Raw genomic sequence first — 57671 nt, 5'->3', positions numbered from 1 at the left:
ATAGCATTTATTGGAGGAGGAATTGCGGCGGCTATAATTGTTTTATGCTATGCAGAATTTAGTTCAAGTATTCCAAGTGCTGGAGGGTCTTATTCATTTACTTATGTCTCCTTAGGTGAGATTATTGCATATATATCAGGATTGTGCATTGTTATTGGATATACATTATCTACAGCTACAGTAGCATCGGGATGGGGATCTTATCTTTTAAGTCTTTTAGATATTCTAGGAATAAAATTACCAAAGACATTTACAGCTATTCCAAGTGAAGGGGGAATAGTAAATCTACCAGCAATGATATCAATTTTATTTATAGTTTTTGTAATATCTTTAGGTACTAAAGAAAGTAAGAAGGTTAATGATATTATGGTATTTATAAAGATTGCAGTTATTGCTTTATTCATAGGAGTTGGAGTTTTTCATGTAAATACTAGTAATTGGCATCCATTTGCTCCCTTTGGAGTTAAGGGTATAGTCACTGGAACAGCTTCTTTATTCTTTGCTTATTGTGGATTTGATGCAACGGCCTCAGCTGCTGAAGAGGTTAAAAATCCACAAAAATCTTTACCATTAGGTCTTATAAGTTCTTTAGTAATATGCACAATTATATACATAGCTGTCTCCTTAGTCTTAACAGGAGTAACCTCATATACTAATTTAAATGTTGGTGATGCATTATCCTATGCTTTAAAATTAGTAGGGCAAAGGGGAGTTGCCTTTGTAGTATCCTTAGGAACTGTAATAGGAATCCTTGCCGTAATATTTGCAGGTAACTTTACAACATCACACATACTTTTAGCCATGAGTAGAGATGGATTATTACCAAAATTCTTTAGTAAAGTTGATAAAAAAGATGTGCCATATACAGCATTATGGACTGTTGGTATAATAGGTGCCTTATTAGCAGGATTTTTTAATCTAGGACAGTTAGCTAACTTTGCTAATATAGCCTTTTTATTAACATATACTTTAGTTTGTATATCTTTAATAGCCTTTAGAAAAAAATATCCTCATGTAAAAAGAGGGTTTAAAACTCCATTGGTACCATTTATTCCTTTACTAGGGGCATTTAGTTGCTTATTTTTAATGAGTAATTTATCAGAAGAAATATGGAAAATATTTATTGTGGTTTTAGTTTTATTAATCATAAGTTACTTAGTTTATGGAAGAAAGCATTCATTAATCAATAAAAACAATGATAATTAATATAGGGATTTTATTTTAGAATTAATTAAATTAAAAGAGTTATAAAGCTAATAAAAGTATGTTTTTAATTATTTTTAGTTTGATTATATTTAAAATGAAATAAAGTCTTTTAAGTTATATAAATAAAAAGAGCTATAAAAGTTTTTTAAAATTTATAAGTTTTTTAAAGAGGATTATAAACCCTTAGAACTCATAAATTATTTTAAAATCTTTTGTAGCTCTTTATTTGTGTTGTATATTATGAAGTTTAAAATTTCCTATTTTCTTTTAGAATCATTTTTTAAATTGTTTTTTAAAATTACCTTTTAGAAGTTCCTTAATATAAAAGCTATTGAGGTTTTGTATTTTCCTTATTTGGATCTTCTTTTTCAAAGTAAATCTTAGCATTTTTTAATTCAGGATTAGATAGAATATAAGCATTAATAGCATCTTTATCAATGTAATCTTTAGAGTGATTTATAATAAACACAGGTAATTCATTATCTAAAACTCCACTGTAAACTTTAGTTATATCATCAAACTTTCCTGGTAATGATGAAGTAACTGAGTTTAATGCTGATGTAACATTATTATTGATACTAGAGTTATTTTTTCCTTTATTTATTTCTAAATCACCTATAAAACCAGAATCCTGTTCTTTAATTTTATCTAAATACATTTTTAATTCAGGGAAATTATCAGTTGATTGTTGAATTATAAGTTTATATCCGCTGAAATTATAATATTTTAATGCCTCTTGTAATTTTTCTTCCTCTGAATTATCTATGGTGTTACCTATTATAACTAAGTCTATTGTTTTATTCTTTGTGTTTATTTCCTTGTTAAGAATATATTCAGAAGGCATTTCATTTTCAATAAAGTTACTAAGATTAGCATTGTTTAAAAAGCTATTAACCATAGTTGCTGCTGAGATTAAACTTGGTATAGTAACTAAAATAGTTGAAACTATGATCATTTTTTTTAGTTTCTTTTGTTTTACTTCTGATAAAGTATTTCTAGTTGGTATTTTCATAAATTTCACAACAAGTAAGGTTGAAAGTGCTATGAAAAATGAGTTTATAAAAAATAAGTAACCTGCACCTAAGAATATATGAATGTTTTTAGTTGCTAAACCATAACCGCTTGTACAAAGTGGAGGCATTAAGGCAGTTGCTATGGCAACTCCAGGTAAAATATTTCCTGATTTTTTACGAGTTATACCTATTATTCCTGCAATTCCTCCAGTAAAAGCTATTATTACATCCCATATATTAGGAGCGGTTCTAGATAAAATCTCACTTCCTGCACTGGATATTGGACTTAAAGAAAAATAAATAGTGGCAGTAGTTATACTTATGAATATTTCTATTATTAGTATAATTGCAGATTTTTTTAAAAGTTTTAAATTATAAATTCCTACTGAATATCCGATGGCTATTATTGGTCCCATAAGTGGAGAAATAAGCATTGCACCTATAATAACAGCAGTAGCATTCATATTTAAACCAACAGAGGCTATTATTATGGCACACATTAATATGATAAAATTAGCCCCACCTATATTAACCCCATCTAATATATTTTCATGAATTTCATCATATGTAGCTTGATCTTTCTTAAATTCATTAAAGAATCTTTCCTTAGTAATACTCACATTAATTCCTCTTTTCCTTTAATTTAAAAATAAGTTCAATAACCTATATTTTAAGCTAATTAACATTGTATGTCACTTTTCAAATCTTATGTAAATAGATGATAACTTTAAGATGGATTGAAAAAGCTAATTAATTTAAAATTTTTTATAATGATAATATTTCTTTTAATTATATAATTTTCATGTTTATACAATTAAAATAGAATTAAATATTTAAAACAAGGCATAATCTTATTAAAGATAATTGTTTATTAATTTGGGGAGTGATTTTATGTTAAGTAAAGATACTATTAAAAAAGTACTTTCTGTAGCTCTTAGTGCAGGAGGAGACTTTGCAGAAGTTTTTGTTGAAGAAAAGTTAAATAATAATATTGTATTAACTTCAGGGGCTGTTAAGGATATTATTTCAGGAAAAGATTATGGAATTGGTATAAGAATTTTTAAAGGGCTAAAGTGCATATATGCATATACCAATGACGATTCCATTATAAGTTTAGTTAATACTGCTAAAAAGGCGGCTTTAGCTTTAGGGGACGTTATAGATGGACATACAGTTAATTTAAATTTAGTTGAAAGAATAAATACCAATATTCATCCTATTTTATATGTTCCTTCATCTATAAGTTCAGCTAAGAAAATTGAGAAAATGAAGGAAGCTTACAAGGGAGCAAAGGGATATAGTGATGAGATATCTCAAGTTACGGTTACTATGAAGGATGAGGATCAAAGGGTTTTAATTGCTAATAGTGAAGGATTATTTACTGAAGATAGAAGAATAAGATCAAGGATAGCCATAAGTTCCATAGCTTCAGATGGAATAGATAATCAAGCTGGAACAAGATCTCCAGGGGCATCTATGGGATTTGAATTTTTTGATACCATAGATTTAAGTGATTTAGGAAAAGAAGCCTCTAAGTCAGCAGTAACAATGCTTCATGCAGATTATTGCCCAGCGGGTAAGATGACTGTGGCTATTGAAAATTCCTTTGGCGGGGTTATATTCCATGAAGCTTGTGGTCATTCCCTTGAGGCCACTGCTGTTGCTAAAGGAAATTCTATATTCTGTGATAAACTTGGTATGCAAATAGCTTCTAAAAAGGTTACTGCAATAGATGATGGAACTATAGCTAATGCATGGGGTTCATTAAATATAGATGATGAGGGAGAGCCAACTAGAAGAAAAGTTTTAATAGAAAATGGAATACTTAAATCATATATGATTGATAAGTTTAATGGAAGAAGAATGGGTATGCCTTCTACAGGAAGTGGAAGAAGAGAATCTTATAAATATGCTCCTACTTCAAGAATGACAAATACCTTTATAGCAAATGGTGAAGATGATAATGAAAAAATCATAAAATCTATAGAAAATGGATTATATGCTAAGCAAATGGGTGGAGGATCAGTAAATCCTATAACTGGCGATTTTAATTTTAACGTTCTTGAAGGATACTTAGTTAAAAATGGAGTGATTGATAGGGCTGTAAGAGGAGCTAGTTTAATAGGAAATGGTGCTGATATCTTAATGAACATAGATATGGTTGGAAAAAACTTAGACCATGGGCAAGGAGTTTGTGGATCCTTAAGTGGAGCAGTCCCAACTAACGTAGGTCAGCCACTTTTAAGAGTTAAAGAAATTACAGTTGGGGGAAGATAGGAGGTATTTGTTATTATGGAATTTAAGGATTTTAAAGAAAGATTATTTAATAGAGCTAAGGAACTTAATTTTGAAAAATATGAATTATATTATGGTAAAAGTGAATCATTAAATATTACTTCATCTAATGGAGAAGTTGAAAGATATGGATTAAGTACTACTATAGGAGTTTCTTTTAGAGGTATATATAAGGGGAAAATGGGATACTCATATACAGAGAAATTAGATGATGAATCAATAGAAATCTTACTTTTAAAAGCAATTGAATGTGCTGAACTTGTAGAAAGTGAAGATGAGGAGTTTATATTTAGGGATAAAGCTAAGTATGTAGAAGTAAATTCCTATGATGAAAATATTAGTAGCTTAACTCCAAAGGAGCAAATAGAAAAGGCTCTAAAGTTAAGCAATGAGCCATCAAAGATAAACTCTGAAATAATAAAAAGTGAGTACACTAAATTTAATACAGCTAAGTTAGAGAGAGTAATAGTTAATTCAGAGGGAATTGATTTAAAAGAAGAAAAAACTATTGTTCAAGCTACAATTTCTCCTATAGCTAAAGATGGAGAAAATATGATTGTAGATGGAGCTTCTAGGGTTTCAACTAAGTTAAATGATGTTAATATAGATGAATTAATGAAGAAAGCAATAAATAATACTTTAAGAAAAAAAGGATCTACTTCCATAAAATCAGGTAAATATAAAGTTATTATAGATGGAGAAGTTATGGCTTCCTTAATAAGAACTATGGAAGATAATTTCTTAGGTCATATAGCTCAAGAAAATAAAACACTTTTAAAGGATAAAATTGGAGAGAAGGTTGCTTCTAGTAAAGTTACCCTTGTGGATGATCCTTTCTTAGAGGGAGGAATTTCAACTTGTTCCTTTGATGATGAGGGGGTACCTACAAGAGTTAAAAATATAATTGAAAATGGAGTTTTTAAAGGATTTTTACACAGTTTAAAAACTGCGAAGAAATCAAAGGTTAATCCAACTGGAAATGGCTTTAAAGCAGGATTTAAGTCCACAGTAAAAGCAAGTCCTACTAATCTTTATATAAAAGAAGGGGATAAGTCCTTTGAAGAGCTTTTAAGTTCTGTGGAAAATGGAATTTATATAATAGACTTAGCAGGTCTTCATTCAGGTGCAAATGCAGTAACAGGAGACTTTTCCTTAGCTGCTGAGGGGATAAAAATAGAAAATGGAGTTTTAACTAGGGCAATAAAACATATAACTATTGCAGGAAACTTCTTTGATTTACTAAATAATATTGAAGAGGTAGGAAATGATTTAGAGGAAAGTGGAGTAACTTCTGGATATGGTAGTCCAAGTATTCTTATTAAGGAACTTTCTGTAGCTGGAGAATAATATTTTTTATTAATAGTTTTATACTATAGGGGCTATACCAAAAATAAGATTTAAGGGTTTGTATTAAAATAACTTTTTATAAAACTTGCAAATAGTATAAAGAAAATATCTATATAATTTTTAGAAGGATGTTTAGAGTAATAATTCCAAAATCTTAGTGGAATATAGTAATTATTAAAGGGATTGACTTTGTATCTTTATAGGAAAATTATGCTTAAATAATGTGGGAATTTAACCATAAAAGTTAACAAAGTGTTAAAATAAAGGTATAAACCATTTGGGGATAATTTACTATAAGGAGTGGTTATTCATGATAACAAAAGATCTTGAAAAAAAGCTAGAAGGATTAGGAGCTTTTGAAATTAGTAGCAAGATGTTAAAGTTAGCTAAAAACAATGAAAAGCACAATAAATTTTTGAATGCAGGAAGAGGAAATCCTAACTGGATAAATACTGAAGGAAGACTAGCCTTAAGTAGAATAGTGGAATTTGGTGTTTTTGAATCAAGAAGAACTATACATGATGGAAATTTAGCTGGATACACCAATTTAGATTGTATATATGAAAGATTAATGGATTTCTTAAATGGGGGTCATGAAGTAGATAAATTTTTACGTGATGCCATAGATTATAGCATTAAAACTTTAAGTGTTAATAAAGATGAATTAGTTAAAGAATTTGTAGATGGAGCAATTGGAAATGATTATCCAGTTCCAAATAGATGTTTAGTAAATACAGAAAAGATTTTAAAATTGTATTTAGAAAAAGAACTTTTTGGAGGAGTAAAATTAGCTAAGGAAACTAATGTATTCCCAACAGAGGGGGGAACAGCAGCTATATGCTATATATTTAATTCATTAAAAGAAAATGGACTAATAAAAGCTGGAGATAAGATTGCTATAAACACTCCAATATTTACACCTTACTTACAAATACCAGAATTAAAAGATTATGAGATGGTTGAAGTAGATTTAATTTCAAAGGAAGAAAATAATTGGGTTATAGAGGATTCAGAATTAGACAAGTTAAGAGATAAGGAGATTAAAGCCTTATTTTTTGTAAATCCTTCAAATCCAGCTTCTAAGGCTTTAAGTGAAGAGGCTTTAAATCACATAGCTGATATAGTTAAAGAACGTAAGGATTTAATGATAATAACTGATGATGTTTATGGAACCTTTGTTGAAAACTTTAAGACTATATATTCCGTAGTACCGTATAATACCTTATTAGTTTATTCCTTCTCTAAATTATATGGTGTAACAGGATGGAGATTAGGATTAATAGCTGCTAATGAAAATAATGTTTTTGATGAGTTAATAAGTAAATTACCAGAGGAAAAATTACAGGATTTAGATAAAAGATATGGCCTTGTAACTTTTGAACCAAGAAAGTTTAAATTTATTGAGAGGATTGTTGCAGATAGTCGTTCAGTTGGCCTTTATCATACTTCAGGCTTATCAACACCTCAACAAATTCAAATGGCTTTATTTGCTTTAACTTCATTGATTACTAAGGGCAGAGATCCATATATAGAAAGCTCTAAAAAATTAGTAAGAGAGAGATATCATGATTTATGTTATACCCTAGGAATTAAAGAAGATGATAGTAGAGAAAATGCTAAATACTATTCATTAATAGATATTTATGAGTTAGCCGGAGATTTATATGATGATAAATTTAAGGAATATCTAAAGGAAAACTTTGAACCTATTGATTTCTTATTACGTTTAGCAGAGATAAATGGAGTAGTCTTAATGGAGGGAGTAGGTTTTGGAGCAGCACCAGGAATATTGCGTGTATCTGAAGCTAACTTGCCAGATGAGGCATATAAGAAAATAGCAAAACAAGTTTTAGAATTGTTATCTGAATATTATAATCAATATAAATCACAAAATTAGTATAGAATAAGTTATATAGAAAAAAAGGCAAGCTTAAAAATTAATAGTAGGTAAATAATAAAAGTAAGGCAAGTAATATTAGATATTATTTGCCTTATTTTTATATTTTAGAAGTTTTATTTAAAATCATTAGAGTTATGGTTATAACAATTATTATTAGTAGAATATATAAAATTTTATATGAAAAATATATAGTATAATTAATTTATGTATTTAGCCGAATACTATTAATCTAGAGATAATAAATACATGTTTAGATATTTATAATGTTAATTTTAGTTTAATATGTGTAAATAATTAAAAAGGAGATGATGTTTATGAAGGAAAGTTTAATAAAAAAGGGATATTACAATTCTCCTATAGGAATTTTAGAGATAATAGAGTCAGATGGACATATAGTAGAGATTAATTTTGTAGAAGATGATAATTGTTTAGAAGAATTTATTAGTGAAGAGATAGAAAAGTGTAAAATAGAATTAGAAGAGTATTTTAGTGGTAGAAGAAGTGAGTTCTCAGTAAAGGTTGACTTAGCAAAGGGAACTGAATTTCAAAGAAAGGTATGGAATGCTTTAAGGGATATTCCCTATGGAGAGACAGTTTCATACAAAGAAATAGCTGAGAAAATAGGAAATCCAAAGGCTGTTAGGGCTGTAGGAGGAGCAAATAATAAAAATCCTATTCCTATAATAATTCCTTGTCATAGAGTTATAGGAAAAGATGGATCATTAACAGGATATGGTGGGGGATTAAGTAAAAAGGAATGTTTACTTAATTTAGAGAATGAAAATAAGTAGTATTTAGCAAATAATTTTGTTGGTTTATAAATTGGAAGGAGAGAAATATTGAAAAGAGCGAAAGAGATTTTAAAAAGTTTTTACGGATATAGTGAGTTTAGAAAAGGACAAGAGGAAATAATAAATGAGATTATAAGTGGAAATGATGTTGTAGCTATAATGCCAACTGGTGGAGGAAAATCAATTTGTTATCAAATTCCTGCATTGATTTTAGAGGGGGTTACAGTTGTAATTTCACCACTTATTTCTCTTATGAAAGACCAAGTTGATGCCATAAATAGCATGGGAATAGAGTCAGCATATATAAATTCAACTCTTAGTAATGAAGAGATAAATAATATATTTCAAAGTGTTAAAGATGGACATATAAAAATATTATATGTAGCACCTGAAAGACTTGAATCTATGGAGTTTTTAAATTTAGTTTCTAATATAGATATTTCACAGGTGGCTGTTGATGAGGCTCATTGCGTTTCTCAATGGGGGCATGATTTTAGAAGTAGTTATAAATTTATTGGAAGGTTTATAAATCTTTTAAGAAAAAGACCTGTAGTTTCAGCCTTTACAGCAACTGCAACAGAGGAAGTTAGAAAAGATATTGTAAAATTACTTGAGCTTAATAATCCAAAGGTTTTTGTTTCTGGATTTGATAGGGATAATTTAAAAATAATAATAGAAAAGGGAGTTAACAAGGCTCACTATATATTAGATTATTTAAAAGAAAATAAGGATGTTTCTGGAATTATTTATTGTGCTACTAGAAAAGAGGTAGATTCCTTATGTGAGCTTATAAATTCAAGAGGAATAGGATGCACAAAATATCATGCTGGACTTTCAGATGAGGAAAGAAAGAAAAATCAAGAGGATTTTGTTTTCGATAAGGTAAGTGTAATGGTTGCTACTAATGCCTTTGGAATGGGTATAGATAAGCCAAATATAAGATATGTAATTCACAATAATATGCCTAAAAACATAGAGGGATATTATCAGGAAATAGGAAGAGCGGGAAGAGATGGAGAGAAATCAGAGTGTATTCTTATTTTTTCACCAGGAGATGTTCAGACACAGAAATATATAATAGAAACTGGAACCTTAAATCCTGAAAGAAAGATAAATGAATTAAGTAAGTTACAAACAATGATGGATTTAGTTTATTCTAATGGATGTTATAGAAGATTTATACTTAATTATTTTGGAGAAGACTTAGAGGAAGACTGTCATAATTGTAGCAATTGTGAAATGGAAGGAGAATTAGTTGATAAAACAATAGATGCTCAAAAAGTTATTTCCTGTGTTTATAGGATGAAAAGACCCTTTGGAATAGGAGTAATAATAGATGTTTTAAGGGCCTCAAAAAATAAGAAGATAATTGAATTAGGCTTAGATCAGCTAAGTACTTATGGAATAATGAAGGATTATTCTAAAGAAGGGCTTAAGGACTTTATAAACACTCTAATTTCGCATAGATATATAGATTATATAGGGGAGTACCCTGTAGTTAGACTTAATCAAAGTTCCATAGATATTCTTAAGGGTAATGAAAAAGTTATGTTTAAGGAAAAGATAAAAGCTAAGAGAGTATCTAAAAATAATGAATTGTTTGATTTATTAAGAAGCTTAAGAAGAGAAATTGCTTTAGAAGAAGGGGTGCCTCCATATATAGTATTTGGTGATAATACACTTAAAGAGATGAGTGTAAGAATACCAGTAAATGAGAGCCAACTTTCAGAAATAAGTGGTGTTGGTGAAAAGAAAATACTTAAGTATGGAGAGCAGTTCTTAAATGTAATAAAGGAATATGTTAAAGTGAACAATATTGAGGTTCAATGGGAATCTGGATTAAAAATTAATAAGGATGAGCTAGAAGAAAAGTTTAAAAAAGGTAATGGTAAAGATGGAAAGAAAAAGTCTTTTGAAATTACTATAGATATGCTTAGAGAAGGGGATAAGTTTCATACTATTGCAAAGGAAAGAGAACTTTCTATTACTACAGTGCTTTCTCATATTCAGCAATATTTAGAAGAGGGAAATAAAATAGACTTTGAAATAGATTTTGATTCCTTATTTTCAAAAAGAGAAGAAGAATTGGTTTTAGATGCCATAGATAAGGTTGGGTATAGCAAGTTAAAACCTATTAAGGAAAATCTAGAAGAGGATGTTTCCTATGAAAAAATAAGGTTTATAGTTACTAAATTAACTATAAATAATTTAAGAAAAGAATAATGTTAATTTAGGTTTGTGATGAAAAGTAAGGAGGACTATGTCAAGAGTGACATAGTCCTTATTTAAATATATAAAAAGAATACAACAATGTTTTTATATCCACCTAAGAGTGCAAAGACTTTTTCATGGAGTTTTTTATTTAATATTAGTAAGAATAAATTACTAGGATATATGAATAATAATTTTCAAATAATAAGTAATAAGTATTTTGTATAAAATGAGGTGAAAGTATGGAAATAAGAAATAATAAGGGATATGGAAAACTTAAAACTGTAATAGTGTGTTATCCTTGTAATTTTAAAGTTAAGGGGAAGGTACAAATAAATTATCCTTTAATGTATGAACAATACAATAATTTTATAAATTTAATTAGCGGAGAAGGGGTTAAAGTTCAACTTTTAGAACCTATATATGGGGAGAATCAAGTTTTTACAAGGGATGTAGGTTTTGTTATAGGGGATACATTGTTTATTTCTAGTATGAGCAACAAAGAGAGAATAGAAGAAACTAAAGCCTTAGAAAAGTATATAAAAAATCATAACTTAAAAGTATATAGAATGGAAAATAAAATAGAAGGTGGAGATGTAATAGTATATGAAAATTACATCTTTGTAGGATTAAGCAAAAGAACTAGCTTAGAAGCGATTAAGGAACTAAAAGAATATATAAATGAATATAATATGGGATATGAAATTATAGAAATAAATTTTAATAAGGAAAAGATGCTTCATCTAGATTGTGTTTTTAATATATTAGGTAAGAATCAATGTATAATTAGTGATTATTTATATGATAAAGATAAAATTAAAAAGAGAATAAAAACTTGTTATAACATTGATAAAAAGACATCTGAAGAACTAGGAGCTAATATAGTAGCCTTAGGTGATGGGAGAATATTAACTTCAAATAAAACAGTGTTTCATATATTAAAAAAGGCTGATTTTGAAGTGTTTTATTTGGATTATTCAGAGATTTTAAAAGCTGGTGGAGGATTTACATGTAGTACTTTATATTTTTATATTGAATAATTTTTACTGAGATTTATTTCTTATTAAGAATCATGTTATTATGATATAGTGTTTTTATCTAATGATTTCTTTAGTCATTTAGATAAATTTTTTTAAATAAAATATATGAATTAGGGGGAGATTTTTTGTTTGGACTTTCACCAATGTATTTTGGAGTCTATTTCTTTGTTACAGCTTTGATTATATTAGGAGTAACTTTATTTCTAAAAAAGAAGCTAGTGGGTAAAGATAGAGAATTTTATAAGGTATTATTAGTTTTATGTATTCCAATAATAGTTCAAAACTTTATATCAACTTCTGTAAATGTAATTGATACAGTTATGATAAGTAGTTTAGGTGAGGAATCTATAGCAGCTGTTGGCGTGGCTAATCAGGTGTTTTTCTTATTTAATATGGGATTAATAGGATTAACAGGAGCTACAGGACTTTTCATATCTCAATTTTATGGGAGTAATGATAGAAAAAGTATAAAGAAAGTTATGGGACTAAGTACTATTTTATGTGTGGGATTTAGTTTTATTTTCTTTGTTTTAGCATTTTTCTTTCCAGAGCTTATAATAGGAATCTTTTCTACTGACCCAAAAGTAGTTGAACTTTGTAAAAATTATTTAGTTGTTATTGCTATTTCATATCCTTTAACAGCCTTGAGCATGGTAATAAGTGCAGGGGCTAGGGCTGTGAGAAATCCTAAACTAGGAATGTTTTGTAGTGGAGCTTCTCTTATTATAAATATTATATTTAATTATTGCTTAATATTTGGAATAGGTATATTCCCAGAGTTAGGTGTTAAGGGAGCAGCTATCTCTACTGTATTTGCTAGAATAATAGAATGTTTATTATTAGTTGGATATGTTATTTTAAAAGATAAAGATTATATTATTAAGTTTAATATAAATGATATTAGAGGAATAAATAAAGACTTTTTCAAAGTTTATATGTCTAAGGGAATGCCTATATTTATAAATGACTTTGCTTGGGCTATTGGATCGGTTTCATACTCTGTAGCTTATGCAATGGTTGGTACATCAGCAATAGCAGCAAGTCAGATTGCAACTAGCACAGCTAATCTATTTATAATGTTAGCTATGTGTATAGCTACTGGAGCAGCTATTATGCTTGGAAATGAGCTTGGTGCAGATAATACTGATAGAGCTATAGATTATTCTAATAAGTTTTCTAAGATAGTTTTTGTTGTAGGAAGTATTTTAGGAGGAATGTTAATATTAAGTATTCCAATATTACTTAAAGTTTATAGTACATCTTCAACTATGGCTGGAGATTTAAGCAAAATTTTTGTAATAATGGGAGTTCTAATGGGCTTAAAATCATTTAATATTCTAGTGATTGTAGGAATATTAAGAAGTGGAGGAGATACAAAGTATGCCTTTGCACTAGAATTTGGCTGTATGTGGCTTGTATCAATACCATTAACATTCTTTGGAGCAATAAATGGCTTTCCAATATATATGTTAGTATTATTTACTTATTCAGAAGAAATAGTTAAAGCCATCTTTGGATTGCCTAGAGTTTTATCAAAGGTTTGGGTAGTTAATTTAACTAAAGATATAGAAATAAGTGGATAATAATATTTAAAAAATAGAAAGTATATTAATTTAGTTAAGAGGTTACATTCATATTAAGTGAGTGTAACCTTTTTATTTTAGGATATATTTATTAGTAATATTAATATTTTCTCCTTGACTCTAACATTGTGTTAGGGAGTAATATAAATTCCAGGAGGTGGTTATATGTATAGAGTTAAGGAAGTTTCAGAATTAACAGGAATATCAGTTAGAATGCTACATCATTATGATAAAATAGGACTTTTAAGACCTACAGCTATAAGTGAATCTGGATATAGATTATATAATGACAATGATCTAAAGCTTATTCAACAGATATTAATTTACCGTGAATTAGATTTTTCTTTAAAAGAAATAAAAGAGATTTTAAGTAATGAAAATTTAGACTTAAAGGAAACTTTAAGGACACAAAAACAATTCATAATAGATAAGAGAAATAGATTAAATAAAATAGTTGAGACCATAGAAAACACAATTAAAGATATGGAAGGGGAATTTATAATGAACAAAAAAGGGATGTTTGAAGGATTTGATATAGAAAAACACAATAAACTTTATGAGGAAGAAGTAGAAAATAAGTATGGAAAAAGTGATGCTTATAAGGAGTCAAAGGAAAAAACAAGTAAATATTCAAAAGAAGACTGGAATAATATAATGGGAGAAATAGATGATTTATATAAAAATTTAGCAGAACTCATGGATAGAGAGGTTTCAGATGAAGAGGTTCAGAGTTTAGTTCATCAGTGGAGAATGCTTATAAGTAAAAATTTCTACCAATGTAGTATTGAGATATTTAAAGGGCTTGCAGATATGTATATTTATGATGAAAGGTTTACTAAGAATATAGATAAATATGGAGAAGGATTTACTAACTTTTTAAGTGAGGCAATGAATTATTATTGCAATGAAAATTAATGTTTATTTTAAACAAACAAAAACAAAACTTAAAATAATTAATATTTATATTAAAAAAATCAATATATAAATTAATAAAATTAATTTATATATTGATTTTTATTAATTTAAGATAGTATAATGTATATAAAAGGAGGTGTTTTTTTGAGATACGTAAGACCAAGCAAATGTCCAGTGTGTAATAGTGAACTAAAAATAGTTAAATTAGAATGTGAAAAATGCAAAACTAAAATTGAAGGTGAATTTAAGGGCTGTGATTTTTGTAATTTAACTCCAGAAGAGCAATATTTTCTAAAGATATTTGTTAAGTGCAAAGGAAGTATAAAAGAAATAGAAAAAGAACTAGATATATCCTATCCAACTGTAAAGAGTAGATTAAATCAATTAATAACAGCTTTAGGGTTTGAAGATAAAGAATTAGAAGATGAAAAAAAGGATAAAAAAAGGGAGAGAGAGATTATACTTGGAAAGCTAGATAGAGGAGAAATAACATCTAGTGAAGCTTTAAAGGAATTAGAGAAATTAAAATAAAGGGGGAGAATTTTTATGGATGAAAAGAAAAAAATATTAGAGATGATAAGTGAAGGTAAGATTAGTCCAGAAGAGGGAATGAAATTATTAAATGCCTTAGGGGAAAATAAAGAAGAGTTTGTTATAAAGAAAAAGATATACAAAACACTTAAAGTTAAAGTTGAAGTTGAAAATGAGGAAGTAAAAGTTAATTTAAGTATTCCTCTAAGTTTAATAAAGGTTGCTAGTGGATTTACTAAATTTATACCAGAAGATGCTATGAATAATATTGAAAAAGGTGGAGTTAATTTAAAGGATATTGACTTTAAAAAAGTAATTGAAGAAATTGAAAATGGTGAATTAGATGATCCAACTATCTGTGATGTTGATATAAACAATAAAGATGATGGAAAAGTTATAGTAAAAATTTATGTTGACTAAGAAAAATTTTGTTTATATAAAAATAACTTTACCTAGTATTAACTGGTTAAGAATTAGCCTTCCTATTGCTGTGATTAATCTTATCTTAAATGATATTATAGATTTATTAAGTTTTCTAAAGTGGATATTTAGATTAAGAAAATTAGAAAATTATATTAATTATCTATATGGTGGTTTAGAAGCATTAAAGGAATTTAGAGCGTGTGAAGAAAGTGAAATTCTTGATTTAAGTTTAGGAAAAGAAAATATAAGTATAAAGATTAAACTAGTATAGGAGGAAAAATGAAGAGGATAATTAGTAATTTTTTTATTAATCTAGTAGTGGTATTGATATTAATTTACCTTTTTAATCTTGGAGAAGCAAAAAGTGTGCTAAATATAGTTCTATTTTCAGCAATTTTTACTATACTAGGGTTTACTTTAAGACCGATTCTTCAAATTATATCTTTGCCAATTACAGTTCTTACTTTTGGAATATTTCTTTTTCTAGTAAATGCATTTATAGTATATATAGCCGATATATTTACTATTGGATTTAATATATCTGGATTTTTAAATAATCTAATAGTGTCAATAGTATTATTTATAGTAAGTTTTATAGTTAATAAGTATAGATTAAAAATTAAAATTGAAAAAATTAATAAAACAGTATAAAAAAGAAGAACCCATTTATATTTTGATAAATAGTTATTATCTAAATATAAATGGGTTCTTTTACTTTATTATGGTTAATTTAAGTCTACACAAATATTTTCTAACTCTTCTTTATTAAGAATTTTTATTTCATTTTTATCTTTTAAAATTATTCCCTTTTCAACTAATTTATTTAAAACTCTGTTTAAGTGACGATAGCTTGTACCTAATAAATCAGCTAAATTTGAATAATTATCAATCATAATTATATTATTACTATTCATTGCTAAAAGATAACTAGCAAGTTTGGTTTCAAGTGGATAGGTAATAGTTATGGAGCTTGTTACAGAGCATTTTGCAAGTTTGTTTGAAAGGTTTTTAGTTATGTACATAAGAAAATTAAGGTCTTTAAGAGCTATTGAATTTACAGCTTGTATAGGAATAGCTATACAAAGACTAGATTTTAATGCTTTAACATTACAGTTTGCCTTTATCTTAGATATTAATTCTAAATCACCTATTAATTGGACAGGTTCATAAAATTCCAAAAGTAAAGACTTTCCGTTAGGTAAGGTTTTGTATACTTTTGCTTTGCCATGAACAAAAAAGTAAAGGTAATTAAGTTCTTCATTCATAAAGCATATATGCTCATTTTTTTTAAACATATGAAGTTCTAAAAAGGGCATAATTTCTTGTGAAAATATGGAATTAAGTTCGTATTTATTTATTACTTCAAGTAGCTTTTCTTCATTTTTTACTAATAACAATGGCTTACCTCCTATAAAAGCAAATATTATAAGACATATGTCATAACTATACCTATAGTATACATGATAAAATGAATTTGTTAATAGATGTATATGTAAAATGTTTACTGAATTAACAATAAAATTGCCTTAATACTTTAAATTCTATAAAAGAGTGGTGAGCAAATTCATGCTAACCACTCTTTATTTTTTTATAATAGATTTTGTTTTGGAGAAGTATTTATTAAAAGTAAAAAATTAATATTAATGTTTAAATGAGATGGCTTTTAAAAGTTTTCTTATTATAATAATATGAAAAATATGGAGATTTATTCTGAATTATCTGAAAATTAAGAAAATAATCAAGGATAATAATTATTATAAAAAAAGAATTTGACATATAAATGATAGAGAATTAAAATATTATTATGCGAACTTATGTTTGGTTTGAGGGGGTAATATGTTGAATTTACTTAAATAACTTTAGAGAAATCTTAGTGTACTTTCTTAGATAATACACGAATTTTAGAGACATAATAATATATGAAGTTATTTAGATTTTCGTAATCTTATTACTATAAACCAAAGGTTTATAAGATATAAAGGTAGTTTTAAGAATAATGAGTTATGTAAAGAAATATAAAACTCAATATTTATAAGAGGTATAGTAATATAAAGTACAAGGGATATATTACTAAATATTTATAATCTATATATTAAGCACAAATTATAGAGAGATATTAAGTGGGATAGACAGATTTTAAAGGAAATATAAATTTTAAAAATATAAAAGAAGGGAGAAGCTACTACTCAAAATATTTAAAAGTAAGAAGTTAAAACATAATTTTTGAAGTAGTGAAAATATAACTTTTTATTAAAGAGAGATTCATATAATAAGTTATTATATGGAGAATATGATTTCTTAATATGGATATTTTGAGATAGAGTTAAAGTAGCAGAGTTTTATGAAGGATAAGATAATAGTAAAAGGTGCAAAAGTACATAATTTAAAAAATGTAAGTTTAGAAATTCCTAGAGATAAGCTTATTGTTTTTACTGGACTTTCAGGTTCAGGTAAAAGTTCTCTAGCTTTCGATACAATCTATGCAGAAGGACAAAGAAGATATGTAGAATCTTTATCATCTTATGCAAGACAATTCTTAGGACAGATGGATAAGCCAGATGTTGAGTCCATAGAAGGACTTTCACCTGCTATATCTATTGACCAAAAGACAACTTCTAGGAATCCAAGATCAACTGTAGGTACAGTAACAGAGATATATGATTATTTAAGATTATTATATGCAAGAGTGGGGGTTCCACATTGTCCTAAGTGTGGAAAAGAAATCACTCAGCAATCTGTGGATCAAATAGTAGATCAAATTATGGAATTGCCAGAGAGAAGTAAAATAATGATCTTGGCTCCAATAATAAGAGGAAGAAAAGGGACTCATGAAAAAGTTCTTGAAAATATAAAGAAGCAAGGTTTTGTTAGGGCTAGAATAGATGGAGAAATTTATGATTTAACAGAAGATGAGATAAAACTTGAAAAAAATATAAAGCATAATATAGAAGCTGTAGTTGACAGAATAATTGTTAAGGACGGAATAGAAGGTAGATTAACAGACTCTATAGAAACATCTCTTAAAATGGCTGAAGGATTAGTTTTAGTTAAGATAATAGGGGAGGAAGATAGACTTTATAGTGAACATTTTGCTTGTGCTGACTGTGGTATAAGCATAGATGAACTTGCACCAAGAATGTTCTCATTTAACTCACCCTTTGGAAAATGTGAAAGATGTGATGGATTAGGAACTTTAATGGAGATTGATGAGGATTTAGTGGTTCCTAATAAGGATTTAAGTATAAGAGGAGGAGCTATTTCTACTTGGGGAGACTCAAGAATGAAGGAAGAATCTTGGACTTATTGCGTCCTTAAAGCTTTAATGGAAAAGTACAACTTTGATTTAGACACTCCATATAAGGATTTACCTAAGAAGGTTCAAGAGGTTTTAATGTATGGAGAGCCAGAAAAATTAAAGGTTACATATACAAAAGAAAATGTAACGGCTGTATATAATCATTCCTTTGAGGGGGAAATAAACAATTTAAGAAGAAGATATATGGAAACTAACTCAGATACCATGAAGGCTGAAATAGAAAAATATATGAGTGATAATCCATGTCCTAAATGTAAGGGTGCAAGGCTTAAGCCAGAAGCTTTAGCCGTTACAGTGGGAGGAAAAAATATATTTGAATTCACAAGCATGGCTATAAGAGAAGAGTTAGATTTTATAAACTCAATAAATTTCTCAGAAAAAGATAAGATAATAAGTAGTCAAATTATAAAGGAAATTCAATCTAGATTAAGTTTCTTAATAAATGTTGGCTTAGATTACTTAGACTTAGCTAGAAAAGCAGGAACTTTATCTGGGGGAGAAGCTCAGAGAATAAGACTGGCTACTCAAATAGGTTCTCAACTTATGGGAGTATTATATATCTTAGATGAGCCTTCAATAGGTCTGCATCAAAGAGATAATGATAGACTTATATCCACATTAAAACAACTTAGAGATGTGGGAAATACCCTTATAGTAGTAGAACATGATGAAGATACTATGAGAGAAGCAGATTACATAGTTGATATAGGGCCAGGAGCTGGAGAACATGGTGGAAAGATAGTTGCCTCAGGAACTTTAGATGAAATAATGTCAAATGAAAATTCCTTAACTGGTAAGTATTTAACTGGGGCTAAAAAGGTTGAGCTTCCAGAGGAAAGAAGAAAAGGCAATGGAAATTTCATAACAGTTAAGGGTGCTAAGGAAAATAATTTAAAAAATGTTACTGCTAAATTTCCTTTAGGAACCTTAACTATGGTTACTGGAGTTTCAGGATCAGGAAAGAGTACTTTAGTTAATGAAATTCTTTATAAAGGATTAAATAAAATCGTAAATAAAGCTAAGGATTTACCAGGAAAGTTTAAAGAAATAACAGGATATGAAAATATTGATAAGATTATTGATATAGATCAAAGTCCTATAGGAAGAACTCCAAGAAGTAACCCAGCTACCTATACTGGAACCTTTGATATAATAAGAGAGCTTTTCTCCCAAACTCAAGAAGCTAAAATGAGAGGATATAAACCAGGAAGATTTTCTTTCAATGTAAAGGGTGGAAGATGTGAAGCTTGTAGTGGAGATGGAATAATAAAGATAGAAATGCAGTTTTTATCTGATGTTTATGTTCCATGTGAAGTTTGTAAGGGAAAAAGATATAATAGAGAGACCTTAGAAGTTAAATATAAGGGGAAAAATATAGCTGATGTATTAAACATGACTGTTGAGGAGGCTTTAGAGTTCTTTGAAAATATTCCAAGAATAAAAAATAAGCTTCAAACCTTAATGGACGTTGGTTTAGGATATATAAGATTAGGTCAACCTTCAACTCAATTATCAGGTGGAGAAGCTCAAAGAATTAAATTAGCCTATGAATTATCTAAGAGAAGTACAGGAAAAACCTTATATATCTTAGATGAACCTACAACAGGCCTTCATATACACGATGTAAATAGACTTGTAAAAATACTTCAAAGATTAGTTGATGGAGGAAATACAGTAATAGTAATAGAGCATAATTTAGATATGATTAAATGTGCAGATTATATAGTTGATTTAGGTCCAGAAGGCGGAGATAAAGGTGGAACTATTATTGCCACAGGAACTCCTGAGAAAATAGCTGAGGCTAAGGAATCCTATACAGGTAAATATTTAAAGAAATATCTTTAATAAAGGAATATAATTTTAAAAAGTAAATATATTATTTAAGAATAGATTAATTTAAATAGCTACCAGAATTTATGGCTATAAATTCTGATAGCTATATTTTATTCATAGATATTATATTAATTTAGTAAGTTAATGGTTATAAAATTAAAATAATGTTAGAAAAATATAAAAAGAAGTAAAATAAAAATATAAAGATCATAATTTTCCCTTTTTTAGATGATATAATAATTAGGGATTTTAATTATGATTATGAAATTGTAATCTTTTATTGTATAATCAAGTTATTAAATAAAGTAAAATATAAAAGAAATATAAAATATGTAGAGGTGAAGTGATGTTTTCGAAACTAATGACATGGGTTTTTGGAATAATATTTATAGTAATACTATATTCCATAATTTATTATGCATTAAAAATAATGTATAAAGATGTTAAAGGCGGGAAAAAGAAGAAAGCCCCTGGAAAGAAAGCACATGGATTAGAAGTCTTAAAGACAATCTCTAATGGAACTCTAGGCATTGGCTCGGTTATACCAGTGACGAGTACTATATCTATTGGGCGAAGAGAAGATAATTCAATTGTGCTAAATGATCAGTTTGTATCATCATATCATGCTAAAATTTATGTTAAAAACAATGATTTTTATTTAGAAGATTTAGCAAGTACAAATGGTACATTTATAAATGACTCAAAAGTAGAGGGAAGAGTGAGATTAAAAGTAAATGATCAAATAAGAATGGGAAGCACCGTATTTAAGGTTATAGGATAAAAGAGGTGATAAGATGAATACTACTTTAAAGTATGAAAAAAGGATGTTGCTATTAGTCTATCTTTTATGCTTAGCCTTATTTACTAATATAGCTGTTAAGCAAACTCCTATAGACAAAATGGCTTTTATAATAGCAGGTATATTAATAATTATTATTGGGTTTTCACATTTTATAATAAGAAAGTTTTATCCTGATGGGGATAAATATATGCTTATTTTTGCATCGGTTTTAGCTGTAGTTGGAATAGCAGTTCTTTATAGATTAGATCCTAAATTAGCAATTAAGCAATTAGTTTGGTTTAGTTTGGGAATAGCCCTTTATATGGGAATTGTAATAGTTATGCCAGATTTAAAAAGTTTTGCTAAGTATAAGTATATTTATATGGGTGGTACTTTAATTTTTATGGCTATGGCTATGATTATTGGTAAAACTGTAAATGGTTCAAAAAACTGGGTTTATATAGGTAGCTTTGGTTTTCAACCTTCTGAAATAGGTAAAATATTTTTAATACTTTATTTAGCATCTGCTTTAATGAAGTATGAAAAGAAAGATAATATAAAATATGAATTTAAACAACTTTTAGAGCCTGCATTAGTTGTAATGTACTCTTTAGGATTTATGGTTTTACAAAAAGACTTAGGATCAGCTCTTATGTTCTTCTTTGTATCTATAACTATGCTTTACATAGCTACTTGTAATTGGAAGTATGTTGGTACTGGATTAGTATTATTTTCACTAGGTGGAACAGTAAGTTATTTCTTGTTTAGCCATGTTAAAAAAAGAGTAATGATTTGGAAAGATGTTTGGAAATATGCTAGCAATGAAAGTTATCAGATAGTTCAAGGATTTTATGCCATGTCTTTAGGTGGAATGTTTGGGACAGGGCTTTATAATGGTTATCCTAAATTAGTACCTTTTGCATCTACGGATTTCATATTTACATTAATAGCACAAGAGTTAGGTCTTGTTTTTGGTATAGGATTACTATTATTATATTTCTTATTATTCTATAGAGGAATAAGAGCGGCATTAAATACAGATGATCCATTTTCACAATTAAATGCTGTTGGATTTAGTACACTTATAGTTGCTCAAGTTTTAGTAATTATAGGAGGAGTATTTGCAGTAATTCCATTAACGGGTATAACTTTACCTTTAGTTAGTTATGGTGGAACATCTATGCTTACAGTGTTCATCGCCTTAGGAATACTTCAGAAAATTTCAGAGGAGGGACTAAGATAGATGGCAAAGAAAAAAGATTTATCAGGAAGTATAAAAAAAGTTATGTTTGTCTATTTAGTGCTATTAGTAGGGCTTATAAGTTATATAGCTTACTTCCAATTAATACAAGTTCCAAAGATAGCTGAGATGGATAGCAACTCTGCTGTTATGGCTGCTCAGAACGAGGTCATAAGAGGAGAAATAAAAGATAGAGATGGAAATGTTCTAGCTAAAAGTACTAAAAGTGGTGATTTAACTCAAAAAAGAGAATATCCTTATGGAGAAATATATTCTCATCCAATTGGATATGCTAGTGGAATATATGGAAATGCAGGATTAGAAGGAGCATATTCAAAAGAGTTAACTACTTATGAAAATGTATCATTAAAAGCTTTCTTAAAATCATTTAACTTGAAAAAAGATTTTAAAGAAAGAAATGAAAGTGATAAAAAAGTAGGAAATAGTATTGTAACAACTTTAGATACTGATTTACAGAAGGCAGCCTATGCAGCCTTAGGAGCTAATAGAGGGGCTGTAGTTGCCTTAGATCCTAAGACTGGAGCGGTGTTAGCCAGTGTTTCAAAGCCAGGATTTAATCCTAATAACATGAAAGAAACATATGAAATTGCTAATAACCCTAATGGAAATCCTAAGGATGCCATATTAGTTGATAGAGCTTTAAATGGTCAATATCCTCCAGGATCTACATTTAAGGTTGTAACTTTAACATCTGCTTTAGAAAATCTTCCAGGGGTAACTGAAAGAACTTTTAATGATACTGGTTCTATAAATGTTGGTACAAAAGATTTACCAAATGAAAATGGAAATGCTTATGGAAATATAAGCTTAAGAAAAGCTTTATCAGTTTCAAGTAACGTAATATTTGGAGGAATTCTTGGAGAAGAGCTTGGAAACAAAAAACTAAGAGAGACAGCAGAAAAGTATGGATTTAATAAAGATTTATATTTAGGAAATCTTAAAGCTTATTCTGGAAGTTTCCCAGATAGAAAAACTGTTGACAAAGGACTTATAGCTTATGATGCTATAGGTCAAGGGGAAGTTTTATCAAGTCCTATTGAAATGGCAATGGTTGCAGCAACAGTAGCTAATAATGGGGTTAGAATGGAACCTTATATAGTTAGTAAAGTTGTGGATAAAGATGGGGATACTGTAAAAGAGTTTAGCTCAACTAAAAAAGATACAGTTATGAGTAAAGAACAAGCTCAAATCATAAATGAATATATGCAAGGCGTTGCAAAAGATAGAATAAATGATAACTGGGGATATTTTAAAGGAATGAATGTGGCAGCTAAGACTGGTACAGCACAGGTTCCTGATGGAAATTCTCATGCATGGTTAATAGCTTTTGCTCCAGCTGATGATCCTAAAATAGCTGTTGCAACAATAGTTGAAAATGGTGGCTCAGGTTCAAAGGTGGCGGCCCCTGTTACAGCTAGGGTAATGCAAGCATATTTTAATAAATAATTATAGAATATAACTAAATACTTAATAAAAAAATAATCGCCCTAATATTACTATGAGAAATAGTATGTTAGGGCGTATTAATTTATAGTGATTTTACATAAATGTTATTTAATTTATAAAAATAAGTTTTATAATAAAAGATGCGAGGTGATAATGATGTTTGATTTTCAACACCAATTAAAGATATTGCCTGATAAACCAGGAGTTTATATAATGAAAAATTCTCTTGGAGAAGTTATTTATGTAGGAAAAGCAAAGGTATTGAAAAATAGAGTAAGGCAATATTTTCAAAACTCTAAGAATCACTCTGAAAAAGTTAGAGCTATGGTTAAGAATATAGCTGAATTTGAGTACATAGTTACTGATTCTGAAATGGAAGCATTAATTTTAGAATGTAATCTTATCAAGAAATACAGTCCAAGATATAACATAGCCTTAAAGGATGATAAGTTTTATCCCTTTATAAAAATAACCACTAATGAGGATTTTCCAAGGGTTTATGTTACAAGGAATTTTGCTAAGGATGGAAATAGATATTTTGGACCATATACCAATGGTACAGCCGTTTATGAGGTTATGGGGCTTATAAAGAAGTTATTCCCATTAAGAACCTGTAAAAAGGCCATTGTGGAAGGTGGAGAGCCTACGAGAGCATGTTTAAATTATCATATTAACCTTTGTAAAGCTCCTTGTGCTGGCTATATATCTAAGGCTGAGTACTGGGAAATGATAGATGAAATTATAAACATTTTAAATGGTACAGACACATCCATAATAAAAAAATTAAAATTAGAGATGGAAAAAGCTGCAGAAGAATTAGAGTTTGAAAAAGCAGCTAAAATTAGAGATAGAATTTTGGCCATAGAATTGATTAGCGAAAAACAAAAAATGTTTACTGTAAAAGAGGGCGATGAGGATTTTATAGACTTATATACTGATGAAAAAGATGGATGTGCTCAAGTTTTCTTTGTTAGAGAGGGAAAAGTTACAGGCAGAGAGCACTTTATGATTGAAAATATTAGTGATGATCCAGTTAAAGAGGTAATAAGTTCCTTTATAGCATCCTTTTATGGAGGAACTGCACAAATACCTAAGACTATCTATGTGCCAGAGGAAATAGAGGATCAAGAGCTTATAGAAAAGTTTCTTACAGAAAAAAGAGGATCTAAGGTTTGGATAAAAGTCCCTAAGAAGGGGGATAAAAAGAATCTTTTAGATATGGTTAGAAATAATGCTAAGATAATGCTTGATCAATTTAAAGAAAAAATGGTTGAGGAAAAAGAGTTAAATAAGTCTGCCTTAACTGAACTGGCAGATGTTTTAGGATTAGATTCTTTGCCTGCTAGAATAGAGGCTTATGATATATCCAATATACAGGGTGTAGACTCAGTAGGAACCATGGTAGTCTTTGAAAATGGAAAAGCAAAAAATTCAGATTATAGGAGATTTAAGATAAAAAGTGTTAAAGGTCCTAATGATTATGAAAGTATGAGAGAAATATTAAGCAGAAGATTTTCTCATGGATTAGAGGAAGTAAATAAAATAAAAGAGAGAAATTTAGAATACTCAAAGGGAAAGTTTTGTATTTTCCCAGACTTGATAATGATGGATGGGGGAAAAGGGCAAGTAAACATAGCCTTAGAGGTTCTAAAGGACTTTGGTATAGAAATTCCTGTCTGTGGCCTTGTTAAAGACCATAAACATAGAACTAGAGGAATTATATTCAATAACGAAGAAATCCTCATTAGAAGGGGTTCAGGCCTTATGAATCTAATAACTAGAGTTCAGGATGAGGTTCATAGATATGCCATAACATATCATAGGAGTTTAAGAGATAAAAGAACCTTACATTCCATATTAGAAGATATACCTAGAATTGGGGAAAAGAGAAGAAGAAATCTTCTTATGAAGTTTGGAAGTATAGATAATATTAAAAAGGCATCTATGGAAGAATTATTAGATACACCAGGGATAGACAAAAGAGCAGCAGAGAGTATAAAACAATATTTTTCAAGTTAATTTTATTAACAGAAATTGACTTAGGATAATATATATAATATTATGGCATAGGAAAATAAAAAAATTTGTACTAAATATTGAAAATATGTCAAGAATTAATTTATACTATTAAATTAGGATATTAAATTTAAAATTGAGGAGTTTGGGTATGAATCAATACATGGAGTTTTATAAATTATTAGGTGAATTTTATAATGAAGAAGATATTACTGTGGATTCTCCAATGAGCGAACATATTTATTTTAGAGTAGGAGGACCAGCAGATATACTAGTAACTCCTGTTAATGAAGAACAAGTAGTTAATACTTTAAAACTTTGTAGGGAATATAATGTACCTTATTTTATATTAGGTAACGGTTCTAATATTTTAGTTAAAGATGGTGGCATTTCTGGAGTTGTAATTAAATTTAACAAGTTAAACAAGATCACAACAGAGGGAAATTGCGTAACAGCTCAGAGTGGAGCTTTATTAAAAGATGTATCAAAGGCTGCTTTAGAAAATAATTTAAGAGGCTTTGAATTTGCATGTGGAATACCAGGAAGCATAGGAGGCGCAGTATTTATGAATGCTGGAGCTTATGATGGAGAAATGGCACATGTAATAAAATCAGCTAGAGTAATTGATGAAAATTGTAATATTAAAAATTTAACTAAAGAGGAATTAGAACTTGGTTACAGAAGTTCAATAGTTATGAAAAAGGGATATGTAGTTATAGAGGCTACAGTTGAACTAGAAAGCGGAGAGTATGCTAGTATAAAAGATAAGATTGATGATCTTACAAACAGAAGAGAGAGTAAGCAACCTTTAGAATATCCATCAGCAGGTAGTACATTTAAAAGACCAGAAGGATATTTTGCTGGAAAACTTATTCAAGATTCAGGATTAAAAGGTTTCTCAATTGGAGGAGCTGCTGTTTCAGAAAAGCATTCAGGTTTTGTAATAAACAAAGGTGGAGCTACAGCTAAGGATGTCTTAGATGTTATAGCTCATGTTCAAAAAACAGTTAAAGAAAATTTTGATGTTGAACTTCATACTGAAGTTAGAATAATTGGTAGAGATTAGTAAGAAGGAGTATGCATGTGCATACTCTTTTTTTAGCCGTATCATAATATAAAAATTCTTTACTTAGAAAATAGAAAAATATATAAAATTAGAGGTTTATAAAATAAGTAATAATTGACTTATTTTATGTTATAATCTATTTAAGAAATTAGTTTGTTTGCTTTAATTACTAAGTGATTAAAGCATTTCTTATGTTTTGAAGTTATTAAACAGATTATAGATTTATAGGAGATGATAATATGAGATTTGTAATAGTTACTGGACTTTCAGGGGCTGGAAAAACAGAAGCAACAAGAAGTTTAGAAGATTTAGGATACTTTTGCGTAGATAACTTACCTCCAAAGTTAATACCTAAGTTTGCAGAGGCCTGTGTTCAAAGTGAAGGTAAAATAGATAAAATAGCATTAGTAATAGATATAAGAGGCGGAATATTCTTTGATGATTTATTTGAAAGTATAGAGTATTTAAAAGCTAATGATTTTAATTACGAAATTTTATTCTTAGAGGCTTCTGATGAGGTTTTAGTTAAGAGATTTAAAGAAACAAGAAGAAGTCATCCGCTTTCACCAGATGGAAGAATAATAACTGGTATAAGTGAAGAAAGAATGAGACTTAGAGAACTTAAGGATAGAGCTGATAATATAATAGACACTTCAAATTATCCTATAAGAAATTTAAGAGAAAAAATAAATCTTTTATATGGAGATGGTAAGCCAGTTGAGCAAAATCTTTCAATAACTGTTTTATCCTTTGGATTTAAGTATGGTATTCCATCAGATTCAGATTTAGTTTTTGATGTTAGATTTATACCAAATCCATTTTATATTCCAGAGTTAAAGCCATTTTCAGGGGAAGATGAACCAGTTAAAAATTATGTTCTTGCTCAAGAAGAAACAAAAGGATTTTTATCAAGACTTTCAGATATGGCAGAATTCTTAATCCCTAATTATATAAAAGAAGGAAAGAGACAACTTATTATCTCTATTGGATGTACAGGGGGAAGACATAGATCAGTAGCCATAGCTAATGCTTTATATAAAGACCTTCTATGTAAGAACTTCCATGTTACCTTAGAGCATAGAGATATTAATGAGGATATAAATAGGGGAGATAGAAAACTATGATGATGAAAAAAATGCTTAAGCCTGGTATCAGAGTTAAAAGATACATTTTTTTGGCTTTAGCATCTATAATTACAATGGCTGTTGCCATTGCAAAGTTAATTGATGAGAGGCATTTAACCACCATTCATGATAAAGCTGTATTTATAATACTAATAATTTTTTCTGGGTTAGTAGGATATAAATCAATAGTTTGGTGCGTGAAGTCAGTGGTTTCATTAGTTAATAAAGGATATATAAATTTATCTATTGAAGAAGATGATTTAGAAGACCTAATAGAAGATGATAGACTTTTAATTAAAGGGCCAAAGATTGTTGTTATAGGTGGGGGGACAGGCCTTTCCACCATGCTTAGAGGATTAAAACACTATACATCTAATGTAACGGCTATAGTAACAGTTGGAGATGATGGGGGCGGATCTGGTATTTTAAGAGAAGACTTAGGAATACTGCCACCTGGAGATATAAGAAACTGTATTTTAGCCTTAGCTAATACTGAGCCTTTGATGAACGAATTATTGCAATATAGATTTAATGATGGTAGACTAAAGGGCCAAAGTTTTGGTAATTTATTTTTAGCGGCTATGGATGGAATATCTGAAAATTTTGAGGATGCTGTCCAAAAAATGAGTTCTGTACTTGCCGTTAAGGGTGAAGTTTTACCTGTAACTTTAGAAAATATGGTTTTAGAAGCAGAACTTATGAATGGACATAGGGTAAGAGGGGAATCTCTAATAGGAGAGGAAGTAATAGACCAAAGTAGTCCAATAAAAAAATTAAAGATAATACCAGAGGATGCTAAGGCTTTAGATAGGGCTTTAGAGGCTATAGAAGATGCTGATGCTATAGTTTTAGGACCAGGAAGTTTATATACTAGTGTATTACCTAATCTTTTGGTAAAAGATATAAGTAAAGCTATAAAGAAAAGTAAAGCATTTAAAATATATAATTGCAATATAATGACTCAACCAGGTGAGACTGATGGATTTAAGGTATCTGACCATGTTCAAGTTATATTAGATCATTGTGGAAAAGATATGGTAGACTGTATAATTGCAAACTCTAAAGATATTTCAGAAGAATTAAAAGAAAAGTATTTAGATAAAAATTCTGAGCTTGTAGAACTTGATATTAATAAGCTTAAAAAGATGGGACTATGTGTTGTTGATGGAGATTTAACTAAGGTTAAAGGGGATTATATAAGACATAATTCTGATTATTTAGCACAACTTCTCATTGAAACAGTAATGGAAAAGCATTTATTATATGATAGAAAGAAAATTTTAGAGTATATATATTTATCACAAAGAATTAAGAAAAGAGAAGGTTCAAATAGGAAGGAGTAGCCATGTCATTTTCAGCAAAAGTAAAGGGAGAAATATGTAGATATATTGATATATCAAAAGAGGAAGCTCTTGCTCAAATATCAGCTATCATGAAAGTATGCGGTACACTTGCTTTTAGTGGTAGACAAATAAGCTTCAAAATGACAACAGAAAATCCTGCATCTGCAAGATTGATGTTTACTATATTAAAGGATTACTTCGACATACATGCAAAGCTTATGGTTAAAAAAAGTAATTCCTTAAAGAAAAATAATATTTATATGGTTGTTGTAACTGAAGAAATGGGAGTAAAAAAATTACTTGAAATAACAGGTATATTAAGAGAGATAGATGGAATAATGTCACTAGACTATCATATAGATGAGAATTTAGTTGATACAGAAGAAAAGAAAAAAGCTTATATTAGAGGAGCCTTCATTGGTGGAGGAAGTATAAGTAATCCAGAAAAAACTTACCATTTAGAGTTTGTTACTCACTCTCAAGAATATGCAGAGGATCTAGGAAAGCTAATTAATACTTTTGGTTTAAAAGCTAAGGTGATACAAAGAAAAAATAGTTATATAGTTTATATAAAAGAGGGAGAGCAAATAGTAGATTTATTAAATATAATAGGAGCTCACACTGCACTTTTAGAACTTGAAAACATTAGAATCATGAAAGAGATGAGGAATAATGTAAATAGACTTGTAAACTGTGAAACTGCAAACCTTAGTAAGACTGTAAATGCAGCGGTTAGACAGGTTGAGAGTATAAAGCTTATAGAAAGAGAAATAGGTCTTGCAAGGCTTCCTAAGAATTTAAGAGAAGTTGCAGAGCTTAGATTAACTTATCCTGAGGAATCCTTAAAGGAGCTTGGTGAAATGCTTGAACCACCAGTTGGAAAATCAGGAGTAAATCATAGATTAAGAAAAATTGAAAAAATAGCTGAAGAGCTTAGAACAGGCAACTTCTAGCAGAGTTTTTAAAATCTTTTAAGTAATTATTTTAACAGCGAATATTAAATTTGCTGTTAAAAAACTTAAAAGTTTTTTTATGCAAAAAAATACCTACCAAATTGAATAATATTAATTTGTTTTTATGGGGAAGATAATTTTGAAAAAATATTATTTTAAGTGGAGGTATTAATATGGCAAGAAATTTTAAAAAGACAATTTGGCTTTTAGTAGGAGTAATGATCTTTGGAATTATAGGTATGGTTGGATGTACAAAGAAGACTAATGAAATGACAGAGAACTCAGGACTATCAGCAACTACTCCAGCAGAATATAAAACAATGCTAGAAGAAAAAATAAAAACTTATATTGGTGATGTAAATTTAGGTACAGAATATGATTTTTCAAAGGTAACAGAGGATACTAAGCAAGCAACTTATGAAGAATATGAAAAATATTATAAAAACCTAGATACTGAACTTACAAATCTAAAAAATGAACTTAACAGCAAAGTTTCTCCATCAGATGGAAAAGTTAATGATGCAAATAGAAAGATAGTTGAAAGCATAGATAATTTAAAAATGTCTATAAGCACTGTTAAAAGTGATTTAGACGCTAACAGAAATAAAATATTAGCAATGCCTAAAGATGAGTTTATTGGTGCAATGAAAGACATTGAAAAATCTGCATATGATGCTAGAGTTAAAGTTCAAGAATCTATAGATTCAGCAAAAAATAGTTTTAAATAAGAAATTAAGCCTATATTAAAATTTTATTTTTAATATAGGCTTAATTTAGTTTAAATTTTAATTTAGCTAACTATTTAAATTGATTAATTTTAAGAAATTAATTTAAGTAAAGTTCTAGTATAAATCAATTAATATGGTAATTTAGATATGTTTGTATAAAAAGATTATTTTTCCTTGAGAGGTTAATAATTAGAATTAATACAATAAAGTTTTCTTAGTGTATTTCTCTTTAATATGGTAAAATTAATATATTACACTTAATTTAAAACATAATTTTTAAGTGTTTACTTTAATAAAAAAATAGAGATTATTTTTAAGATTTAAACTTAAAAAATAGCATTTTATATATGATTAAAAATATTTTATAGAAACAATATTAGATGAAAGGATGTGAAGGAAATGGAGGATAAGAAGTTTTGTCACTTGCATCTACACTCTGGGTATAGTTTGCTTGATGGTTCTGGAAAAATAAAGCCACTTATTAAAAGGGCAAAGGAACTTGGAATGGAAAGTATAGCATTAACTGACCATGGTGTTATGTATGGATGTGTTGACTTATATAAAGAAGCTAAGGCAGAAGGAATAAAACCTATCTTAGGATGTGAAGTTTATGTTGTGCCTAAGTCTAGAAAGATAAAGAGCAATGATGAAGATAATAAAACATATCACTTAGTTCTTCTTGTTAAGAATGAAAAGGGATATGAGAACCTTATGAAAATTGTTTCTGTAGCATCTATTGAAGGCTTTTATTATAAACCAAGAATTGATAGAGAATATTTAAAAGAACATTCAGAGGGAATAATAGCCCTAAGTGCTTGTCTTGGAGGAGAAGTTCAAAAAGCTATTTTAAATGGAAATATAGATAAAGCGAGAGAAGCTGCAATATTCTATAGAGATACATTTAAGGATGGATTTTACTTAGAACTTCAAAACCATGGAATAGAAGAGCAAAAAAAGGTTAATGAGGTAAATATACAGTTAGCTAAAGAACTTAATATTCCTTTAGTTGCAACTAATGATGTTCACTATATAAATCAGGAAGATTCAAAGGCACATGACATACTTATGTGCATACAAACTGGAAAAACTGTGGATGATCCAAATAGAAGAAGATACCCTTCTGATCAATTCTATTTAAAATCACCAGAGGAAATGTGGGATATGTTTGATTACGTTCCAGAAGCTTTAGAAAACACATTAAAGATTGCAGAAGAATGTAATTTTGATTATGAATTCCATGTTTCAAAGCTTCCAAAGTTCCCACTTCCAGAAGGGGTAGAGCCTTTTGAATATCTAAGAAAGACTTGCTTTGATGGTCTTATAGATAGATTAGAAGAACTTAAGCCTCTTAAGGAAAAGGGAATATATGATATAGATAAGGTTTATGAAATTGGTGAGAATAATGAAAAAGTAAAAGAAGATATAGAAAGGCTTGAATATGAGCTTGGAGTAATCAAGCAAATGGGATATGTTGATTACTTCTTAATAGTGTGGGATTTCATTAAGTATGCCAATGATAATGGGATACCAACTGGTCCAGGAAGAGGATCAGCAGCTGGAGCCTTAGTTGCCTATACCTTAGGAATAACAAAAATAGACCCTATGAAATACAGCTTACTCTTCGAGCGTAAATTAAGATGCGCTGTTTAAATCGGGTGAATTGCTGGGAAGCTAAGTCGAAAGATATGCCAATCAGCAGCCGAGTCTAGGAATAGCAGAAAAGTACTAGAAAGGTTCAGAGACTAGAAAAGTGAGTAGCTAAGCAATAATCTTTTCCACGAGTGCCCGACATATTGAATATAAATATATTTAGCAAACCAAAATATAAGTAAGACTTTTATTTTGGAGGAATCTATGCATAAGTATATATGTGAAAAGTGTTCAAAAGAATTTTTAACTAGAAAAAAAGGGCAAAGGTTTTGTTCAAAAAGTTGTGCAAATTCACACAATACAACTTTAAGAAAAATTGAAGATTTAAGTATATTTGATAAAGGTATAAATGAAATTAGTGCTTATATATTAGGCTTAATAATTTCAGATGGATGTTTAAGTTATGATAAACATTGTAAAAGATTCAAAATAACAATAACATCAACAGACTTAGAGATAATTAAGTTTTTAAATAAGAGCTATTGCTTAAATAAAAAGATATATGAATATAAGAGTAAAAAATTCAAAGATGCAAAAATAAGCTATAGTTTTATAACCACAAATAAATATGATGTTGAGTTTATACAGAAAATAGGTATTACTGAAAGAAAAAGTAAAGATGTATTTTTGTTGAATGTAGAAGAAAGCTTTATTGGTGATTTTATACGAGGAATATTTGATGGTGATGGAAGTGTGTATATAAATACAACAAAGAATAAACTGTCTAATGGAGATATTAAGGAGTATAAATATTTAAATGTTAGTATATCTACAGGATCAATAAACATGGCTAAGCAATTATCAAATTTATTAAATCAAAAAAGTATAAAAGCAAAAATAGTTAAAGATTCTAGAAAGTTTCATGAGTGTTGGTATGTTAAAATATACGAAAAGAATTCGATTTTGAATTTATATAAGTTAATGTATACCGATGCTAAATTATATATGCATAGGAAAAAGAATGTATTCAATATGATGATATAGTCCAAACTGAAGTAGAAATGACTACTTGATTAAAATGAAGGAAACTTCCAGAGTACAAGATAAAGAGCTTGTAGATAAACACTAATTGTTCTTAAATCCAGAGAGAGTAAGTATGCCAGATATAGATTCTGACTTCTGTTATGAGGGAAGACAAAGGGTTATAGACTATGTTGTTGAAAAGTATGGTCACGATAATGTATCACAGATTATAACTTTTGGAACAATGGCAGCGAGAGCGTGTATTAGGGACGTAGGTAGAGCTATGAATTACACTTATGCAGAGGTTGATAGAATAGCTAAACAAATACCTACAGTTCTTGGGGTAACAATAGATAAGGCTTTAGATTTAAATCCAGAGCTTAAAACAATATATGATACTGAAGAGAGAGTAAAAGAACTTATTGATGTAAGTAGAAGGCTAGAAGGGCTTCCAAGACATTCATCAACTCACGCTGCGGGAGTAGTTATAGCTTCTCAGCCTTTAGTTGAGTATGTTCCACTTCAAAAAAATGATGAATCCATTGTAACTCAATTTGATATGACAACCCTTGAGGAACTTGGTTTATTAAAAATGGACTTCTTAGGTCTTAGAACCTTAACTGTTATGCGTGATGCTGTGGATATGATCAAGTATAACAGAGGAGTAGAAATAGATTTAGATAATTTAGACTTTGATGATAAAGAAGTTTATAAAATGATTGGTGAAGGAAATACAGTAGGGGTATTCCAGTTAGAGTCAGCAGGAATGACATCTTTCATGAAAGAACTTAAGCCAGACTGTTTAGAGGATATCATAGCGGGAATATCATTATATAGACCAGGTCCTATGGCAGAAATACCAAGATATATAAGTGGTAAAAGGGATCCAAAGTCAGTAGAATATATAGTTCCTGAACTTGAAAACATATTAAATGTAACCTATGGAGTTATGGTTTACCAAGAGCAGGTTATGGAGATTGTTAGAAAATTAGCAGGATATTCCATGGGAAGAAGTGACCTTGTTAGAAGAGCTATGTCTAAGAAAAAGCATAAGGTCATGGAAGAAGAGAGAAAGAACTTTATATATGGAATTGAAGATGAAAATGGAAATATAGAGGTTCCAGGTTGCTTAAGAAATGGTATTTCAGCTGAGGCTGCTAATAAAATATTTGACTCTATGATGGACTTTGCATCCTATGCATTTAACAAAAGTCATGCTGCTGCTTATGCCGTAATAGGATTCCAGACAGCTTATCTTATGAGATATTATCCAGTAGAGTTTTTAGCTGCTATGCTTAACTCTGTTATGGGTAACAGTGATAAGGTATCTGAATATATAAGAAGTGCAGAAAAGCTTGGAATTCAGGTATTACCACCAGATATAAACGAGAGTTATACTAAGTTTACAGTTAAGGGTGATACTATAAGATTTGGTATGGGAGCTATAAAAAATGTAGGGGTAAATGTTGTAGAAAACATAGCTAAATCAAGGGATGAAAAGGGTAGATTCATTTCCCTTATGGATTTTTGCAATAAAATAGACTTAAGTATTGTAAATAAAAGATCAGTAGAAAGTTTAATAAAAGCTGGTACATTTGATAGCTTAAAGGTTTATAGATCACAATTACTATCTGTTTTTGAAAAAATAATGGATGGGGTATATTCTCAGAGAAAGAAAAACATAGATGGACAAATGTCATTGTTTGGAGCACTTCAAGAGGAAAGTGAATCAAACTTAGAAATAAGATACCCAAACATAAAGGAATTCAACAAGAAATATATGCTTGCTATGGAAAAGGAAATGACAGGACTTTATATGAGTGGTCATCCACTAGATGATTATGAAAAGCCTTTAAAGGAGCAAACATCAATAACTATAGAAAAAATAATAGAAGCTCAAAAGAATTTAAATGAGCAAAAAAATGTTGAATTAGAAGATTTAGTCTTAGACAGTTCTTTAACTGATGGAACTAGAGTTATTATAGGAGGAATTCTTACTAATGTTTCTAGAAAGGTAACTAGAAATAATACTCTTATGGCATTTGCAAAAGTAGAGGACTTAACTGGCTATTTAGAATGTGTTATCTTCCCTAAAACCTTAGAAAAATGTAATGCACTAGTAAATGAGGACTCCTTTGTTTTAATAAGGGGAAGAGTTTCTCTAAAGGAAGATGAGGAGCCAAAAATACTTTGTGAAGATATACAACCACTAGAATTAATAAATTCTTCAAAGGTGTATATAAAGGTTGAAGATAGAGAAAAAGCTAATATGATAGTTAAGCCTTTAAGAGTTTTATTATCACAATATAAAGGTGATTCTCCAGTTTATATATTTGCAGCAAAGGAAAAAGCATCTTTTAGATTAAACAGAGATATGTGGGTTGATTTAGATACAGATGTAATAGACTTTTTAATTAGCAAATTTGGAGAAGGAAATGTAAAAGTAGTTGAAGGTTAATATTATAATTCAGAGATGAAAGAAAAGTTTAAGTGTTTTTATAAAGAGTGAAATTTAAAAATTAATCTTATAATATTAAACTTAAAATTTGTTAAAACTAAATAAAATAGGAAATGAATGTCCACTTTAGAAGGAAAACTAGAGTATAAAATATTTTTTTAATAGAATGGGTATTAACGATTACTTATTGAGTTTGAGGGAGATATTTTAAATGAAGCACTAGTAACAGTCTTTTTAAAAGTGGACTTTTTTTTAAAAAGTGCTAAAATTAATTTGTAAATTTTCTTAAAATTAAAAAAATAAAATTTTTTTAAAATAAGTGCATAAATTTATTATATTAAAATTTATGATTTGTTTTAAGGATGAGATATAGTGAAATTTAACTTAGAATTTTTTATATTTAATTAAATATTAAAAAGATTTTAGAGCATAATAATAATTGAAAAAATTATCATATATCGAGTTTTTTTCTTTAATTCTACACAAAAAGGTTGAAAATAAGCACTACTTTAAGTACAATTAATTGTGGTAGAATAGTATTAATAAAGTTGCATAGGGTATTTAAATTTTTGATAAAATTTAAATTAGAATAAAATTTAAAATAGTTTAAAATTGATAAACATTTAACATATATAAATAATATCTTAAAAATGTGGGTAATATTTGACACTGTTGGGACTTAGTTTGTCCCAAGTGGTGTAGAGGAGGAAAATATTATGAAAAAGATTGCTGTTTTAACAAGTGGTGGAGATGCACCAGGAATGAACGCTGCCTTAAGAGCGGTTACAAGAATGGCTTTACACCATGGACTTGAAGTAATGGGAGTTCAAAGAGGATACGCTGGATTAATAAATGGAGAACTATTCAAAATGGATAGAAAATCTGTTTCAGAAATCATAAACAGAGGTGGTACAATCTTAAGAACTGCTAGATGTTTAGAATTCAAACAAGAAGAAGTAAGAGAAAAAGCTGCACAAATATTAAAAGCTTACGGTGTTGAAGCTTTAGTAGTTATAGGTGGAGATGGATCATTCATGGGAGCTAAACTTCTTTCAAAATTAGGAGTTAAGACTGTTGGATTACCAGGAACAATCGATAACGACTTATCTTACACAGATTACACTATAGGATTTGATACTGCATTAAACACAGTAGTAGATGCTATAAACAAATTAAGAGATACATCAACTTCACACGAAAGAGTATCTATCGTAGAAGTTATGGGAAGAAACTGTGGAGACCTTGCTTTATATGCTGGTATCGCAGGTGGAGCAGAAGCTATAATAGTTCCAGAAATGCCATTTGATAAAGATGAATTAATCAAAACTATCTTAGAAGGTAGAACAAATGGAAAAACTCACAGCATAATAGTTGTTGCTGAAGGAGTTGGAGGATCAGCTGAATTAGCTAAAGAAATAGAATCTGTAACTGGTATAGAAACTAGAGCTACAATTTTAGGTCACATCCAAAGAGGTGGATCACCAACTGCTGATGATATAGTATTAGCATCAAGAATGGGAGCTAAAGCTGTAGAAGTTTTATTAGAAGGAAAAACTTCAAAAGTTATAGGAATTAAAGAAAATAGAATATTCGATATGGATATAGATGAAGCTTTAGATATAGAAAGAAGCTTTGACGAAAGTCTTTACGAAATGGCTAACGCTATAAACAAATAATTTGAGTTAATGACATAATAAATTTTTTAAATTTATTATTTATTATATATTTTAAACTTAGGGTTAATTTTTTTACGAGGGAGTGTTTTTTAAATGAGAAGAACAAAATTAGTATGCACTATCGGACCAGCTAGTGAAAACGAAGAAATCTTAACAAAAATAATCGAAGCAGGTATGAACGCTTCAAGACACAATTTCTCACATGGTGACCATGAAGAACATAAAGGAAGAATGGTTAAAGTAAGAGAAATATCAAAAAAATTAGGTAAAGAAGTAGCTATATTATTAGATACTAAAGGACCTGAAATAAGAACTGGAAAATTCGAGCCAAGCAAAGTTGAATTAACTGCTGGAACTGAATTTACTATATATGCTGGAGCAGAAGACGTAATAGGAGACACTACTAAGTGTTCAGTTACATATGCTGGATTAGCTAAAGACGTTAAAGCTGGAGATACTATCTTAATAGACGACGGTTTAGTTGGATTAGAAGTTGTATCTGTAGAAGGAAACGCTGTTAAATGTGTAGTAAGAAACACTGGATTAGTTGGAACTCACAAAGGAGTTAACGTTCCTGGAGTATCAATAAAATTACCAGCTATGACTGATAAAGATAGAGCTGACTTAATATTCGGTTGTGAAATGGGCGTTAACATGGTTGCTGCTTCATTCATAAGAAAAGCAGAAGACGTTAAAGCTATAAGAGAAGTATTAATTGCTAACGGTGGAGCTGATATACAAATATTCTCAAAAATCGAAAACCAAGAAGGTGTTGATAACATAGATGCTATCATCGAAGCTTCAGACGGTATCATGGTAGCTAGAGGAGACCTTGGTGTTGAAATACCAATGGAAGACGTTCCTTCAGTTCAAAAAATGATCATCGAAAAATGTAACAATGCTGGAAAACCAGTTATAACTGCTACTCAAATGTTAGACTCAATGATGAGAAACCCAAGACCAACAAGAGCTGAGGTTTCAGACGTAACTAACGCTATCTTAGATGGTACTGATGCTATCATGTTAAGTGGTGAGTCAGCTAACGGAAGCTGGCCAGTAGAAGCTGTTGAAACTATGGTTAAAATAGCTACTAAATCAGAAGAAATGTTAAGCTACGAATTAGCTTCATCAAAAGCTAAAAAACATATACCAGCTGTACCAGGAGTTATCTCAAGAGCTGCTTGTAATGCTGCACACGAGTTAAAATCAGCTGCTATAGTTTCATTAACTCAATCAGGAGCTACTGCTAAGAGAATATCTCAATGCAGACCAGATGCACCAATCGTTACTGTAACTCCAAATGAAAGAGTTGCTAAGAAAGTTGCTTTATGCTTCGGAGTTTACCCAGTTGTTGCTGAAAATGCTACAATGGAAAACGCTGTTGAAATAGCTAAAAATGCTGGATTCGTTAAAGCTAATGACACTGCTGTAGTTGTTGCAGGTGTACCAGCTAACGAAGGAAACACTAACATAGTAAAAGTTGAAGTTGTAAAATAATTTTATAACTGATTATAAAAATAGGTAGATTATTCTACCTATTTTTTTATGAAAACATACTCTCATTACTTAAATATTTATGAGAGTATGTTTTTGTTGTTTAATATAAAAATTTTTTGGTTTATATTTTTATTAATTAAAAATATAAATTTTGAAAGGTTATAAAGTTAGATAAAATATTATAATCTTAAATGGAAAAATGAGTAGATTTTAAAGAAGTTTAATTGTTAATAAAATGTTAATAAAAGATTGAGAGTTTAAAAATGTAAATATTTTAAAATAAAATGAAGATAAAAATAAATTATATTAAATAAAATCTATAAAAATATATAGTTAACAAAAAGTTAACAATATTTTTATGACAAGTAAAAGAAAATAGTGTATATTAGATAGTGCTTATGAAATAATATAAGTAGAATCAAATGGCAACTGATTCCAAGATGAAAAAGTACTTGATGACTGATACCATCGAGTGCTTCTTTTTTTATTTAAAATTATTAGATTAATATAGTTTTATAGTATAAATTTAATATAAATACAAAAAATAACCTCAAATAATATTTTGAGGAGGATTTGAATATGACAAGATTAGCATGTTCAGCTCATAATTGTGTTAACTATGTTAATGGAATGTGTTCAGCTTTGACTATTGAAGTTGATGGAGAGAGTGCAGAGAATAAACAAGAAACCTGTTGCAATACCTTTGCACCAAGAACCTTTGTTAATGCAATTAAAAGTGCATTTAATACTAATTATGCTGGAACAATAATGCAAGCACTAGATAGTCAGGAAGATGTAGATCATAAAATAAAATGCTATGCTATGAATTGTACATATAATGTTGGAATGACTTGTACTTCTACTGATATACAAGTTTTTGGACCAGAAGCTACAACATCTACTTCAACTGAATGTGAAACTTTTTATAAAAAATAATTATTAAAAGCTAGAACTAAAATATTAAATTTTAGGTTCTAGCTTTTTAATTATATGGTAAAATATATTCTTAAGAAATTAATATAAATCACTTCAAAATTAATTAAATAAATGATATTTTATAGTAAGTACTTAAAGGAACTATTATATATATTTATTAGTATGATGATAAAAATCTTGTGTTAAGTAAAAAGGTATAAGAAAATAAATATTTAAAATAAATTATTATTTTAAATTTGATATTTAGAATTTGTTAGGCGGTTATTAAAAAATAGTTTAATTATTTGTGGAATATAAGGGGGAGTAAAATGAATGAGTTAGGTAAGATTGCTGTAATTACTGGAGCAACTAGTGGAATAGGGAAGGAATATGCTTTTCAACTAGCTAAAAAAGGATATGATTTAATATTAGTAGGTAGAAGAGTTGAAAAAATTAAAACTGTTGCAGAAGAGATAGAGAATAATTTTAAGGTTAAGACACATGTAGAAATTTTAGATTTAACTGATGATAATAAACTTGATGATTTTATAAAAAGATTAGAGAAAAAAGATAACATAGAATTTTTAGTGAATAATGCAGGATATGGAGCTGATGATTCCTTTACAAGGGATGAGTATAGTAAGCAGTATGATATGGCAAAGGTTCATATGTTAGTTACTATGAAACTTTGTCATAGCTTAAGCAAGAAGATGAAAGAAAATAATAAGGGATACATAATAAATGTTAGCTCTATGGCTGGATTTAACGTATTTCCAAGTTCAGCAATGTATTGTTCAACAAAGGCTTTCTTAATAAGTTTTACTCAATGTTTAGCCATGGAACTTTTAGAGAATAATATAAAGGTTCAATGCCTTTGTCCTGGATTTACTAGAACAGATTTTCATAGTAAGTTAAACATGGAAGAGAGTAAATTGCAAAATAAAGGTTTTGTAAGATGGATGAGTACAAAAGAAGTGGTGGAAATAAGTTTGAAAAATATAAATAAGAAATTAAAGGTAATAGTTATTCCTGGATTTTGTAATAAATTTTTATATTTTGTTAGCAAGTTTACACCTAGATGGCTCTATTATAAGGTAGCTATAAAGGGATGGGAGTTAATGGACTAATATTATGTAGGAGATTAGAGATAATAGTTTTACTATTAGAATTAAATCTGGTTTAAATTAATATTAGACATTAATTTATTTAGTATCTCATTTCTTAAAAGAATTAAGAAGATTTTTTTAATATAAAAAATTAAAGAGGTAAATTGGATTGATAAAGTTAAGGAGGATTAAATGGAAAAATTTCTGAAAAAACTACTAAGTAGAGCATTTATAGTTGGATTTCTTATATTCATACAGTTTGTTATACTTATGGGGGCAATATGGAAAGTAAGCGAAGATTTCATATATGTATATTTTCTGTTTATCTTTATTAGTATAGTAGTATTTATTTATATTGTTAGTAGAAAAGATAATCCATCCTATAAATTAGCATGGGCGGTTCCTGTATTATTAGTTCCTGTCTTTGGAGGATTATTTTATTTAATATTTGGTGGAAATAAGACAAGCAAAAAGTTTAGAAAACAAATAAAAGCTTCTTATGATGAAACAGCACATTTATTATATAATGATAGAAAAGTTTTAGATGAGTTAGAAGAACAAGATAAAAGTATAGCTAATCAATCAAGGTACATAGCTGATTACTCTCAGTTTCCAGTATATAAAAATACTACAACAGAGTATTTATCTCCTGGAGAAGTGTTTTTTGAAAGATTAAAAGAAGAGTTGAAAAAAGCAAAGCATTACATATTTATGGAATATTTCATAGTACATGAAGGTGTTATGTGGGACTCTATTTTAGAAATATTAGAGGAAAAGGTTAAAGAAGGGGTAGAGGTTAGATTCGTTTATGATGATATGGGGTGTTTAGGTACTTTACCATATAAATATAATGAAGTTTTAGAGGCTAAGGGAATTAAATGTATGGTGTTTAATCCTTTTGTACCCCTTTTATCCTTAAGAATGAATAACCGTGATCATAGAAAAATAACTGTTATAGATGGGCATACTGGGTTTACTGGGGGAATAAACTTAGCTGATGAATACATAAATGAAATTGTTAGATTTGGACATTGGAAGGATGCCTCCATAATGATAAAGGGGGATGCTGTTTGGAATTTAACAGTTATGTTTCTTCAAATATGGAATTTCTATAGTGAAAGAAAAGAGCAGTATGAAAAATATTACCCATATTTTCATCATGAAGATGAATTTGAAAGTGATGGATATGTTCAGCCCTATGGAGATAGTCCTTTAGATGATGAAATAGTAGGGGAAAATGTATATTTAAATATTATAAATAAGGCAAAGGACTATGTTTATATAAATACTCCATACCTTATTATTGATAATGAGCTTGTTACAGCGCTTACTCTTGCTGCTAAAAGTGGAATAGATGTTAGAATAGTTACTCCTCACATTGAGGACAAATGGTATGCTCATATAGTTACAAGGGCCTATTATCCTCAGCTTATAGAATCTGGTGTTAAGATATATGAATATACTCCAGGATTTATTCACTCAAAGACCTTTGTCTCTGATGATGAAATAGGAATAGTAGGTACTATTAATATGGATTATAGAAGTTTATATCTTCATTTTGAATGTGGAGTTTGGCTATATAAAACTAAATCTGTAGGACAGATAAAAGATGATTTCTTAAAAACTTTAGAAAAATGTCAAAGAATAACTTTAGAAGATTGTGCTAAGGTTAAAGTTCCTACTAGAATTTTAAGGTCTATAATAAGAGTATTTGCTCCACTTATGTAATTAAAATAGTAATAGTAATTAAAAAGTTCTAGAAGAATTTAAAGCTTATTTTTTTCATTTATGTAATTAAAATAGAAAAAATTAAGTTGTAAAGTTTTGCTAAGTAATTTAATAAAGTAAAGTTTAAAATAATATAATTCAACATAAAAATTTGGAAAAGGAGGCTAAAATATAGCCTCCTTTTTGGTGTTAGAGTAAAAATTTATTATTTTCTTTCGAAACTTCCACAATCAGTACATTCTGTAGAAGATGCTTCAGCAGTGTGCTTTACAACTTCGATTTTGTTTAGAGTACAATAATTGTCCTCATTACAATGGTACTTACATTCATGAACTGTACATCCGATACTTGAATTGTGTTTCATAATAAATTCCTCCTTAAATTAAGAACCTCTTTGTTGGAACTACCAACAGTATATATAATGTGTAAAAAGGAGTTTATTTATACTGGAATTTGAATCTATGAATGGATATAGTTGTTTGAATAAAAAAATATATGATAGAATTTATTTAGTTTAATGTTGAAAGCGTGGAGCAAAAAGAGATTTTATTTAATTTTTAAAATTATGTAATTAAAAATAAGTTTTATCTTAAAAGAAAGGTTTTTTATGAATTTACTTTGGAGGAAGTTATGTTTAAGAATTTAACTTTTAATGAAAATGAGAAGAAGTATATACAAATAGCAAGGTATATTAGGGAGCTTATTAATAGAGGCGTTTTAATAGAAGGAAGTAAACTGCCTTCCTCAAGAGAGATTAGCAGTATTTTATCAATAGGAAGAAATACTATTATGTCTGCTTATGAAATTTTAGAAAGTGAAGGCTTTGTTGAAACCATAAAAGGTAAGGGAACTTTTGTAAAAAAAGAATTTTCTAATGAGAAATCTACTAATGTTTCATCAATGAAGAAAGAAAACTCTGAAATTAAAGAGGATAATAAGTGGAATATTGATTGGAAGTATAAAACTAATGAATATGGAGTATTAGCTGAAAGTTTAGATATTATAAAAAGTGAAGAGAAGTGGGAAAAGGGAATGATTTCTTTTAAAAGTATAGCTCCTCCAGGAAATCTTTTTAATATTGAGGAGTTAAAGAGATCCTTTTCTAATAGAATTGCCTTAGAAAAACATAAAATAGTTAATTATGGTTATGCTGTGGGATATAAACCTTTTATAGATTATTTAAAGGATTATATGAAAGAAAAGGGTGCTTATTCAGAGGAAAAAGAAATAATAGTAACTAATGGATTTACAGAAGGACTAGATATGATGCTTTCTGCATTTACAAAAGAGGGAGATTATATACTTTGTGAAAATCCAACTCATAACACAGCTTTAAAAATAATGAAGACTCACAAACTAAATATTATTGGAGTTAAAATGACCAAAGATGGCATGGACATAGAGGATTTAAATAAAAAAATTAAAAAATTTGGGGAAAAGATTAAATTTTCTTACTTAATTCCCTCATATCATAACCCAACAGGAGTTGTGGCATCTATTAAAAAAAGAGAAGAGGTATATAATATTTTAAAAGATGCTGGTATTCCTATTATAGAGGATGGTTTTAATGAGGAGCTTTTATATGAAAGTTCACCAACTATTCCTTTAGCATCCTTAGATAGAGAAAGTAATGGAGTAATATACATAGGAAGTTTTTCTAAAATATTATTTCCAGGTTTAAGAATAGGATGGGTATATGGAGATAAGAAAATAATAGGGATATTAGAAAGCGTAAAAAGATGTAGAAATATCCACACCTCCTTCTTAGATCAAGGAATTCTTTATGATTTCATGATAAGTGGAGCCTTTGAAAAGTATATTAAGAAAGTTAGAAAAGTTTATAAGGAAAAATATAAATTTACTAAGAGGATTATAGAAAAATATATTAAAGAAGCAGAAATTTGGGGTGAAGGTGGACTCTATATGTTCTTAAAAATAAAAGGCGTTGATACAAGAGAGCTTTTAAAAAGGTGCTATGATAGGGGAGTTCTCTTTATGCCTGGAGATTTATTTTATATAGATAAGGACCTTTACCTAGAAAAAGAAAATAGAGTGTTTTCTTTAGAGGGACATAATATTAAAGGGCGAGAGAAGAGAGATACCTTAAGGATTGGTTTTACAAGGCTTTCAGAGGAAGAGATAGAAAAGGGAATAAAGATAATAGGTGAGGAAGTTAAGAGTATTTTAACTTAATCTAGTAGAAAAAGCTTATTAATAGTGCGTTGTAAAAGGTAATTTCATATGATAAACTTTAAAAGTTAGTTATTATGAAATAAAACATATAGAATAGATGATTAAATATATAAGGGAGTTTTAGTTGATGGTTGAAAAGAATAAAGAATATATTTTTGATATAATCTCTCAAGGATATGAGGGTGAAGGAATAGCTAAAATTGATAATAAATACCCAATTTTTATTGAGGGAGCTTTAAAGGGCGAAAAGGTTAAAGTAAGAATAGTTAAGGTTAATAAAAATTTTGCTTATGGAAAACTTATGGAAGTATTAGAAGCTTCAGAGGAAAGAGTTAATCCACCTTGTGCTATTTATAAAAGATGCGGTGGATGTAAGCTTCAGCACGCTTCTTACAAAGCACAATTAGATTTTAAATGGGATAGAGTTAAGGACTGTGTTAGCAAGATTGGAAAGTTAGATCCTAGTATAGTTAAATATCCTTTAGGAATGGAGAATCCTTGGAGATATAGAAATAAGGTTCAATTACCAATAGGATTAATTAATGGAGAGGTTAAAATAGGATTCTTTGCTCCAAGAAGTCATGATATTATCGACATGGAATCTTGCTTAATTCAAGATGAAATAGGAGATAAGGTTGTTAAACTTACTAGAGAGTGGATAGAGAAATTTAATATAAGACCATATAATGTAGATGGTGAGTATGATGAAAAGGGAATAGTAAGACATATAATGATAAGAAGAGGTTTTACAACTAATGAGGTTATGGTTGTCTTAGTTACAAATGGAGAAAAACTTCCTCATAAAGAAGAGTTTGTAGACTTAATGGTTAAAAATATTCCTGGAATAAAGAGTGTTATACAAAATATAAACTTAAAGAAAACTAATGTAATATTAGGATTAGAAAGTAAAACTCTATGGGGAGAAGATACAATATCAGATTACATAGGAGACTTTAGATTCAACATATCTCCATTATCATTCTTCCAAGTAAATCCTACTCAAACAGAGGTTTTATATGGTAAGGCTTTAGAATATGCAAATCTTACAGGAAATGAAGAGGTGTTTGATGCATATTGTGGAACAGGAACAATAACATTATTCCTATCACAAAAGGCTAAAAAGGTTTATGGAGTAGAAATAATTCCGCAGGCCATAGATAATGCTTGGATAAATGCAAAGGAAAATAAAGTAGAGAATGTGGAATTCTTCGTTGGAGAATCAGAAGTGGTGATTCCAGACTTAATAAATAAGGGAGTAAAAGCTGATGTGGTAGTAGTAGATCCGCCAAGAAAAGGGTGCGATAAAAAATTACTAGATGCCATAACAAATATAAATGCTAAAAAAATAGTATATGTAAGCTGTGATCCAAGCACCTTAGGAAGAGACTTACAAGTATTAGAAGAGAATGGCTATAAAACTTTAGAAGTTCAACCAGTGGATATGTTTCCTAATACATCTCACGTAGAAAATGTAGCTAAGTTAATAAAAAAATAATTGTAAAGTTTAAAATTATTAGTGTGACTGAGTTGTGACATACTAATGACAGAGTTGAAACCAGAGCTTTTTTAGTGATATTAAGGGATGTGCTAGAATTGACGGACTTTTTTTACTCTTTATATATAGGGAATTAAAAAAATAGTATAAAAAAATGAAATTTATTTAATTGTATATATATAGTGAGTAGAAAATATATAAAGTTCATCAAGGTTCGTCGCAAGTCAGTGATACCAATGGTTCTGGAGTTGACGGACTTTTTTAAAACCAGTCACAAAACTGCTTGCATTTACAAAAAGTCAAAAAACTTAATAAAAAATCAAAAAAGTAGTACCCTCTAAAGGCAGAAAAAAGAGCCTTTGGAGGATTTTTATTTTATAAAAAAGCATTGAAAAATTCAATTAAGACAATAGGAAAAGTAAGAGAATTATTATTTTTAAGAAATATTATTAATAAAAGTTGTTCTCCATTTAGATGGAGATAAATTGAATTTTTTCTTGAAGGCTACTGAGAAATTAAATTGATTAGAATAACCTAATAATTCAGCAACTTGAGAAATAGATAAACTTTTATCTTTTAATAAATTGCAAGCTTGTAACATTTTATACTGAATTAAAAATTCTTGTGGGGTTGTATTCATATGTTTTTTAAATATACGAGTAAAATATGATTTACTTAGATTACATCTATTTGATACGTCTTCAACTGAAATATTGCGATTATAGTTTTCTTCAATAAAATTTAATGCTTCGCGGATATATAGTTCATTTAGAGTATCAAGTTCATTTAAGGTACTATTTAATGAGAATTCTATTAGAGAATTAATAAAGAGGTATAGATGTCCTATTAGAAAGCTAGGATTTTTTTTGTTATTACTGATAATAGATTTCATTTCTTCAATGATTTTAAGAGAGTTTATGCTTTCTTTAAGTTTAAATATAGGATTAGCAGGAGTTAGACCAGCTTCTTCCATATAAAGTTTTGCTTTTATTCCATTAAATTCAATCCACATATAATGCCATGGATCATTTTCATCAGATTGATATGAGCATATTTCATTTGGGCAGATTAAAAATCCTTCACCAGGAGAGACCTCATAATATTTTTTTTCAAATGTTTTTGGATCAACAGAAAAAAATTTCCCTTTACCAGATATAACATAATGAAATAAATAATTATTTTTTACTGTTGGGCCTACTGAGTGTAATGGATCGCATTTTTCAGAACCGAATTGAATTGGTTTTAAATCTATATAATTTTCATTATTAAATACATAAGTTTCAAACTTAGACATAAGTAACCTCCAAAATATATTATAAAAATATGAAATATATGATGATTTTACAAAAGTACAGATATTAATATATTTAAGAACAATAATAACATTCTTTAATAACGTTTTCAATGGTAAAATTTAAGTATAGTTACAAATTATTAAAAATTAATAAACTTAAATTATAAAAGTTTTAAGGGGGAACAAAAATGAGAAAGAGGTTTAAACTAGTAGCTCTTAGCTTATGTACTTTATTTTTATCTGGATGTGGTAGTAAAGGTCAGGAGAAAGTTGGTAAATCTAATGATGGAACTGTAACACTTTCCTATGCAATATGGGATTCAGGACAAGAAAAAGGGTTACGTAAGTTAGCTGATGAATTTGAAAGTAAAAATCCAAACACAAAGATTAATATACAGGTAATAGGATGGAATGATTATTGGACAATGCTAGAAGCAGCTGCAACTGGGGGATCATTACCAGATACATTTTGGATGCACTCTAATGAAATTCATCGTTATGGATCAAATGGAATGTTACTTAGTCTAAATGATTATATTAAAAATAGTGAAGTAGTTGATTTGAAAAACTTCCCAGAGGGGTTAAATGAAATTTACAACATAAATGATAATCAATACGCAATTCCAAAGGATTTTGATACTATTGGATTATGGTATAACAAGAAAATGTTTGATGAAGCTCAAATACCTTATCCTGATGAAACTTGGAATTGGGATAAATTATATGAAGTTTCAAAGAAATTAACAAAGGCAGATGGAAGCCAATTTGGAGTATTAGCACCATTGCATAATCAAGAGGGATATTATAATTTTGTATATCAAAATGGTGGAGATATTATAACTGATGACAAGAAGTCAGGATATGATAACCCTAAAACTATAGAGGCTATGAATTATTATTTTAATCTTTCTAAAGAAGGATTATCTCCTAAAATTTTTAATGACAAAGAAAGAGCAGAGGCATTACAAAATGGACAAGCAGCTATGGGATTCTTTGGTTCTTGGAATTTAGGTTCTTTTGCTGATAATGAATATATGGCTAAAAATTTTGATGTTACTGTTTTACCTTCATCAAATGATGGAAAAAGAGCAACAATATTCAATGGTTTAGGTAACGCTATTTCAGCTAAAACAGAGCATCCAGAGGAAGCTTGGAAATGGGTAGAATATTTAAGCTCAAAAGAAGGACAAGAAAAACAAGGTGAATTAGGTATAGCAATTCCAGCATATAATGGAGCTGCTGATATATGGGCAAAGAACAATACTACTTTTAATACAAAAGCATTTGTAGATATGTTAGATTATGCTCAAATAAGACCATATTCTAATTCTACAGCTAAATGGGAAGATAAGGCTACTGAAATTTTAAAGAAAGCATATCTTCAAGATATGTCAGCTGAAGAAGCTTGTAAAGAGATTGCTAAAATGATGAATGACTATTTGAATCAAGAAAAGTAAATCAAAATGAAAAAACAATAGTGAAAATAAAAAGTAGCTATTGTTTTTTTATTAAATATAAGGAGAAATAATTATGGAACTTAGAAAAAACAATTTATTTAAAAGACTTTTTGTTCCTAATAGAAAGAGAAAGGAATGGATTTGGGGATATTTTTTAGTAGCTCCCACTATTATAGGGTTAATTATTCTAAATATTATACCAATATTTCAAGTGTTAAAAATGAGTTTTTACAAAAGTGGTGATTTTGGTAGAAATGATATTTTTATAGGATTTGAAAATTATATAAGATTACTAGGTGATGAGCAAGTATGGCAAGCAACTATTAATACTTTAAAATATACATTCTTTGTTGTTCCATTAAACGTAATCATTGCGCTTATTTTAGCTACAATATTAAATAAAAAGATAAAGGGAAGAGATATTTATAGAACTATTTATTTTATTCCAATGGTAGCCACACCAGCTGCTATAACAATGGTTTGGAAATGGTTATATAATACACAATTTGGATTAATAAATCATTTGCTTGGAAAGATAGGAATTCCTAAGATAGATTGGATAAATGACCCTAAAATAGCTATATACTCAATAATAATTATTGGGGTTTGGAGTACTATTGGATATAGTATGGTACTTATATTAGCAGGACTTCAAGAAATACCAAAAGATTATTATGAGGCAGCTACTATTGATGGAGCTAACTCTGTAAATCAATTTTTCAATATAACACTTCCTTTAGTTTCACCAACATTATTTTTTGTAATTGTTACAAATATAATTCAGTCTATGCAAGTGTTTGATGTTATTTATATGATGATAGATATAACAAGCCCTGCTTACGATAAAACAGTATCACTTGTTTATTTATTCTATAATAATGCATTTAAGTATTCAGATAAAGGGTATGGATCAACAATCATTATATTATTATTAATTATTATTTTAATATTTACATTTATCCAAATGAAGTTGCAGAAGAAATGGGTAAATTACATGTAGATAAGGAGTGAGTTAAATGGAAGGAAAGAAAATATCTAGAATATTTATGCATTTATTTTTAATTATTATAGCAATAATCATGATATTACCCTTTGTATGGATGGTATTAACATCATTCAAATCAGTAACAGAATCTACTCAGATGAATCCTTTTGTTATTTTTCCAAGTCAGTGGAGAATAGAGAATTATATAGAAGTTATAAAGGGAAATGACTTTTTAGCATTATATATAAATACATTTTTAATGATGATTTTTAGAGTGATTTGCTCAGTTTTATTTAGTGCAATGGCAGCCTATGCCTTTGCAAGATTAGAATTTCCAGGAAGAAATTTTCTGTTTGGATTAGTCTTATTCCAAATGATGATTCCAGCGCAAGTTTTTATAATTCCACAATATTTAATGATAGACCAGATTAACATGAGAAATACTATTTTTGCCCTTGTTTTTCCAGGACTAGTTAGTGCCTTTGGAACCTTCCTTTTAAGACAATTTTTTATGGGATTACCAAAGGAGTTAGAGGAAGCCGCATACTTAGATGGATGTAATATAGGACAAACATTTTTTAAAGTTATGTTACCTTTAGCAAGATCAGGATTAGTTGCCTTAAGCATATTTACAGCATTATTTGCATTTAAAGATTTAATGTGGCCATTAATTGTTAACTCAAATACAGATGCGGCTACTTTATCATCTGCATTATCAAAAATTCAAAGTGCTTATTCTGTAAATTATCCTCAACTTATGGCAGCATCAGTACTAGCAATATGGCCTATGTTAGCTGTGTATATTATTTTCCAAAAACAATTTATTGAGGGTATAGCAACTTCAGGAGGAAAACTTTAAAAATACTTTTTAGATAGGAGAATTAAAATGCCGATTATTTTTCATAAAGAATTGAAGGAATTTCATTTATATAATAAAGAAATTAGCTATATTATTCATATTCTACCTAATGGACATGTTGGAAATTTATATTTTGGTAAAAAAATAGATCCCTATAAAACATATAATCATTTGTTTGAAGGTATTTATAGACCTTTAGCTGCTTATGTATATGAAGGGGATAACAAATTTTCTTTACAGAATACTAGGCAAGAATATCCAACCTTTGGTCTTTCTGATTTTAGGAAGGGAGCATTTTTAATAAAACAAGAAAATGGTAGTGAAATTTCAGACTTTAAATATGAAAGTCATAAAATAATAGAAGGAAAATTAAAATTAAAAGGGCTACCACAAACCTATGTTGAAAACAAAGAAGATGCAACAACATTAGAAATCACATTATTAGATGAGGTAATAAAAAGTAAATTGAAGCTCTATTTTACTATATTTGAAGATAGAGCAGTTATTACAAGAAGTGCTAGTTTTTTAAATCTTAGTAATAAGTCAATAAATATAGAAAAGGCAATGAGTTTTAATTTAGATTTACCTGATTCTAATTATAATATGATTCAGCTTAATGGGGCATGGGGAAGAGAAAGACATGTTTATGATAGAAGCATTAAAGAAGGGACTCAAGGGTTTTATAGTTTAAAAGGAGCTAGCAGTGCAGAGTTTAATCCTTTTTTAGCTCTTAGGAGATCAAATACAGATGAGTTTTCAGGAGAAGTTATAGGATTTTCATTAGTTTACAGTGGAAACTTTATGGCAGAAATTGATGTAGATACTTATAATCAAACTAGAATTATGATGGGAATTCATCCTGATAGATTTAGCTGGCCTTTAAATTTAAATGAAGAATTTTATACTCCAGAAGTAGTTATAGTTTATTCTGATAAGGGACTAAATTACATGAGTCAAGTATATCATAGTCTGTATAGAGAGTGCTTAATGAGAGGAAAATGGAAAAATAGCGTAAGGCCTATTCTTTTAAATAGTTGGGAAGCACTTAGCTTTTCTATTGATGAAGAAAAAATAAAAGAGTTAGCTACAAATGCTTCAAAGCTTGGAGTAGAACTTTTTGTTTTAGATGATGGATGGTTTGGAAAAAGAAATAATGATAATGCTGGCCTAGGAGATTGGACTGTAAATAAGGAAAAGTTTCCTAATGGATTAAATGAAATAATAGAGTATATAAATAAACTTGGTATGGACTTTGGTATCTGGATTGAACCAGAAATGGTTAATAAGGAGAGTGAACTTTATAGATCTCATCCAGATTGGATTATTCATGATCCTAATAGAAAACCTTCCCATACAAGAAATCAATATACATTAGATTTTTCTAGGGATGAAGTAGTTGACCATATATATAACCAGATAGAAAAGTTACTTTCTGATTATAATATTTCCTACGTAAAATGGGATATGAATAGATATATAACTGAATGTTATAGCAAGGATAAAGGAGCAAATTTACAAGGTACTGTATATCACAAGTATATATTAAATGTTTATAAGTTATATGATAAATTGACAACAAGATTCCCTAATATACTTTTTGAATCATGTTCTAGTGGAGGGGCTAGGTTTGATCCAGGTATGTTATACTATGCACCTCAAACTTGGACTAGTGATAATACTGATGCTATAGAACGTATAAAAATTCAATATGGAAGCTCCTTAGTTTATCCTTTAATATCTATGGGAAGTCATGTATCAGAATCTCCAAATCAACAAGTATTTAGAGAAACTGCATTAGAAACAAGAGCAAATGTAGCATATTTCGGTAACTTAGGATATGAGCTTGACGTTAATAATTTATCGGATGTTGAGAAAGAAGAAATAAAGAAGCAAATACAGTTTTATAAAGAAAATATAGAAGTTTTTCAATTTGGTAAATTTTATAGAATAAAGAATCCGTATAACAATAATATTTCTGCTTGGATGGTTAAATCAAATGATGAGAAGACTATTATTCTTGGATGTTATAAGCTTTTAAATCATGCCAATGAAGGAAAGGAAAGAGTAAAGTTATTTGGATTAGACAAAGATGGGGATTATAAGTTGAGTTATCCTTATGAAAAAGAATTTAAGGGTGATGAACTTATGAATGTTGGAATTTCAATGAATGATGATTATTTTTGTAATAGCGGAAATGATTTTTCATCAGTACTTTATTTATTAAGAAAAATATAAATTTAATATATTTTAATAATTAAAGGAGGAATCTGTATATGAAATTTTTCTCGAAATTCAAAAAGGTAAACGTATTTCTTATTTTATTTGCTTTTATAGGTACAATTTTCTTGAGTAGTTTTAGTAAATTAGTTTTAGCTGATGAGAATGAATATGTACTTACAAATGTAATAAATGGCTTAATACCTACTACTAATAGTAAACATATGATTATTAGTGGGAATTCTACTGTACCACAAGTATCAATATTACATCCAGACTCAGCAACTGATGGAGATAATTCATCTAGTAATGATGATAGTTTAAATACTAAAGTTATAGTTGGAGAAGAAACAGGAGGATTAGATAATGGATATAGTAAATGGGAACCTGTTTTTCTACAATATGATTTTAAAAAAATTCGTCCAGTAAAAGAAATCAAAATTTATAGAAATACTTATGATAATGCAATATCAACATTCAAAGATGTAAAAGTAGAATTATCAACTAGTCCAAATTTTGAAAAAGATAATACATCTGTTGTGTTTGAAAAGCAAGATATTATTGAAAGTAGAGAAAGTAAAGGTAATCCTCAAATTATAAGTTTAGATAAAGCTATTGATGCTCAATATATCCGAATTTGGGGAAAGGGACATTATATTGAAAATACTAATAGTTCATGGAAAGGATATAGCAATGGAAATCTTTATAATGAAATAGAAGTTATGGCTAATGTTCCAAAGTCTGAAGTACCAACTCAGCCAGACAATATTCAGTCTAGAAATCTAGCAAGTGGAAAGCTTCCGTATGTTTATGGATTAGAGCCAAGTAATATAGAAGCAATTACAGATGGAAAAATAGATGATAATTATGCTGTACACAATAGTATGGGAAATAACTGGCTTCAATTTGAATATAAAAATACTTATAAATTTAATAGTATAAAGTTTAAATTAGAACCAGGGAACTATAAATCTGTTAAAGTAGCTATTTCTAATTCTCCAAACAATGGATTTAAAGAGGTTTTTAGTAAAATAAATTGGATACAAAATAATGATTTAGAAGTAATAAATTTACCTTCTAATACTAAAGGCAGATATATTCGTTTTACAATTGATAAAGATGGAAAGAGTAAAACAAAATATTCTGAGATTGAAATATGGGGAACAGGAAATAATTATGATGAAAGTAAAGATGAGTACGTTGAACCACAATCCAAATATAATGAACTTGTTTGGAGTGACGAGTTTAATGGTGAAAAAATAGATGAGAATAAATGGACTATTATAGATGGAATGGTTAACCATGGTGCAATCTATAATAGGGGAGCAGTAAGCATAAAAAAGGATGGCAATAATAGCTATTTAGCAATAAACACTAAAAACTTTAATAGCACAGAAGAATTAATTAAGGCTGTTGGAGTAGATAATTATTTAGGACAAAGTATAAATAAACAAAAAGTTACTTGGTCATCTGGAAGAATTGAATCAAAAAATAAATATTCTTTTCAATTTGGACGTATGGCAGTAAGGGCAAAAGTAAATGATTCTCAAGGAATTTGGCCAGCAATATGGATGTTATCTCAAGATGAAACAGGCCATGATGAAATAGATGTTTTAGAATATTTAGGACAAGATCCTTGGGGTGCATGGACAACTAATCACTTTGGAATATTAGGAAAAAATAAAGCTTCTAATGGAATTAGAAATAGTAATTATGAGGCTTGGAGTCAAGATTTTCATGTCTTTGAAGTTGAATGGGATCCAGAATTTATAAAATGGTATATAGATGGAAAGGAAGTATTTCAAAGTACTCAAGGAAGAGATGATGGCAGAGATGGTATGCATACTAGACCTATGTTCCCAATATTAGAGACACAAGTTGGAGATGGTTGGGTTGGTGATGTTGATTATAATAAGCAAAATACAAAGCAAAATTCAGATTATTTAATTGATTGGATAAGAGTATATCAAATGCCTAATCAAGCAAATGTAAAATTTGATGATTTAAGAAGTCTTGATAAGAAAGAAAATAAAGGATATGAAGTAACTCCTTATTCTCATACAAATAATTTAATAAAATTATCAGATGGAGATTTAAATGAAGAAAACAAGGATAATTTTTACTATGGGGGTCAACCTAGATTAGAAAATAATCGTATAGCTGTTGGAGAAAATGGAGGTAGAGAATCTATAATTTATAATGTTACTAATGTTAAAGATATACATTTAACTACTTACTATCAAACTATTGAAGATAAAATCACATGGAATAGAAGTGCAGGTGCATATGAAGGATATTCAATTAGATCATCATTAATAAGTGGTAATATAGATTTTAAATTATTTACATCAGATGACGGAGAAATTTGGAATGAAGTTAGAAATGTAAAAATAGTAGATAATTTTGTAGAAAAACATCCAGGATATGCCAGAACAACATTTGATGCTTATAATTTACCAAAGAATACTCAATTTATAAAAATTGAATTTCCACAATATAAAAATGTAAAATATAGATTAAATAGTTGGGCTATAAAAGATGTGAAAAATACTGATATTCAATTAGCTAAAGTAACTTTTTTACAAAATAAATAAAATAAATTCACTCAAAATTTTATTTGATAATTTTGAGTGAATTTATTCATTATAAGACCATATGATTAATATTATAATGTTTTAAGATCAGTTTATAAAAGGAGTTTAGAGTTATTATAAGTAAATGACAGTAAGTAAAAAAAATAGTATACTTAATTAAATTGGTTATTTAAAATTATTAAATTGTATGGAGGGTAAAATATGAGTAATTTAGATTGTTTTTTAAGCTTATTAATTGGAAATTTTGATAACTTTGAACAATTCAAGGATTTTGAAAATAATGGAGTTAAGGATTTCCCATTTGCAGAACATGTTAATACAGTTTGTAATAATAAGATAAAAAATTTGCCGGAAAATTTTAAAGGGAAATTTCTTTTAGAAGAAAGCTATTATACTTCTAATGGTAAAACACATGCATCACCACATCTATTTTTGTTTACAGAAGAAACAAAAGGAATAAAGCTTACTTCTTATGAAATTCCAGAAGGTTATGATAAAAAATCTTTTAATTATGAAAATATGAATTTAATAGATTATTCAGATCTTAAAATATCTGAAAAATTTACTCCTGCTTTTTATGTGTTTAAAGAAAATTTCTGGGAAGGTGGAAGTGTTAGTAACTTCTCTCCTATTATGAAATTTACTTTATTTGAACGTTTTTCAGAAAAACAATTAGAGGTATCTGAAACTATAGAGGTCAATGGAAAAAGAACCTTTGGATATGATGATCCTATTATTTATAAAAGAAAATAATTAATTTTATAGTAAGTACATGTCTTAATTGATATGTACTTTTTTAATATCCATTTTATGAAAAAATATAAAGTTAATGTTATAATTTATTAATAGAAATCAAAAGGGGGAGATTCTTTTGGCTCAGCAATATACTAAAAAAATGATTCGTAGCGTATTTATAGAGTTGTTAAATGAAAGACCGCTAAATAAGATTACTGTAAAAGATATAGCATCAGCTTGTGGAATTAATCGAAATACTTTCTACTATTATTATTCAGATATGTATGAGCTTTTATCTGAACTTTTTCAAACTGAGCTTCAAAATGTTATAGATGAATATAATGATACCATGTCTTGGGAGGAAAGCTTTGTACTAGCAACAAGGTTTGCCTTAGGAAATAAGAAAGTAATTTATCATGTATATAATTCAATGCAGAGGGAAGAATTAGTTAATTATATTTACAATGTTTCAGGAAACATGATGGAGAGGTATGTTAAGAAGTTAAGCCATGGAATAAATGCTTCTGAATATGACATGAAACTAATAGCAACTTTCTATCAATGTGCACTTACAGAAATGGTAATTCAATGGATTTCTTCTGGAATGAAGGAAGATCCAGATGCCATCATAAGAAGAATAGGAAAATTATTTGATGGAAATATAAAATTATCACTTCAGCGTAGTGAAGAGTTTAATAAAATCGGTGAGAAATAATTTATAGGATTA

Annotated in this window: 42 protein-coding genes and 2 pseudogenes (1 of these 44 cut by a window edge); 40 read left to right on the top strand and 4 right to left on the bottom strand. The window is 28.7% G+C overall.

The genetic code is table 11. The features are described from left to right. Positions 1-1206, top strand: partial view of an APC family permease gene (locus I6G60_RS14770; RefSeq protein ID WP_011590140.1) — the 3' portion only. 177 nt of this gene lie to the left of the window's left edge; the window shows 1206 of its 1383 coding nt (coding positions 178-1383); the start codon falls outside the window, past its left edge; it ends in the stop codon at positions 1204-1206. 328 nt (positions 1207-1534) lie between these two features. On the opposite strand, the gene I6G60_RS14765 is transcribed toward I6G60_RS14770, so the two are convergent. Then, a complete protein-coding gene (locus tag I6G60_RS14765) occupies positions 1535-2839 on the bottom strand; it encodes a TIGR00341 family protein (protein WP_011590141.1) in 1305 nt (434 codons plus the stop codon). Positions 2840-3110: 271 nt separating this feature from the next. On the opposite strand from I6G60_RS14765, the gene I6G60_RS14760 reads away from it, so the two are divergent. From I6G60_RS14760 to I6G60_RS14705, 12 genes are all read left to right on the top strand, one after another. Beyond that, positions 3111-4496, top strand: coding sequence for a TldD/PmbA family protein (locus I6G60_RS14760; protein ID WP_197925501.1), 1386 nt, complete (start codon positions 3111-3113; stop codon positions 4494-4496). A gap of 15 nt (positions 4497-4511) precedes the next feature. Further along, the gene (locus I6G60_RS14755) at positions 4512-5861 is read left to right on the top strand and encodes a TldD/PmbA family protein (RefSeq protein ID WP_111744010.1); all 1350 of its coding nucleotides are present in this window, start codon (positions 4512-4514) and stop codon (positions 5859-5861) included. A 310-nt stretch (positions 5862-6171) separates the two neighbouring features. Continuing rightward, the gene (locus I6G60_RS14750; protein WP_111744011.1) at positions 6172-7758 is read left to right on the top strand and encodes a bifunctional aspartate transaminase/aspartate 4-decarboxylase; all 1587 of its coding nucleotides are present in this window, start codon (positions 6172-6174) and stop codon (positions 7756-7758) included. A 317-nt stretch (positions 7759-8075) separates the two neighbouring features. Next, complete coding sequence (locus I6G60_RS14745) at positions 8076-8552, top strand: methylated-DNA--[protein]-cysteine S-methyltransferase (protein WP_011590144.1); 477 nt, start codon at positions 8076-8078, stop codon at positions 8550-8552. 48 nt (positions 8553-8600) lie between these two features. After that, positions 8601-10775: a DNA helicase RecQ gene (gene recQ, locus I6G60_RS14740; RefSeq protein WP_011590145.1), complete on the top strand. Its 2175-nt coding sequence runs from the start codon at positions 8601-8603 to the stop codon at positions 10773-10775. 230 nt (positions 10776-11005) lie between these two features. Beyond that, positions 11006-11803 carry a dimethylarginine dimethylaminohydrolase family protein gene (locus I6G60_RS14735; RefSeq protein ID WP_011590146.1) on the top strand — a complete coding sequence of 266 codons (798 nt, stop codon included), beginning with the start codon at positions 11006-11008 and terminating at the stop codon, positions 11801-11803. A 125-nt stretch (positions 11804-11928) separates the two neighbouring features. Continuing rightward, on the top strand, positions 11929-13386 hold the full coding sequence (locus I6G60_RS14730; protein WP_041702578.1) for an MATE family efflux transporter: 1458 nt from the start codon (positions 11929-11931) through the stop codon (positions 13384-13386). 165 nt (positions 13387-13551) lie between these two features. Beyond that, positions 13552-14301 carry a MerR family transcriptional regulator gene (locus I6G60_RS14725; protein ID WP_003457974.1) on the top strand — a complete coding sequence of 250 codons (750 nt, stop codon included), beginning with the start codon at positions 13552-13554 and terminating at the stop codon, positions 14299-14301. Between the two features lie 144 nt (positions 14302-14445). After that, entirely contained in the window at positions 14446-14832 is a 387-nt protein-coding gene (locus tag I6G60_RS14720; RefSeq protein ID WP_003458031.1) for a DUF2089 domain-containing protein, read from the top strand. Positions 14833-14847: 15 nt separating this feature from the next. After that, positions 14848-15252 (top strand): SHOCT-like domain-containing protein, encoded by a 405-nt coding sequence (locus I6G60_RS14715; RefSeq protein WP_003458015.1) that lies wholly within the window; start codon positions 14848-14850, stop codon positions 15250-15252. After that, positions 15242-15526: a hypothetical protein gene (locus tag I6G60_RS14710; protein WP_003479024.1), complete on the top strand. Its 285-nt coding sequence runs from the start codon at positions 15242-15244 to the stop codon at positions 15524-15526. Before I6G60_RS14715 ends, I6G60_RS14710 begins: the two co-directional genes overlap by 11 nt. 8 nt (positions 15527-15534) lie before the next feature. Further along, positions 15535-15906, top strand: a complete 372-nt coding sequence (locus I6G60_RS14705) for a phage holin family protein (protein ID WP_003458048.1) — start codon at positions 15535-15537, stop codon at positions 15904-15906. Positions 15907-15980: 74 nt separating this feature from the next. Here I6G60_RS14705 and I6G60_RS14700 read toward each other — a convergent pair whose 3' ends face one another. Next, positions 15981-16652: a cyclic nucleotide-binding domain-containing protein gene (locus tag I6G60_RS14700; RefSeq protein ID WP_003458068.1), complete on the bottom strand. Its 672-nt coding sequence runs from the start codon at positions 16650-16652 to the stop codon at positions 15981-15983. Positions 16653-17596: 944 nt separating this feature from the next. Between I6G60_RS14700 and uvrA the strand changes: the two genes are divergently transcribed. The 18 genes and pseudogenes from uvrA to cls all read left to right on the top strand — a co-directional run bounded on the left by uvrA (position 17597) and on the right by cls (position 43115). Continuing rightward, the gene (uvrA, locus tag I6G60_RS14695) at positions 17597-20416 is read left to right on the top strand and encodes an excinuclease ABC subunit UvrA (RefSeq protein ID WP_111744012.1); all 2820 of its coding nucleotides are present in this window, start codon (positions 17597-17599) and stop codon (positions 20414-20416) included. A gap of 334 nt (positions 20417-20750) precedes the next feature. Beyond that, a complete protein-coding gene (locus tag I6G60_RS14690; RefSeq protein WP_003473867.1) occupies positions 20751-21185 on the top strand; it encodes an FHA domain-containing protein in 435 nt (144 codons plus the stop codon). A 13-nt stretch (positions 21186-21198) separates the two neighbouring features. Then, positions 21199-22428, top strand: a complete 1230-nt coding sequence (locus tag I6G60_RS14685; RefSeq protein WP_003457997.1) for an FtsW/RodA/SpoVE family cell cycle protein — start codon at positions 21199-21201, stop codon at positions 22426-22428. Then, positions 22429-23892, top strand: coding sequence for a peptidoglycan D,D-transpeptidase FtsI family protein (locus I6G60_RS14680; RefSeq protein WP_003452191.1), 1464 nt, complete (start codon positions 22429-22431; stop codon positions 23890-23892). Positions 23893-24048: 156 nt separating this feature from the next. Beyond that, a complete protein-coding gene (gene uvrC, locus I6G60_RS14675; protein WP_003458095.1) occupies positions 24049-25911 on the top strand; it encodes an excinuclease ABC subunit UvrC in 1863 nt (620 codons plus the stop codon). A gap of 148 nt (positions 25912-26059) precedes the next feature. After that, positions 26060-26974, top strand: coding sequence for a UDP-N-acetylmuramate dehydrogenase (gene murB / locus I6G60_RS14670; protein ID WP_003457971.1), 915 nt, complete (start codon positions 26060-26062; stop codon positions 26972-26974). 239 nt (positions 26975-27213) lie between these two features. Beyond that, positions 27214-28098 carry an RNase adapter RapZ gene (gene rapZ, locus I6G60_RS14665; protein ID WP_003457961.1) on the top strand — a complete coding sequence of 295 codons (885 nt, stop codon included), beginning with the start codon at positions 27214-27216 and terminating at the stop codon, positions 28096-28098. Next, positions 28095-29441 (top strand): gluconeogenesis factor YvcK family protein, encoded by a 1347-nt coding sequence (locus I6G60_RS14660; RefSeq protein ID WP_003458089.1) that lies wholly within the window; start codon positions 28095-28097, stop codon positions 29439-29441. Before rapZ ends, I6G60_RS14660 begins: the two co-directional genes overlap by 4 nt. Before the next feature lie 2 nt (positions 29442-29443). Beyond that, a complete protein-coding gene (gene whiA / locus I6G60_RS14655) occupies positions 29444-30394 on the top strand; it encodes a DNA-binding protein WhiA (RefSeq protein WP_003457993.1) in 951 nt (316 codons plus the stop codon). Positions 30395-30567: 173 nt separating this feature from the next. Continuing rightward, positions 30568-31122: a hypothetical protein gene (locus tag I6G60_RS14650; protein ID WP_011590150.1), complete on the top strand. Its 555-nt coding sequence runs from the start codon at positions 30568-30570 to the stop codon at positions 31120-31122. A gap of 399 nt (positions 31123-31521) precedes the next feature. Then, positions 31522-32757: pseudogene (dnaE, locus tag I6G60_RS14645) on the top strand (DNA polymerase III subunit alpha); the annotation flags it as partial. A 219-nt stretch (positions 32758-32976) separates the two neighbouring features. Next, positions 32977-33756, top strand: a complete 780-nt coding sequence (locus tag I6G60_RS14640; RefSeq protein WP_004457554.1) for an LAGLIDADG family homing endonuclease — start codon at positions 32977-32979, stop codon at positions 33754-33756. Between the two features lie 88 nt (positions 33757-33844). Then, positions 33845-36193: pseudogene (dnaE, locus tag I6G60_RS14635) on the top strand (DNA polymerase III subunit alpha); the annotation flags it as partial. Positions 36194-36909: 716 nt separating this feature from the next. After that, positions 36910-37869, top strand: a complete 960-nt coding sequence (gene pfkA, locus I6G60_RS14630; RefSeq protein WP_003455617.1) for a 6-phosphofructokinase — start codon at positions 36910-36912, stop codon at positions 37867-37869. Positions 37870-37962: 93 nt separating this feature from the next. Next, a complete protein-coding gene (gene pyk, locus I6G60_RS14625) occupies positions 37963-39366 on the top strand; it encodes a pyruvate kinase (protein ID WP_011590151.1) in 1404 nt (467 codons plus the stop codon). A 579-nt stretch (positions 39367-39945) separates the two neighbouring features. After that, positions 39946-40302: a DUF1540 domain-containing protein gene (locus I6G60_RS14620; protein ID WP_003479007.1), complete on the top strand. Its 357-nt coding sequence runs from the start codon at positions 39946-39948 to the stop codon at positions 40300-40302. 308 nt (positions 40303-40610) lie between these two features. Then, positions 40611-41408, top strand: a complete 798-nt coding sequence (locus tag I6G60_RS14615; protein WP_011590152.1) for an SDR family NAD(P)-dependent oxidoreductase — start codon at positions 40611-40613, stop codon at positions 41406-41408. A gap of 171 nt (positions 41409-41579) precedes the next feature. Further along, on the top strand, positions 41580-43115 hold the full coding sequence (gene cls / locus I6G60_RS14610; RefSeq protein WP_057230510.1) for a cardiolipin synthase: 1536 nt from the start codon (positions 41580-41582) through the stop codon (positions 43113-43115). 205 nt (positions 43116-43320) lie between these two features. Here cls and I6G60_RS14605 read toward each other — a convergent pair whose 3' ends face one another. After that, complete coding sequence (locus I6G60_RS14605) at positions 43321-43479, bottom strand: DUF1540 domain-containing protein (RefSeq protein WP_003479004.1); 159 nt, start codon at positions 43477-43479, stop codon at positions 43321-43323. 266 nt (positions 43480-43745) lie between these two features. On the opposite strand from I6G60_RS14605, the gene I6G60_RS14600 reads away from it, so the two are divergent. Beyond that, complete coding sequence (locus I6G60_RS14600; RefSeq protein ID WP_061414392.1) at positions 43746-45308, top strand: aminotransferase-like domain-containing protein; 1563 nt, start codon at positions 43746-43748, stop codon at positions 45306-45308. 127 nt (positions 45309-45435) lie between these two features. Continuing rightward, positions 45436-46803 carry a 23S rRNA (uracil(1939)-C(5))-methyltransferase RlmD gene (rlmD, locus tag I6G60_RS14595; protein WP_111744014.1) on the top strand — a complete coding sequence of 456 codons (1368 nt, stop codon included), beginning with the start codon at positions 45436-45438 and terminating at the stop codon, positions 46801-46803. Between the two features lie 436 nt (positions 46804-47239). Here the strand turns inward: rlmD and I6G60_RS14590 are convergent, their stop codons facing one another. Continuing rightward, complete coding sequence (locus I6G60_RS14590; RefSeq protein ID WP_003461121.1) at positions 47240-48097, bottom strand: AraC family transcriptional regulator; 858 nt, start codon at positions 48095-48097, stop codon at positions 47240-47242. Between the two features lie 188 nt (positions 48098-48285). Here I6G60_RS14590 and I6G60_RS14585 point away from each other — a divergent pair, with 188 nt between their 5' ends. The 7 genes from I6G60_RS14585 (at position 48286) to I6G60_RS14555 (ending at position 57659) form a co-directional block, all read left to right on the top strand. Next, a complete protein-coding gene (locus I6G60_RS14585; RefSeq protein ID WP_197925499.1) occupies positions 48286-49554 on the top strand; it encodes a sugar ABC transporter substrate-binding protein in 1269 nt (422 codons plus the stop codon). Between the two features lie 73 nt (positions 49555-49627). Beyond that, on the top strand, positions 49628-50554 hold the full coding sequence (locus I6G60_RS14580) for a carbohydrate ABC transporter permease (protein ID WP_003455606.1): 927 nt from the start codon (positions 49628-49630) through the stop codon (positions 50552-50554). A 16-nt stretch (positions 50555-50570) separates the two neighbouring features. Then, positions 50571-51398 (top strand): carbohydrate ABC transporter permease, encoded by an 828-nt coding sequence (locus I6G60_RS14575; RefSeq protein WP_003461150.1) that lies wholly within the window; start codon positions 50571-50573, stop codon positions 51396-51398. A gap of 27 nt (positions 51399-51425) precedes the next feature. Then, a complete protein-coding gene (locus I6G60_RS14570; RefSeq protein ID WP_111744015.1) occupies positions 51426-53633 on the top strand; it encodes an alpha-galactosidase in 2208 nt (735 codons plus the stop codon). A gap of 38 nt (positions 53634-53671) precedes the next feature. Then, positions 53672-56209, top strand: coding sequence for a family 16 glycosylhydrolase (locus tag I6G60_RS14565; RefSeq protein WP_111744016.1), 2538 nt, complete (start codon positions 53672-53674; stop codon positions 56207-56209). A 201-nt stretch (positions 56210-56410) separates the two neighbouring features. Beyond that, positions 56411-56962 carry a hypothetical protein gene (locus I6G60_RS14560; RefSeq protein WP_061414539.1) on the top strand — a complete coding sequence of 184 codons (552 nt, stop codon included), beginning with the start codon at positions 56411-56413 and terminating at the stop codon, positions 56960-56962. Between the two features lie 118 nt (positions 56963-57080). Continuing rightward, complete coding sequence (locus I6G60_RS14555) at positions 57081-57659, top strand: TetR/AcrR family transcriptional regulator (protein WP_003455253.1); 579 nt, start codon at positions 57081-57083, stop codon at positions 57657-57659. Positions 57660-57671 lie beyond the last annotated feature (12 nt).

Origin of the sequence: Clostridium perfringens (assembly GCF_016027375.1) — a bacterium.
Lineage (GTDB): Bacteria > Bacillota > Clostridia > Clostridiales > Clostridiaceae > Sarcina > Sarcina perfringens.
The sequence above is the reverse complement of the archived record's forward strand: the minus strand, read 5'-3'. Positions and strand labels throughout refer to the sequence as shown.

Coding starts and splice junctions, on each gene's coding strand:
- I6G60_RS14620 (WP_003479007.1), top strand. CDS start 39,946: ATGACAAGATTAGCATGTTCAGCTCATAATTGTGTTAACTATGTTAAT.
- I6G60_RS14570 (WP_111744015.1), top strand. CDS start 51,426: ATGCCGATTATTTTTCATAAAGAATTGAAGGAATTTCATTTATATAAT.
- I6G60_RS14565 (WP_111744016.1), top strand. CDS start 53,672: ATGAAATTTTTCTCGAAATTCAAAAAGGTAAACGTATTTCTTATTTTA.
- I6G60_RS14650 (WP_011590150.1), top strand. CDS start 30,568: ATGGCAAGAAATTTTAAAAAGACAATTTGGCTTTTAGTAGGAGTAATG.
- cls (WP_057230510.1), top strand. CDS start 41,580: ATGGAAAAATTTCTGAAAAAACTACTAAGTAGAGCATTTATAGTTGGA.
- I6G60_RS14725 (WP_003457974.1), top strand. CDS start 13,552: ATGTATAGAGTTAAGGAAGTTTCAGAATTAACAGGAATATCAGTTAGA.
- I6G60_RS14585 (WP_197925499.1), top strand. CDS start 48,286: ATGAGAAAGAGGTTTAAACTAGTAGCTCTTAGCTTATGTACTTTATTT.
- I6G60_RS14745 (WP_011590144.1), top strand. CDS start 8,076: ATGAAGGAAAGTTTAATAAAAAAGGGATATTACAATTCTCCTATAGGA.
- I6G60_RS14710 (WP_003479024.1), top strand. CDS start 15,242: ATGTTGACTAAGAAAAATTTTGTTTATATAAAAATAACTTTACCTAGT.
- I6G60_RS14760 (WP_197925501.1), top strand. CDS start 3,111: ATGTTAAGTAAAGATACTATTAAAAAAGTACTTTCTGTAGCTCTTAGT.
- pyk (WP_011590151.1), top strand. CDS start 37,963: ATGAGAAGAACAAAATTAGTATGCACTATCGGACCAGCTAGTGAAAAC.
- uvrA (WP_111744012.1), top strand. CDS start 17,597: ATGAAGGATAAGATAATAGTAAAAGGTGCAAAAGTACATAATTTAAAA.
- I6G60_RS14715 (WP_003458015.1), top strand. CDS start 14,848: ATGGATGAAAAGAAAAAAATATTAGAGATGATAAGTGAAGGTAAGATT.
- I6G60_RS14690 (WP_003473867.1), top strand. CDS start 20,751: ATGTTTTCGAAACTAATGACATGGGTTTTTGGAATAATATTTATAGTA.
- I6G60_RS14575 (WP_003461150.1), top strand. CDS start 50,571: ATGGAAGGAAAGAAAATATCTAGAATATTTATGCATTTATTTTTAATT.
- I6G60_RS14605 (WP_003479004.1), bottom strand. CDS start 43,479: ATGAAACACAATTCAAGTATCGGATGTACAGTTCATGAATGTAAGTAC.
- I6G60_RS14755 (WP_111744010.1), top strand. CDS start 4,512: ATGGAATTTAAGGATTTTAAAGAAAGATTATTTAATAGAGCTAAGGAA.
- I6G60_RS14600 (WP_061414392.1), top strand. CDS start 43,746: ATGTTTAAGAATTTAACTTTTAATGAAAATGAGAAGAAGTATATACAA.
- murB (WP_003457971.1), top strand. CDS start 26,060: ATGAATCAATACATGGAGTTTTATAAATTATTAGGTGAATTTTATAAT.
- I6G60_RS14560 (WP_061414539.1), top strand. CDS start 56,411: ATGAGTAATTTAGATTGTTTTTTAAGCTTATTAATTGGAAATTTTGAT.
- I6G60_RS14590 (WP_003461121.1), bottom strand. CDS start 48,097: ATGTCTAAGTTTGAAACTTATGTATTTAATAATGAAAATTATATAGAT.
- I6G60_RS14680 (WP_003452191.1), top strand. CDS start 22,429: ATGGCAAAGAAAAAAGATTTATCAGGAAGTATAAAAAAAGTTATGTTT.
- I6G60_RS14735 (WP_011590146.1), top strand. CDS start 11,006: ATGGAAATAAGAAATAATAAGGGATATGGAAAACTTAAAACTGTAATA.
- I6G60_RS14685 (WP_003457997.1), top strand. CDS start 21,199: ATGAATACTACTTTAAAGTATGAAAAAAGGATGTTGCTATTAGTCTAT.
- I6G60_RS14640 (WP_004457554.1), top strand. CDS start 32,977: ATGCATAAGTATATATGTGAAAAGTGTTCAAAAGAATTTTTAACTAGA.
- I6G60_RS14615 (WP_011590152.1), top strand. CDS start 40,611: ATGAATGAGTTAGGTAAGATTGCTGTAATTACTGGAGCAACTAGTGGA.
- pfkA (WP_003455617.1), top strand. CDS start 36,910: ATGAAAAAGATTGCTGTTTTAACAAGTGGTGGAGATGCACCAGGAATG.
- rapZ (WP_003457961.1), top strand. CDS start 27,214: ATGAGATTTGTAATAGTTACTGGACTTTCAGGGGCTGGAAAAACAGAA.
- uvrC (WP_003458095.1), top strand. CDS start 24,049: ATGTTTGATTTTCAACACCAATTAAAGATATTGCCTGATAAACCAGGA.
- I6G60_RS14580 (WP_003455606.1), top strand. CDS start 49,628: ATGGAACTTAGAAAAAACAATTTATTTAAAAGACTTTTTGTTCCTAAT.
- I6G60_RS14660 (WP_003458089.1), top strand. CDS start 28,095: ATGATGATGAAAAAAATGCTTAAGCCTGGTATCAGAGTTAAAAGATAC.
- I6G60_RS14705 (WP_003458048.1), top strand. CDS start 15,535: ATGAAGAGGATAATTAGTAATTTTTTTATTAATCTAGTAGTGGTATTG.
- rlmD (WP_111744014.1), top strand. CDS start 45,436: ATGGTTGAAAAGAATAAAGAATATATTTTTGATATAATCTCTCAAGGA.
- I6G60_RS14750 (WP_111744011.1), top strand. CDS start 6,172: ATGATAACAAAAGATCTTGAAAAAAAGCTAGAAGGATTAGGAGCTTTT.
- whiA (WP_003457993.1), top strand. CDS start 29,444: ATGTCATTTTCAGCAAAAGTAAAGGGAGAAATATGTAGATATATTGAT.